Origin of the sequence: Sedimentibacter hydroxybenzoicus DSM 7310 (assembly GCF_013403245.1) — a bacterium.
GTDB lineage: Bacteria > Bacillota > Clostridia > Tissierellales > Sedimentibacteraceae > Sedimentibacter > Sedimentibacter hydroxybenzoicus.
Window position 1 is genome coordinate 112,338 of sequence record NZ_JACBNQ010000005.1, and the last position, 44,481, is coordinate 156,818.

Consider the following 44,481-nt stretch of genomic DNA (forward strand, 5'->3'; position numbering starts at 1 on the left):
AGCTCTTTAACCTTTTCTTGCAAGTCATTTTCTTCTATAAGTATCTCTCTTATATCCTTATCCATTTAGCTGCTCCCTTATTGTAATATTTAATATTTTCCTTGTTGACGAAGTTATTTTAAAGCTGTTGTGAATTCTAAAGTCCTCTAACCACAATATGTTGTTGTCATCGGCTATAATCAGTTTTTTGTCTCTTTCTTCTTTAGGCACTTTCATATCAATGAAAATATCCTTAATTTTCTTGATACCCGTCATTCCGCAAGGAATCATACTGTCTCCCGTCAACCTGTTTCTTACAATCAACCTTCCTTCTATTAAATCATAGTCTATGCTGATTGTGTCCTTGTTCCCCGGATTAAATTCAGAAACGTCCAGCACTTTGCAGTGTATAACTTTACCGACTTCAGAAATTTCCAATGGCTCATGTAATACAATATTATATTTAAATTTTGGAATATTTTCAAGATTTTTATTAAATATTAATTTATCATAGCTTATTTCAATGTTTACAGCTTCTGTTAAGTTTATTTTTTTACCTGTCTTACCGTTGTTAACAAAGTCAATTACATAGTTGATATGCTTCATTTCAATGTTGACAGTATTGCCTTTCAGCACCTCTAATGCATATCTCAAAATCCTTCCCATTTCTTCCGGCTCTGTTTTTTTTAATTTTTCTATGCTTAGTATAACCTTATTATCGCCATTTGAAATAAGTACTTCACAAAAAATTTTTTTTATATATTTTTCTATGATTTTTTTGTCCCTGTCCATTGCTTCAGACATTCTGTACAGCGTATTTTGAATGTTAGGGTTGAAATTATTCTCTAAATAGGGTATCAAGTCCAGACGGATTTTATTCCTGCCGTAGATGCTTTGCGAATTAGTTATATCAACGCAATATTCGTAATTATTACTATGAAGATACTCTAAGATTTCAAATTTTGAAACATTAAGCATAGGTCTGATAATATTATCCCTTTTAACAGACATGGCACTCAGTCCGTCAATGCCTGTTCCTCTTATTATCCTTTGAAGTACGGTTTCTGCCTGATCATTTAAATTATGAGCAACTGCAAGTATTCCGCCACCCACTTCATCCAAATTCTCTTTAAAAAAATTATATCTTAAAATTCTGCCCGCTTCTTCTTCTGTTACCCTGAGCTCCTTAGCATATTCGGCAGCATGTTTTCTCTTGACAAAAAGCTTTATATTGTACTTGCTGCATAGATGTTTTACAAATTTTTCGTCGTTAAAGGCATCATCGCCCCTATACATATGATTTATATGAGAAGCATACAGGTTAAAACTTAAATTTTCCTTTAGTTTTATTAAGTTATAAAACAAAAAAACAGAATCAGGCCCTCCGGACAGTGCTAACAGCACATTATCACCGTGGCTGATTAAGTTTTTATTCAGTATATTACTTTTTACTAAATCGTGCATACTTTTCCTCATGTTCTTAACATATTTAAAATTATACCACGATTTTCTATTATTAAAACTACTTTTTTATTTTTTATTAAAAATAGAAATTCCTGCTGAACGATGGGTGAACGATAGCACAACAATTGTTCTCTTATCGTTTTATCCTACCTTTGTCACTAATACCGTCATATCATCTATAACCGAATCCTGTCCTCTTAACGCATAGCTCAGTATGGAGTTGGCTATAGTCTGAGGATCTTTCTTTACAAGAAGCTCTAAATATTTATCCAGATTTTTCTTTTCATCCATGCCGATGGAATCGGTAATTCCATCTGAAACCATAATTATTATATCTCCGATATGTATATTCTTTTTAAAAGAACTGTATTCAAAATTATCAAGTATACCCAGCGGCAGGCTTTTTCCTGAAATTTTGTCTACGCTTTTATTGCTTATTATGTAAGTTGGAGCCGCACCCGCCTTATAAACCCGCATTTCTTTCGAACCGTAGTCTATTATGTTCAAATCAAATGTTACAAATCTTTCGTCTCCTAATTTAAGCATTAATATTGAATTTAATGTCCTCAATATCTGTTCTTCGGTAAAATCAGTATATAAAAATTTCGACAGCAAATCTACTGCACTGTTGCTTTCACTGCAGGCTTCTTCTCCTGAACCTATGCCGTCACACAATACTGTATAATATTTATCCGCCCGTGCTGCATGTGCGAAGTTATCTCCTGATACAATACTTCCATCCTTAGTTGCTGTCGCACTGTACGTCCTGATTTTAATTCTTTTTATGTTTTTAAATTTAAATACATAATAGTTAGGAGATACAATTACTCTTTCAGTGCATTTAAGCTTTACCCCGCTGACATTTCTTACGATTAGTTCTATGGAACTCTCAACTTCTTCGGGACTCTTTTCTGTCTTAACCGTCAAGCTCAATATAATGGAATTCTTATTGTAGGATACAACCTCAAAAAATTTTATATTTATATTATGCCACAATAGCTGTTCCCTTATTTTTATCTTTGCCTTTTCGGAAAAAATATTTATATATTTGGATTTTTTATATTCATCTATATTTGTAATTGTAGATGCAACTGTTGCAGCAGCTTCATTCCTGATATGTTTATCATTTGTATGATTTAAACTGTCATCATCTTTATTTTTGACTAATTCAGATTTAAGAGGTTTTTTTATATCCCTTTTAAATCTGTGAACATTTATTTTTTTTGTACCGTTTCTTACACCTCTAATAATTTTTATTACTTCGTTGGATAAAATTATTGCGCTGAAAATAAAAAAAGTTTCAAAAATATTTAATATCAATCCATTTTTGCTGAACCCATCCGCTACAAGTATGGTGGTTTTGGAAACCATTAATACCATGGCAGAATATCCTGCCGCTGCCAGAATTGTTTTGTCACCTTTTTTATTAATAAAGTAGGCATATACAGCCAACAGTATTATAATGTATACAAAGTTAAATTTAACTGATAAAACAGCCGAAATTGTAATAATAAGAAGAGATAATGATGCACCCTTGTTAAAGCTGTAAACACTAAACGCAATGATTGCAAAGGGAAATATTTCATGTATTATATTTTGCCTTGCAACCAAAAAACACACCAAAAAAATAATTAAATTTTGCTTGATGTGTTCTAATTCATTTTTAACAATGTTTTCGAAGAAATTTAAACTGAAACTTTTATCATTTGTTTTACCGATCATATACTCCACCCCTCTATGACTATGGTAGCAGAGATATAATGTAAAAGGCTGTCTAAATACGCGATAAAGAATTCTAATTTTCTAAATCCCCTTGAAATCCAATGCCTTGTATGAGCTTATTATCATTTTTGTTTTTATCTATGTAAATAATTTCATTCGGTTTAACCATTTTATATTGATTTCTTGCAATTTTCTCTACAAGCTCTAAAAGTTCTTCTTCGTTGTTCATTTTTTCAACATCACTTTTGAGCTCCTGAACCTTTTTTTCTACTTTTGCTTTTTCAAATAATTTTTCACCAATTTGATTGTCTAAATCATTCAGCATCTGATATTGATTAACAGCGGTATAAGCAAAATATATGACAAAGACGGAAAACAGGAAATTAATTATATTAAATCTCCTTCTCTTCTTAATAGGAGCTTCAAACCTTTTCTGTCTGTTTTGTTCCTTGATTGCCTTTTCCTGCTGTCTGAAGTCTTCATTGTTTATTCTTCTTTTTAATGCTATTATCTTTTGTTCGTCGTGCATTTGACTGCTCCTTTCTTAGTCTTGTGCTTAGTTTAATGGCTTTTTCTTTTATTTATTGATTTTTTCTTTTGCTGTTTTTTTCTTTTGTTTGTTTTTTTTAATTGTTTCTTTTTATTATATAACATTTTTTTGTTTTTTGAAATCTTTTTTAACCTGAATTTATAAAATTTGTATCTTTTTCTTGCATTATTCCTTATTTTTTCATATTTTAATTTAAAAGGATACAAAATAATCTTTAATTTTCTGATAAGGGCTTTAATTGGCTCAATTAACAAACCTATTGTTTTCTTAATAACATTTAACACCTTATCGACAATATAAATTAACAGTTTTAATATGTATCGGCTGATTCCGTAAAAATATAATAGTGCTCCAATCATAAATCCCATAAGAATGAAAAATCTCACATTTCCGTAACTTAAATCGAAAATAAGTGTGATGCCTATGTAAATGCTTGTCAGCCAGTAAATCAAGTCACCGATTGCAGTACCAAAGGGACCCGGTTTTACATAATGTCTCAGCAACCTGTAAATGTCCCACATGCTGCCCAGTAGCATGCCGGCCATTATTGACACTGCGAGCATGTATTCTTGAGAATATGGTAAGTAGTCCATTACAACCTACTTAAACAACTTCTTTATCAAGCTTACTTTTTCTCTTTGACCTTCATATTCAGAGAAAACTAATGAATTAATCTCACCCTTTACTATAAGCTTCCCTTCATCCACGTTTAATTTGCTTATGTTTAACCTTTCACCCTTGATTGTAAGCTTTCCTTTATTAGTTAGTAAAACAACCGCTTCATCATTAAAATTATCTACACCTTCAACACCTGTTACATTTAATATTTCTTTATTCTCAAGCAATAAGCTTTGAACTGCTTTTTCATCCATATATTTGCCCCCCTGATTACCATAATATAAAAATAATTTCATTACTAATTATATGTCCAATTACTCATAATATGACTCAATACAAGGAAGGGGGACACACCCTAATATGAAGGGGGACACACCTTTAGCATAGGGATACTCCTTGAAGTATAAGGAATGTCCCCGTCAAAATGAGATCCTTCGGTCTCAAACCTCAGAATGACGCATGATGTCATCCTGAGCTGCAGCGAAGGATCTCTCTTTTTTAACTTTTCTTATGCTTTTCCTTGTATATATCCCTTGCTAACCTGCCGTTAAGAATACTTCTTTTTAAAGATTTAATACTTTGCCTTGTCTGAATAACATGACCTGAATTCATTAAAATAGCTGCATGCCCATTCTTCAGAAATACTTCTTTGACAGAGTTTATATTTACATACCCGTATGCCGCATCATGCCTGAATATTGGTTCTCTTGCATTAACATAAACATAGACCATGTTCTCATTTATAACGATTGGAACTTTATTTGTAATACCAAGTTCACTGCCATAATTTATTCTGTTGTGATACAAACTTATATTATAATAATCAGCCAGATTCTTTATACATGTTTCTATTGTTGCACTTTTTATAAAAGATTCATCTTTCGTTAAAATTTCCGTGCAGTTTCCGGTATCTTTCACATATATAGGCAACATGGCTTCGATCTCGTTGAATTTTAACATCTTTTTCATTTTACACAAATCCTTTTATTAAAATTTACATTGAAATTTTAATACTATTTTTTTCTCGAAATTTAATCAGTTTCCACTCTGACTTACATGCTATCGCCATTTTTACATTGTCAATTTAATCTGTTATCCTTAAACTGCATCGTACGGGAAAGCAGGTGAAGCATGGTTAATAATTCAGATACTGATATTAATTATATTATTCAGATGTCCCTAAAAGGGGACAAGAAATATCAAGAAATTTTATTAAACGAATTAGAGCCTCTACTGTACAAAAATATTTACAAGTATTGGGGCTTAAGCAACCCCATAATCGAAGATTTGTTACAGGAAGGATACATTGTAGTGCTTCAGGCCTTGAAAGATTTTGATATAAATAAAGAAATTCATTTTCTTGCATTTATTAAAAGCAAGATAAAATATTTCTACCTTAATTGCTACAGAAGAGGCTTGAAGAATACAATCAATTTAACAAATCATCTTAATATCGATGATTTGGAGATAGATGATTCAAAAGAGAACGTAGAGGAAAAAGTTCTTAAAGACGAAGAAACCTCTTTGCTTAGAAGCTGCATTGATATGCTGCCGGAAAAGGAACAGCGATTAATATATTCATTTTATTTCGATGAAATTCCAGTAGGCGAAATTGCTGAAAAATTAAATATTTCCTACGGTGCTGCTTGCTGCAAAAAATCAAGAATTTTAAAAAGATTAAGGAGCTGTATCATCAGGAGGTGACGATATGGACGATATCTTAAATCTGATTGGAAATTTTGGATTCCCGATTGCTGTTGCAGTATATTTACTGGTGAGAATTGAAGCAAAGCTCAATCAATTAACAGAATCAATTTGTGAGCTCACCACTGCCATAAAGAGCATGAGATAAATCTTTTTTCCCTCTTCCCTAAATTAATAAAACATGTTAATATAAAAACATATAATTATTATTTATGCGGCAGAGGGAGAATTTGTATGAAAAATAAAGAAGTGAAATCGGTACTTATATTACTTTTAACTGCAGCCATATGGGGTTTTGCATTCGTAGCACAAAGGGTGGGTATGCAGCACGTGGGCGCATTTACGTTTAACGGTGTAAGATTTGCATTGGGAAGCATGTCATTATTGCCGGTTATTTATTTTTTCGGCAAAAAATCTACGGAAAGCATCGAAAAAATTGAGGAAGCAGACTTTAAAACCACTGTTAAATCCGGCATCATGGCAGGAAGTGTATTGTTTATCGCAGCATCTCTTCAACAGGTAGGTCTGATTTATACTACCGCAGGAAAAGCAGGCTTTATTACCAGCTTATATATTGTATTGGTTCCTATTTTAGGAATATTTTTAAAACAAAAAACCCATATTACCACGTGGCTTGGTGCGCTTACGGCAGTAATAGGTCTTTATTTTTTAAGCATAAACGAAAACTTTACAATTGAATTTGGAGATTTACTTGAGATTATAGGTGCTTTCTTCTGGGCTGTCCACATTCAACTGATTGATAGATTTGTCAGAAATGTGGATGCAATTAAGCTTTCATCTATTCAATTTGCAACCTGTTCGGTATTAAGCTTAATTGTTGCTTTCATATTTGAAGATGTCAACCTAGGTGGTCTGTCAAGCGCTATAGTTCCAATATTGTACGGCGGTATTATGTCGGCAGGTGTTGCATATACACTTCAGGCAGTGGGACAAAAACACGCAAAGCCTTCTCATGCGGCAATTGCCTTAAGTATGGAATCAGTATTCGCAGCTGTCGGCGGCCTGCTTCTGCTTGAAGAAATCTTACCTGCAAGAGGCTATTTAGGTTGTGCATTGATGCTTTTGGGAATGCTGGTAGCTCAATCGGAGAATTTTAAAAAGGATAAATCGTTAGCATAAGAAGATGACCCAATTTTATGATTTGGTGTCAACCGCTTATGATGTGCGTGAAAAATAGGGGAGATTCTAATACGAGGAATCTCCCTGATTATTTGTGTTAATCTATTTTATATTACCATTTCTTTTATCAAGAGCTTCGTCTTTTATTTCTCTTCTCATATTTTTAATTGATTGTTCTCTTCTTTCGTTTTTTTCCTGAAGATCATTTTTTTGCTTATTACTAACGCTGTTTCTTATCATGTCTTCCGTTTCTCTGTAGTTTGCTATAGTATTGTCGATGTTTCTTTGAATTTTATCGACATTATCTCTTCTATCATCCGGTTTTGATTTATTCATTTTGTCACCTCACTGTTTTTTTTATTAAAGATTATATATGATCCATTAATTATTATGTGTAAGTATAAAATTATTATTAATGTAGTTTTTGATTTTTACAGGTCCTGCCAATATATCCCTGCCTATTAATAACTCTCCCGTATCCCTTGCCTTAACGCTCCATTTGACAAGCTGAATATTTCCTTCTGATATTTCCAGCCCTGTTATACATCGTGGATGAACACAGCTCCCGTCGTTAAAATACGGAACCATATTATCTGAATCCAACATAGGTTTGTGATTATGTCCTGCTATTATTATTTTATTTTCTTTTACTGCCCATTCCATTAGCTTCTTTGCCATTTCATTCTTCTTTTCATAATTTTTTGCTGTCCTTGTTACATCATTCACTCCGAAGTTTTCTAACGGCTTCCAAAAGTACCTCACCAAAAATCTTGCAATTTTCCACATATCACTGTTTAAAAAATCCACTTGATGTCCATGCAGAAGCACTATTTCTGTTCCGTCATCTCTGTGCTTTAAAACTATACCTTCATGAACTTTTATATCTTTAAACAAAGCAATAATTTTACCGTCTCTTTGTCTGAAATACTGATATAAATTTTCCTCTGTAAATTTTTCTTTTTTCTTTACCATGTCATGGTTGCCGTAAATCATATAAAAACGGTCTTTATCATAAAATTCTTTCATTATCCAAAATGCATCCCGGTGCTGATCAACTATATTTTGAAAGCTTCTGTTTTCCCACAATTCATCCCCGTCACCTATCTCAATATAAGTATAGCCTTCTTTGTAGTAATGTGACAATGCGGCAAAAAAAATATTACGGTTTCTGGAAAAAGAATCTGACCAGCTTCCGTCTCCCCTATGACAGTCACTCATAAGAATAAATTTGGAGTTGTCATCAAAAAATACTCTTTCTGCAGAATTGTAAACTTTTGATATACGATTTAAATAATTCATAATACACATCCTTTGTCCCGAGTTATTGAAACTAAGAAATCTTATTATTCATAGTATGCTTAATGAGAATTTGCGTACTTAAAAATTCCCGACTTTTTGCAAAGTCCCCGCGTTTGTACAATAACAAGACATGCAGTAACAATCTTTATTGGGTGGAATATGATAATAATGGGCTTGGCTCAAAATCAAAATAGGAAAAGGTGTTATTATGTATTATAATGAAAATAATGTAGCAGGCGCAGGCGGAAGAAAAATAAACTATGCTAACGGAACAGTAGCCGGAGATTTCTGTCGCAGAGGATGCGGAAACGAAGTTGGCGGTACAGGACGCAGAAGATGTGACTGTGAATGCGTTTATGGATGTTTATTAGAATTAATTGAAGATGCTGTTGAAGAAAATAACAATCATCATCATATTTGCTGCGGCAATTGGGTGAATCCGGGTGGCGGAAACAGACGCAGATGTGACTGTGTATATGAATGCTTATTCGAATTATTAGAAGACGCTCTTGAAGAAGACAACAACAACAACAATAATAATTGCTGCTGCAAATGCTGCTGTAGAAGATAGAATGTGTTGACGGCGGAGGATATCCTATAATATCTCCGCCGTTTAATGTTGCCAACAGTTTATTTCATGCTAGTGTGTGGTGTGAACGTCGAACAGTCCGTCTCATGCTTGCTTTTAGCATCACGGCTTACAACTTCAATCTTTTGTGCATTGCAATGATCTCCTTGTTCCCAATAATGACATGAGTTTACAAGACACTTAATACCAGGATTATGTTGATTCATTTTTTGTACTTTGCCTTCCATATTATTTCTCCTTGTTTTGTAATTTAAAAGTTTCGATAATGGCTTTGCCCGTTATAAACTTTCATTTAGTATTATTTCACTTTTAAATCTATATATGAGTAGAAATAATGGATTTTATCCCAATTTTTGTACCATGATTTGTTTTATTTCAATTCCGGAACCACATTGGGAGGAACTTCTCCCTTAAGTGCCGCTACTAAATTTTCAGCAGCCAGACGTGCCATATCATTTCGTGTTTTTATGGTTGCAGAGCCAACATGCGGCAATAATACAACATTTGACATTTTAAGAAGCGGATTGTCCTTTTCAATCGGTTCTTTTTCAAAAACATCAAGTCCCGCTCCTAAAATTTTCTTTTCATTTAACGCTTTTATAAGTGCTTTTTCATTAACTGTAGCACCTCTTGATGCATTTATAAGTATTGCGTCGCTTTTCATCAAGTTGAATTGTTCTTCATCTATCATATGGTAGGTTTCGTCTGTTAATGCAGTCATTATAAGTATAAAATCGCTTTGCTTTAATAGATCGTTTAAATCCGCATATTTTACACCTATATTTTTTTCTGTATCATATTTTCTGTTTCTGTTATAATAAAGCACATTCATATCGAAACCATATTTTGCCCTTTTTGCAACGGTTTCACCTATTCTTCCCATACCGATTATACCTAGTGTAGAATGGTGAACATCCTTAGAAAATATTATGCTTTCATCTTGTTTATTCCACCTGCCATCTTTTACGTATCTATCCATCTCAGGAAGCTTTCTTGCAGTGGAAAGAATCAATCCAAATATCAAATCTGCTACAGTATCATTTAAAACTCCCGGAGTATGAGTTCCAATAATATTTTTCGCCTTCATATCTTCGATATTAAAATTATTATAACCAACAGATATATTACTTACTACTTTTAATTTTGGAGCATGCTCAAGCAAATTTTTATCAATTTTGGTGCCTGCAAGCAGCAATCCATCCTTATCATGAATTTTATTAATTATATCGTTATATCCTGCATCTTCAATGATTTCATAATCACAATAATTTCCTATGTATTCTTCAACATAATCAGGTAACTTTTTAGTTATTAAAATCTTTGGTTTCATAAATCTCCTCTTTTCTTCTTAAATGTTACATTAATTATAACATCTCAACTTCATTAACTCAACATTCAGTAATTTTATACAGGCAAAAATATGCCTTTATTAAACAATTTTTGCATAAAAATAACAGGTTGATTAAAAATATTATTTATAGCTTTGACATTTATTGAAATTCATAATATTATTAATGTATCACTTCTTAACTGGGAGGTTTTGTTATTGAATACAGATAAAAAAGAAATTACAAGCGCATTGACCCATTTAAGCGGCGCAGTATTTGCGGTGGCAGGTATCTTATTTTTCCTGTTCACCAACAAAATATCAAATTTAATTACTGCAGTTGCATTTTTGATTTTTGGAATAAGCATGTTTTTGTTATATTCTACAAGTACTGCTTATCATTTCATTGATAAATCAAAACAGAAAGCAAAGCTCATTATGAGAAAGCTTGACCACATTATGATATTTGTCTTTGTGGCCGGCAGCTATACACCTGTTTGTCTGCTTGTTTTAAACAATTACATAGGATATAGATTACTTGCAGCCGTATGGTCAGTAACAATTATCGGAACGTTTATTAAACTGTTTAAAATTAATACTCCTAACTGGTTCAGCTCCGTACTGTATATCGGAATGGGATGGATGGCAGTAATGGTATTCTCTCCGCTTGTTAAAAGTATGCCTTTAGGAGGCATTGTCTGGCTCATAGCCGGTGGATTGTTTTACACAGTGGGCGGTGTTATCTACGGAATTAAAAAACCAAATATAAGCAAGAAATATTTTGGATTCCACGAACTGTTCCATATATTTGTTCTGGCGGGTTCATTCTGCCACTATATAATGATGTATTTTTACGTAGGTTGACAAGAATATCAAGATGGCAGGCTGTTGAAAATTTATCTTCAACAGCCTGCATTTTAAATTATTCTGATGTATTGACCAAACACATACCCGTTAATATTGTTGTAACTAATTTGATACCAATCTCCTACTCTTCTGATTATTTCTACGTTTGCTCCGTTTGGTGCCATTCCTATAACAGGATTACTAAGAGTCGGGCCATTTCTTATATTCAGGTACCCGCTATTTAATGTTACCCTGCCCATTGTCCGTCCATTTTGTGTGCTGGCATTAGTGACCGGAATACCAAAGTATTGCGCTAATGAATTGGCAAACGCCAAGGCAATTAATTCCTTATTATTTACTATCCAGTTTGCATCCTCCCAATTATCATGAAAAGCAACTTCAACTAATACTGATGGTGCTCTCGTTCTTGAAACTTCACCTAAAGTTGTTGTCGGCATTGTTCTTACAAGATCAGGCGAAGAAGGCTGATTCAGTGCGTATATGCAGAATATAACTAGATTAAAGGTTCTCCTCTTCTCATTTGATTAATCGCCTTTAATCTTTGAATGTCATAGAAAAAATTATTCATTAATCCGGAAGTAGTTTTCTGTGCCATAACTAATGAAATTGATGTAATTTTATAAAATTTCATAGCCTCATTTTTTAAACCGGAATACATTTTGTATGTTTCTATAGCTTTGTGAGTATTTAAATTAATATAATATTCCAACGAATCTAGATAAATACCCCCTCTTTCTACCTTAAATCTGCGATGCTTGTTATACATCTTTATAACCCAGTTCTCATATGCTCTGTGATTATTTAACAGTTCAATATTTGCATGCTGCGGAATGGTTAAATCCTGAATCAAGTGACATGCCGCACCTAAATAAAACATAGCATTCTTAATATCTCCCTTAAAATATTCCTTTATGGCTCTCCTGTAATAAGTAATGCATTCAATTCTGGCATTGCTGCTACCGTACAGACCCCTTTGAATTTTTGGATTATAAAAATGATTACTGCTTTTAAAATCCTGATCGGCCCACACAGCTCCTTCGTTTATATCTTCGATATATTTGGAAACTATGTTATAAACAGCAGTATGACCGTCATTTCTCAGTATTTCAACCGCCTGATCGTTAATAAATTTATGTACTATGCATTCTGTTTTTATCACTTTCTTTTTTAACGGATTTACTGCCTTAACTACCTTTTTATATAAATATGAATAAGATTTTTCAATTGTACTCATAGTATTTATCTCCCTTTGTACCGTTTTAAGCTCACTACGATATATTAGGATTATTTTATTCATGTTTTATACTATTATCCAATATAAAAACAAAAAAGAACCTAAGTGTTATTTTAGGTTCAGATTAAATGATGCAGGCTGTATGCCTTAATAGTTATAATTTTAGAATTATTCCTATTATTCCGGAGATTATAATATAGGTAACAGGATGTTTCTTAAATTTGATTATTGAATAAAATATAGCTAAGAAAATAATTGATTTTAATATGTCTATGCTGCCGAATAAACCAACTGTCGATATCAAGCTTCTGTTTAATATTGCTACGCTTAGCAAGTCCACACCTACGTAAGCAAGCAAGCCTGCAACACATGGTCTTATACCGTAAAATGCATGCTTAAAACCTTGATTGTTTTTAAATTTAAACAAAAACTTAGATACCAATGCCACTATTATTATGGAGGGTAAAATTTCCGAAACAGTTGCGAGGATACCTCCAAAGATTCCCGCAACTTCATTGCCCACATATGTAGCCATATTTATACCTATAGGTCCGGGCGTTGATTCTGATATGGCAATCATATCCGTTATAAATGACACCTCATACCAGCCGGTTCTCTCTGCTAAATCCTTCAAATAAGGTATGGTAGCTAATCCGCCTCCAAATGTAAATAAACCTATAATAAAAAATTCATAAAATAATTTTAAATATATCATGCTCTTAACCCTGATTTCTTAACAAGTATTCCGATAACTCCACTGAGTATAATCAAAATAACCGGCGAAATATCAAACGCAAACATAATTGCAGCGGTTATAACAAAAATTGCTAAGCAGATTTTATCAACAACACTTTTTTTCCAAAGTCCCACTATAGCGCTGAATATTAATGCGGTTGCACCAAGTGTTATGCCGGCAAATGCATGCTGTATAATTTCTATGTCACGGAAATTTGATATAAATGAAGTTAAAATAGTTATTATTAAAATGCATGGCGATACTGTACCTAAACTTGCAGCTATATCACCAACTAACCCCTTTTTGCGATAACCTATCATAGATGCTACATTAATAGCCAATATTCCAGGTAGACCTTGACTGAGTGCATAATAATCAATCACTTCTTCATCGGTTATCCATTGCTTATTTTGTACGATTTCCCTTTGAAGTATCGGCATCATAGCCATTCCTCCACCAAAGGTTACCGAACTTATTTTAAAAAATGTAAAATATATTTCCAATAATCCTTTCATCTGTTTCCATCTGTCTCCTTTTTCGTCATTCTTTTATAAATTAAAGACCCTCAATTCAGTGGGGTCTTTTTCGTCAACCTACGCTTTTTTAAACCAATATTCCTGAAACAAAGCTACCATGACTCCTAGCATACCACCTAATACAGCACCGATTGCAGTGTTTAAGGCATTGCTTGGGCTCGTTTTTTGAGTTGGTGCTACAGGAGGTGAAGGTAAATAAACATTTGTTTCTACAACTCCGATTACACTTGATTCCAAAATTTCAGTTTGACCGGTTCTGTAGTATTTGTATATAGCCTCTCTTTCCCTGTCTAATTCTGCTAAGTATTGATTATTAATTCTGATAGAATTTTCTAAATTGTTAATTGATTGCTTGTTTGCTATAATATCAGTTTCTAATTTAATATAATTTGGATTTATGGTATCAACCGGCAGAATATAATCACTGCTTCCGTTCAAAGGGGATTGTATTTCTATATTTGCATTACCGGAACTTATATTTTTAGGTGTTTTCACTAATAGGTCTTCATTGCTTTTCAGTATTTCTTTTTGGCTGAGTAATGAATTTTCTAAAGCTCTTAATTCTATGGTGAAGTGATTGTAATAATAATTAACTGCTCTTTCCTTTGTCATGGAATCTAAGAAATCCAAGTAATTACTGTATAATATTTGAGCTAATTTCAGAGCTTCTTCAGGGTTATTTGCTGAAACGGTCACCTCAAAGCTGTTTTGAACAGAGCCTGCTTTTGCTTCATTTTTACCGACTGTAATTCTCTTTCTCACTCCATCTATAGTAGTTTCTTTGTCATAACCCATCTCTTCTATCGTATGAAGTAAAACATCATTACTTGTTATTAAATTGATATATTGCTCATTTGTTGTAATCGGCAATACATACTCGCCATATCTTGTAATATATTTTTCAGGCATGCTTATAACTATATTTAATTTCGTATCATAAACAGGTGATAAAACAAACATACTAAACATCCCCGCTAATATTGCTGCTATAAGAGTAAAGCATATTATCATTATTTTTCTTTTCCAAAGAGCCATTATAAGCTCTCTTAAATCAATTTCATCTTCATAATATTGCACATTGTTTTGATTTTCGTTCATTGTTTGCTCCTTTATCAATATAAAAAGTATGACTAACATATTATAACAGCAATTAAAGTGATATTCAATTAATAAATTATATATTAGAACCTTTAGTTTTCTTTGTCATGTCATATCCTAACTCATAGTAATGATTATTATTAAACTCAAAGTTTTTTATCACCTCAAGTCCCAGCTTGCGGGTGTGAGCATCGTAGGATCTATTGTTTATATGATTTATAAATGTAATTAATACAGGGTATCTATCCTTCATCTGTAATCTCGAAAATTCAAATAAATTAGGCAGGACATCAGTTCCTCTGTACTCCATGTCTATGCATATCGGACCGTATTGATAAGAGTTTTCAGCGTTTAATACAGTGTTTAAAAATGTAGTATTAGGTAAATCATTGATCATATGTTGAAATAAAGGCCACACAGACCAATATTGCCATGAAGCGGCCATTGCATATCCGATTACTTTTTCACCGTCACAAGCTATGGCAAGTCCATTTTCTTTTTCTATCAGTTCTTTAAATTGATTTTCCGCAAACAATGTTGTAACAAATCCATGTGGTTTATCTTCATCTCTTATAGTTGATACATGATACTTTTGTTGTAACAACTGTATCTTATTAATATCCTGAATAGCAGCATTTCTATATTCCATCAACTTCCCCGCCTTTCGATTTTTATTGAATCATACTAATATGATAGTATCATTATAGAATTTTATCAAGCATTTTGTCATTATGAGCACATTTACCATATACTCTACGTTACAATTCTCTTCCTGCTCCATCTTCCTGTCAAATAATATGAAAATGAAATAATATAATTTGCTGCCCATCCCATTGGAATAGCATACCAAACTGCCTGAACTCCCCACTTGGGTGAGAAGTAAAATGCTACAAAAACCCTTATGCTTAAATTTACAAGATTAGATATGGTAAACAGCAGCATATCACCCGAACCTCTGAGCACGCCGTCAGTAATTGATTTAAAACCGATAAACGCAAAGAAGTAACCAATAAATTTCAAATATCGGATACCTGTATTAAAAGCCAAGCTTCCATTTTCAACATCCAAAAATATTGAAATAATAGGTCTGTAGAATATTGCTGTAATTACGGCAATAACTGCCGCAAACGAAACAATTATTCTATAGCCTGAATAATATCCCTCACGTACCCTGTCTAATTGTCCTGCACCGAGGTTTTGAGCCGTAAATGTAGAAATAGCATTTCCTGTTGCAATCATGGGAACAATACATATTGATTCTATTCTTGTTCCTGCCGAATATCCCGCTAAAACGGAGGAACCAAAACCATTTACCACTGATTGAACGAGTACCATACCGATTGAAACAATTGACTGCTGCAATATAGACGGTACTGCAACAAAAATCATTTTTTTAAGCATTGATTTATTAAATTTCTCTATATGCTTTGATTCAGTAACATAGTTTTTTAATGTGTTTATTAAAATGATATACGAAATTACCGCAGATATTCCTTGTGCAATAACAGTAGCGATTGCAACACCGGCAACACCCATATGCAATACCAACACCATAAATAAATCAAGAATAACGTTTAATACCGAAGAGAAAAGCAATAGATACAAGGGTATTTTAGATTTGCCTAATGCGTTAAACACCGATGCAAATATATTATACATAAACAAAAATGGCAGACCTATAAAATAAATCGTCAGATACAGCAATGCATCATCAAAAATATTGGCAGGTGTATTTAATAAAAGCAATAACCGTTCCTTAGCAACAGTACCAAAAATCAACATGAATAAACTTAAAATCATAAAACTTATTAAAGCAGTATAAACGGATGTCTTCATCTTTTCATATTCTTTAGCCCCCAAGTATTGGGAAATAATGACTGATGACCCTATTCCTCCGCCTATTGCTATCATTATAAAGACTGTTGTCAAGGAATATGATGCACCTACGGCAGCAAGCGCCTCTTCACTTACAAATTTACCTACTATAATCGAGTCAGCCATATTATAAAACTGTTGAAAAAGATTACCCAAAATCATAGGCAATGCAAAGAATAATAATGATTTTCCTGGATTATCTTTTAACATATCGTATTCTTTCATTATAAACCTCTTCTATATCAAATAAAAACAACACCTTTCGGCGCTATATATCATTGTCTTACATTTATTATGATAAATCAAGAGTAAATTATTATTTAATACTTTTGTGTCATTTTTTATATTAAAACATAAGATAAAGCTAAAGAAGTTAGCTTCGGCTAAATTATTTAGTAAAATATAATATTTTATGACAGGAGAAATGATATGAAAGCATTAACAGATGCCCATGTGGGTGAAGTTGTAAAGGTAAGAAAAAACACCGCACAGGATTCATTAAAAGAAAGATTGCTTGCCTTAGGTCTTACAAACGGAGCTGATATAGAAATATTAAGAAAAGGCCCTAAAAATAATTTGACTGTTTACAATATACGCGGAGCTATGATTGCCCTGAGAGGTGAAGAAGCTCGATTGATTGAAATATATTAGGAAGGGGCGAGTATATGGGTTTAACTGCACAATCTGTCAAAATAGACGCTATGAAGGATGTTTTTGATATAGTAAAAACCGATTCTCAGCATGTAATAGCGTTAGCCGGAAATCCGAACACGGGAAAAAGCACTGTTTTTAATTATTTAACAGGTCTGAAGCAGCATACGGGAAATTGGCCCGGCAAGACAGTCGTTTCGGCAAGAGGAGAATATTCCTACAACGATGAAGAATATATAGTTGTAGACCTTCCCGGATCTTATTCATTGTTTACATCATCAAAAGATGAGGAAGTTTCCAGAGACTTTATCTGCTATGGCGATTATGAAGCAATAGTCGTAGTTGCAGATGCAACATGCCTGGAAAGAAACTTAAATTTAGTTTTTCAAATATCCGAAATAACAAATAAGGTTATTCTCTGCATAAATTTAATAGATGAGGCAAAGAAAAAAAACATAGCAATCGATAAGGAAGGTCTCGAAAGGGAGCTTAATGTCCCGGTAGTTTTAACTGCAGCACGAAGTGGCATCGGAATGGATGAGCTGAAAAATTTAATAGAAAAAATAACATTCAACAGCGAAAAAAGAAAGCCGGCAATAATAACGTACGATGATTATATAAAATCAGAAATCAATGACATTTTACCTCATTTAGAGGATTTAAATATTTCAAACATACGTTGGACCGCCTTGAGATTAATCGACAGCAATACAGATATTTTTTCGATAAACAAAGAAGGGCACTTAACTGTATCTCAGGCAAAAAAAATAAAAGAAGAACTTAATATCAATACAGATACTATAAAGCTGCGTGAAATGATAGCAGAGCATAACTATAATTATGCTAATGAATTAAAGCAAAAATATGTAACAGAAGATACGAAAAAAATAAAAAGAGACAAAAAAATAGACGATATAATTACCTCTAAGGTACTTGGTTTACCGATTATGCTTTTACTTTTGGGATTGGTATTTTGGATAACAATTCAAGGAGCAAACATTCCGTCTCAAATGTTAGCAAGACTGTTGTTTGGAATTCAGGATAAGTTGTCGTCATTGTTTGTTCAATGGGAAGTACCGATGATATTGCACAACATACTTCTTGACGGTATATATCGTACATTAGCATGGGTTGTATCTGTTATGCTCCCACCAATGGCAATATTCTTTCCATTGTTCACATTCTTAGAGGACCTGGGATATCTGCCGAGAATCGCATTTAATTTAGATCATATGTTTAAAAAGGCATGCGCCCATGGAAAACAGTGTCTGACTATGTGCATGGGTTTCGGGTGTAACGCTGCAGGGGTTATCGGATGCAGAATAATTGATTCTCCAAGAGAGAGAGTTATAGCCATTTTAACTAATAATTTTGTGCCCTGCAACGGTAGGTTCCCGACAATAATAGTAATATCATCAGCTTTCTTTGCAGTTTATTCAAATGCATACGTAAACAGCTTAATACCGGCATTGTTCATTACGCTTATGGTTTTGTTCGGAATTATCGTTACATTACTTGTTTCATATATATTATCAAAAACGCTTTTAAAAGGAGTGCCCTCTACCTTCACCCTTGAGCTTCCGCCTTATAGAGTGCCAAAGATAGGTCGTCTTTTATATACCTCAATTATCGACAGAACCATATTTGTATTATCGAGAGCAGTAATTATAGCAGCTCCGGCAGGTGCAATTACATGGATCTTTGCTAACATTTATGTGGGTGACTTAAGTATATTGTCTCATGTGGCAAATTTCCTAGACCCGATTGCTAAAACAATAGGTCTCGACGGTATTATATTAATGGCATTTATAATGGGTATACCTGCAAATGAAATAGTGCTGCCGGTTTTATTAATGGCATACCTTTCAACGGGAACATTGACTGATTTTGAAAGTGTTGACCACCTGAGAACAATTCTTATAAATAACGGGTGGACTCCGTTAACTGCCTTAAACGTGATGCTTTTCAGCTTGCTTCATTGGCCTTGTTCAACAGCCCTATGGACTATTAAGAAAGAAACAGGCAGCATTAAATGGACGCTGCTTTCATTCTTTATCCCAACAGCTATAGCATTTGCTGTTTGCTTTATTACGGCAAGCTTGTATAGGTTGATATTATAACTAATCAGGATATTCTACGCGTATATAGGCGAGGAATATCCTGATTTTTTTAGTGTGCAATTCAATCACCTCTGAAACTATTTAAAGATTATTTTTTTACTTATGTTTAAATCGACAATATATCGGTATATATTACATTGTAATTATTACAACTTAATATTAATAACAATAATTTTTATTGCAACTAACGGAGGAGCGAAATGAAAAAAAACAATTCAAAATTTCAAAGCATAAGTACAGCTATATTAAAAATAAGTATAATCACATTGATTATAACAGTGGTAATAACATCAACAATTTCTCTGTTTTATTTTAACAATATAATAATTGAGATATCAGAGGATAAAGCATTAGCATCAATGGATATTGTAGAAAAGGAAATAGAATCAATTAAAAGTGAACTGATTGAATATGTAAGCGAAGCAGCAAAAGATACAAAATTAATAAGTTATATAAATTCAAATAATACAAGTCTGCTCGAATCATATATAAACAGTTTGAATGAAGCATCAAGTTATAACAATATAACGGTAACAGATTTAAGCGGCACTATAATTTCAAGCACAAATGACGTGTATAAATCAGGAGATAACATTTCCAACAATGCTATTATAAAATCAGCACTTGGCGGAAAAGTACTTTCAGATATAGGAAGGGAACCCTCAGATTTTTATGGTATAAATGTCGGTTCACCTATTTATCAAAACAATAAGTTATTGGGTGTTTTATCAGTAGGATTTAAGCTTGAAGACAACAATTTTGTAGATAATATGAAATCCTTAATAAATAATGAAATATCAATATTTGAGAATGATTTGAGAATAAGCTCTACAGTAATTCAGGACGGAAAACGACTGGTTGGAACAAAGCTTGATCCTAAAATAGCCGATACGGTTATGAACAATAAAATGGACTATGTCGGTAAAGCAGATGTGTTTGGCCTGCCGTATATAACAGTATATAAACCAACCCTTTCCTCGGATGGATCTGTTAAAGGAGTAATAGTTACGGCAAGTGACTATTCTGTTATCGAAAAAAAGATATTAAATGAAGTTATGATAATAAGTATTATTTCAATATTGTCAATTATACTCAGCATATTCGTAATGCAAAGATATTTTAAATTAAAGCTAAAAAATCCGTTAAACATTGTAGTTAACGCGGCAAAAGCTATAGAAATCGGCGATATAAGTGAAGATATAATAAGACAGATTAAAGAAATTGATTCTAATGATGAAATTGGCTCTTTGGCTAAATCTATGGATGGTGCAGTTGTATCAGTTAATATGTTGGCAAACAGCATCGATGGATATAAAACAGCCTTAACAAATAATGATTTAACATATACATCGGATACATCAATACATAAAGGTATATATTTTACAATTATTAAAATTGTAGAAACATTGTTTAATGATCTTAGATCAATTTTAAACGAAATTAATTTGGCAGCAGATGGCATTAATTCGGGAGCAGAGCATGTTTCTGCAGCTGCTCAAATGCTGGCACAAGGCTCTACCGAGCAAGCAAGCTCTATCGAAGAATTAGCTGCTACCATGTCAGAAGTAGCAGTTCAGATTAAAAACGACGCTGAAAGTGCTGTTAATGTCAGCAGATTGTCTGATGAAACAGGATCTGTTGTACTACAAGGCAGTCAATACATGAATGAATTGATGAACGCAATGGAAGAAATCAATCATACATCTGGTGAAATTGAAAAAATAATTAAAACAATAGATGATATAGCATTTCAAACTAATATATTGGCACTTAATGCGGCTGTTGAGGCAGCAAGGGCAGGTGCTGCCGGCAAAGGCTTTTCTGTCGTTGCAGACGAAGTCCGAAATCTTGCATCCAAGAGTGCTGAGGCAGCTAAAAGTACAACCCTTCTGATTGAAAGTTCTGTAAATTCAATTAACAAGGGAACCTTAATTGCAAAGGAAACCGAATCAGCTCTAAAAAATGTTGTGGAAAAAACCCATACGGCCAACTCCTTGATAAATGATATTTCTGAAGCTTCACAAAAACAAAGCGATAATGTTTATCAAGTCAACACAGGTGTTGATCAAATATCAAGTGTTATACAATCTAATTCAGCAACCGCGGAGCAAATAGCCGCATCGAGTGAAGAACTGTCAGGACAGGCCTTTTCATTGAAACAAATGGTAGGAAAATATACATTGTAATAAGCAGATAACCCAAATCTCTGATCAGGTGTCAGTCGCTTATACTCTAAGTGCAAGAACAAAAACCGGAAGGATAGTTATGTCTTCCGGTTTTCCCAATTTCTATTGCTGAATCTTATGATGCTTGCTCAAGCCGAAAAGGATTGTTAATGCACTGATGCTTACACCGATAAATAAAGAATTCATATTCAAATCAAAGAATGTTTCACATACTAAAAATGATAAAAATCCGAACACACTTGATAAAACAGCGAATTTACTACCAATCTTACCTTTGAAAAATAGTGCTCCAATCATCGGAATTATCAACACCGTTGCTCTTAACCCCATAGACATAAATCCCCATGTTAATATGGCCGTTTTTAGATTTCCTAAAGTAAATATTGCAGATACTACCAAGGTCAACAAAATTACAATCCTTGTGATTACTAATTCATTTTTGATATTTTCATTCTTGCTTATATATTTTTTATAAATATCATTTATAATAATTGTGCTGAATCCAAGTGCCATTCCTGAACCGGTTCCCACTAACGCTATCAATAATGTTGCTAATATAAGACCGCTGATAAAAGGCGGAATATTGTTAATAATAAATAAAGGAAATGCCTGACTTGATTCTATGTAAGGATAATTAATTTTCATATACATTCCTATTAAAATACTGCCGATTCCTATAGGTGGTATAATAGCAGCACTTAATAATGCGCCCTTTTTGGCTTCCTTTATATTTTTCCCTGATATAACAGCCTGAATATAAGTCTGAGTAGATAATACTCCCAAAACAACCGAAAACCCATCACCTACATCAATACCAACTCCTCTTGATACAAGATTAAAATATTGTTGGTGATTAAGGTTATTATAAAATCCGGAAAACCCTCCCCCTAACTTAAGAGCTATAGCAGCACCTAAAAAAACAGAAAAATATATTAAAACAAGCTTTATAATACCTAAAATACCTGTACTTAAAACTCCGCCAAAAATAACGTAAACACTCATTAGCAATATACTGACACAAGCACTTTCCACACTGTCCAAACCAAACATTGAAGATAACAATGCATTAGCAGCTAAAATTTGTGCAACTATATTCAATATTATCCCGAATGATGATAAAACTGTAGTAATAATACCGGAGGTTTGTCCATACTCTGAAGATATCATTTCTTGTATTGTATTACAGCAGCTTAATTTAAGCGGCTTAACAAAGCCTGATCCAAGAATTAAACATCCCAGACCGGCACCTAAGGTAAACCACCAGGCAGAAAAACCATAATTATATGCCAGCTGTGCGGTACCTACGGTTGAAGAACCTCCTACCAATGTTCCGATAATTGTTCCGGCAACTAATAAAGAACTCGCTCTGTGACCGCCTGTTGAAAAATCCGATGCATTTTTAACTCTTTTCCCTGAATAAACTCCTATTCCCATTATGATTATCAAAGTAACTAATGCTCCGATAATATGAGATGCTGTAAGGTTTTCCATGAAGTTCTCCTGTAAGCAATTAGGGTTGAACCCTAATTATCATAATATATAAGTCTTTCTTTTAGATTATATTAAATAATTATTAGAATAGCAATAATAAGAATTCATATAAGAACTAAACCGCAGCTTAAAGCTGCGGCGTAATTAATATATAGTATATTATACAGGTATTTCAATATCCAGCAGAGGCGGATACTGCTGACACCCGAACACATCACCTTCACCGGGACTTCCGCTTGGCTGAAGTCTTAGTATGGTAAATTTTATTGCATATGCCGGATCAAATTCAACAAAATCTGAAATTCTGCTTTCACAAATTTGAAATAGATTTGCTATAAATTCTTTTGTAATTATTTTACTTGCCTTAACTAATTCATAATTTTCTTTTTCTCTGAATATTATATCAAATGTAATTCTATCAGTACCGGCATTTTTGCTTCTTATTGTTTTAGCTATATCAACTAACTTTATTGTCTTCATAACTCTTACTCTCCGATCTCTATTAGTTTAACATCAAATAATTCTAAAGGATCATCCACTTCAACAATATGATTTAAAGACCATCGGTAAGCAGAAGTAGCGGGTAAGACTTCATCAACGACAAAAGCAGCTGTCCCGGCAGTACCCTTAACCTCAGGCAATCTTGCATAAAAGATTTGTCTTGTTCCGGTCATAGTAACTTCTTCAGCCATTTCCTTTGTTGGAGCAATGCCTTGAACAATTATACATAATTCATGTGATTTTATTTCTTTAACAGGCTCTAAGTCTCCCATTACACCATTTTTACCATATATCCTGTAATGCAATTCGTACCCGTTATCTCCAAACTTTTGCATTACCTGTTCTCTTGACAATTCTATAACCTTATCAATATTTTTTATTGTATAAGGATCTCTGACACCTGCAATCCCAATATACATTTCTCCAACCTTCGTAGACCCTTCAAGCTTAACTTTTATTTTGCCTTCAATTGGTATATACTTTGGGTTAGTTATTCTTGTAGTTTTTTCATCCCACTGCTCATACAGGCATTCAGACATGTCCAGCATCCCGCCTGCAAAATATTCATAATACGGATTCGACCTTTCATACATAGCATGACCTGCAACAGATGCTACCGTACATCTTTGCCAAGGAGCCATTGCCGTAACTTTAACATCATTATGTGTTATAGTTCCAATTACACTTTCCTTGGCTCCATAAGGTTCAGCACAGAATGAAGCACATTCCAATACCTTTCCGGCATAATAAGCAAGATTTTCCGGGAATCCTTCTTTTATAGCTGGAGCAGCAAAAATTGCAATATCTGATGATCTTCCTCCTATTATAACATCTGCCCCCATCTCTAAAGCTCTAATGTATGGATGTACACCTGCTACAGCAACAATTCTTTCTGTTTTGTCCAATTCTTCAAAAGTAAGAAAAGATCTTGAATCTAATCCTTCGATTACAGCTCCGTTTTCCATCTTATTTCTCAGATATCTTTTATCAACTTCTGAATAAAAATATGCTAATTTAAATTTAGGAATTTTATGTTCTGTTGCTAAATCTTTTATAATTTGCACATACATATCAACTCTGCTGTTTGTTCCCGTATCACCTGCAGAACCTATAATCATAGGAACTCCCTGCTCTCTCGAAGCAAGAAGCATTAATTCCAAATCATGTTTCTGCCAGACATATAGACTTGCACATTTATCAGCACCTAAAGGTCCGGGCCCAATATCATCACTTCCGGAATCACTGCAATAATAATCAGGCTTAGTTTGTGCTCCTAACCAAAAGCTATCTTCTTTTGTAGGAGAAAAACCTAAATGTCCATTAGGACAAATTATCCTAAGCTCTTTTTTTATCATTTTCAATCCTCCACTATTGTAATTAGTTTTCATACAATAATAGTAGCAATATTTGTGCCAATAAAATTACGCAATTATTTAATTGTGATTATAAGCACCGCGGCTTAGTTATAATTTATAATTGCTTTTAATGTGCATAAAATAATGTCTAATAATTGGACATTACTCGAGTTTCCGGTTTTATACAGTTATTAATTTTAACACTCTTCAATATTGTAATATTTTATCTTATTATACAATGTTTGTCTTTTTATCCCCAATACTTTTGCAGCCATTGTTTTATTACCGTTAAATCTGTTTAACGTACTCAAAATTATCATTTTTTCATAGTCTGATAATTTTTTTTCTTTTCTTTCTTCTGACAAGGCATTATATGTAAAACCTGTTATTTCCTTTGGCAGATATTCCGGTAATAAAAATTCCTCTTCTTCGTGAGCAATCAGAACAGAACGTTCTATTACATTACTAAGCTCTCTGACGTTACCCTTCCATTCATATTCTATCAGATACTTTATAGCAACCGGGTCATAATATTTTATTTTTTTATTATATTCATTCGAATATTGTTCCATAAAAAATTCTGCAAGAGAAGAAATATCATCTTTTCTTTCCCTTAACGGCGGAATTTCTATATTAATTACATTCAATCTGTAAAATAAATCTTCTCTGAAGTTTCCATTCTTAACTTCCTCAGGCAGATTTTTATTTGTTGCTGCAATGATTCTGACATCTACATTTATACTTTTTTCTGAACCTATTTTATAAATCTGTTTTTCCTGCAACGCTCTTAAAAACTTGACCTGTGACTGAAAAGGAAGTTCACCTATCTCATCAAGAAACAGGGTACCCCCATTAGCTAATTCAAATTTACCCTTTTGTATGTGATCAGCACCGGTAAAGGAACCTTTCTCAAATCCAAACAGCTCAGACTCAATAAGATTTTCGGGTATTGCTCCGCAGTTAATCACCACAAAACTGTTATTTTTGCGACAGCTCAAATTATGTATAAGTTTAGCTATTACCTCTTTACCTACTCCGCTTTCGCCTGTTAATAATATACTTGCCCTGCTGTTTGCTACTCTGTTTACTATATCAAATACCTTTTGCATAACTTCACTTTTACCAACAACACCCTCGTATTCATATTTGCATTCTACCCTTCTTTTTAAGTTCCTGTTTTCTTCTTTTAGAATTCTATGTTCAATTGCCCGCTCAATCGCAAATATCAGCTCATCGTTTGAAAATGATTTTTCAATATAGTCAACTGCTCCCATTTTAACAGCTTTTACCGCTGATTTTATATCTGCATATGCAGATATAAATATGGTTTCTATGAACGGATCAATTTCTAATGCATTTTTCATCAGTTCAATACCATCCATCCCTGGCATTCGTAAATCGGTAATCAATATGTCAACAATGTTATTATTCAAAATTTCAGTTGCTTCATATCCGTCCTTCGCAGTAAAAACCTTGTAATTTAAGTCACTCAATATTACTTTTAAAGTTTCTCTTATAGATTTTTCATCATCAACTATTAGCAGATTAATCTCCATAATGTTCCTCCCTTTCCTGGATTGTGGGTAACATTAATGAAACAGTAGTTCCTTTGTTTATATTGCTATCTATAAATATATCTCCGCCTGATTTTTTTATTATGTTAAAAACAATAGATAGTCCGATACCCGTTCCACATTCTTTTGTAGTATAGAAGGGATCAAATATTAAATTAATATCCTTTTCAGAAATACCAATTCCATTATCCATGATATCAATTAATACACAATTAGATTTCTTTTGTATACTTATTTCAATAATGCGCTCATCCTTATCATCTTTTAATTTCAAAGCATCAATTGCATTAAGTAATAAATTAATAAACACTTGTTTTAAATTATCTTTGTTGCAAGGCAATTCAATTTTACGGACATTATATTCTAAATTTAATCTTATTTTATTCTTATTAATAGTAAATTTTAATAAGGTTAATACTTCATCAATAATTTCATCTAAACAACAACTTCCGATTGAATAATAACTGTCTTTGCTCATATTCACAAGTTGATCTATAACACGATTTAATCTATTGCTTTCTTCTCTTATAATATTTAAAAGATTGGTCAATTCAATATTGTTTTCTTTGCCTCCATATTTAGACAACAAATATTCACTGGCATTTCTTATAGGCAATAAAGGATTTCTGATTTCATGAACCAAGCCTGCTGTTAATCTTCCTAACGCAGCAAGCTTGTCAGCCATGAATATTTGCTTTTGCAATTTTTCAATTTCAGTATTATCTCTGAATATACATATACAACTTTTAACAGAATTATCATCATTGTACATAAATGAAGTACTGAAACGTATTCTTAATACATTGTCATCTTTTTTAACTAAATACCCCGGTTCTTCAAAAAACGTTTTTTGATTTTTCAAAAACTTCCATGTATTTTCTTCATTTTCTAATTCTAGCTTTAAAACAGAAATATTTTTACCTAATAGTTCATCAGTTCTATAACCTGTAATTATCTCCGCAGATTTGTTAAAAATGGTTATTTTATTTATATCATCAATAACCATAATGCCGCTATTAACATTATCCAATATTTTATTTGAAAACTTTTTCGTTTCAGTAATATTGTTGTTTAACTCCAACAATACAGCTGCTTGGGAAGCAATTATATTAATCACTTGCACCTCATAATCATCATATTGATTAATTTTGGAACTGGACACGCTCAATATACCTATTGTTTTGTCTCCGACTACTAAGGGGACTGCTAAAAATGATCTGATAATAGGATCCTCATTATAATATTGCCTTACTTTTACTTCATTAGATTCAAGGGCATCATTAATAAGTATCGGTTTTTTATTTTTAGCAACTAATCCAACCGCTCCCTCCCCAATCTTAAATGGCATCCTTCTTCTTAACTTTTCTGTGTCTGTTCCGAGACATGAAACTATTTCCAAAGTATGTTCCTTTTCATTAATTTTATATATTACAGCCATATCAAATTTAATAAACTTTTTTATGAAGTTAAAAATTATGTCAGCTGTAACTTGGAAATCCTTTGCCTTTGAAATAAGATTAAATGTATCCGATAATAAGTATAAATCACTTCTATAATTTTCAATCATTAAATCACCCCTAATTAATGTTAGCATAATTATATTTTATTTACAAATAAAATAAACCCTATCACGTTTTAAGTGATAGGGCAGAAATTAATTTAGAAAGGTCCATAACTGATCATTTGTGCAACGGATACTAAAATAATACCTGCAACGGTTAAAATAACGGTTAGCTTTAATATATGTTTAAACCAGGCATTATAAGGTATATCAGCGAATGCCAAATAATATATCATTGCCGGCCAAAGCATATTTGTAATACCATCTCCAAATTGGAATGCTAATACTGCAGTCTGTCTTGTAATGCCGAGAACATCTGACAATGGTATCATAATCGGCATTGTTGCAGCCGCCTGTCCGCTTCCAGACCCGATGAAAAAGTTTATAAATGATTGAATTATGAACATACCTGCAGCCGCAATCGAAGAGCTTAAGCCCATAATAGGCTGAGATAAACCAAATACTATCGTATCTAAAATCATCCCTTCTTCTAATATAATAACAATAGCTCTGGCAAATCCGACTATTAATGCTCCAAATGTAACTCCTGACATACCTTTTGTCAAATACCTGAATATTTCGTTTGGAGAGAAGCCTCCGACGAACCCGGCAACCATTGCAAAACCTAAAAATAAAGCAGATAATTCTGTAGTATACCAACCATACTTAATAACACCGAATATTAAAAATATAATATTTAAAGCAAAAACAACCAGTACCAATTTATGTCTTGCGGTAAACTCACCCACATCTTTTATTTCAAAGTCTCTGGCATCTTTGTCACCTTCATATCCATATATTATACTTTTGGTAGGATCCTTTTTTACTTTTTTAGCATAGCTTAATATAAACCACAATCCTATAACAAGAAATACTACATAACATATTATCCTGAATAATAGTCCGGAAAACATAGGCAATTCCGCAATGCTTTGTGCAACACCTATCGTAAACGGATTTAAAAATGCTCCTGCAAATCCTACCCATGCTGCTGTTCTCACTACATGAAATCCTACAACCCTGTCATACCCAAGGGCTAAGCACATGGATATAACCAATGGTATAAATGGTATCGTTTCCTCCGCAAATCCAAAAACAGCACCCAGTAATGTAAATATTATTGTTACAAGAACTAATAATATTGTATCCTTTCCTTTCATTTTTTCAACTAAGTGTATTATTACCGCATCTAATGCCCCTGTACCACGTATAACTTCAACAGAACCTGAAATTATGAATATAAAAGCGATGATGCCTCCAGAGGCTGAAATACCTTTTGGTATCGCTTTCAACATTCCAAAAATATTTACTGTTTTATCCTCAACTAATTTAAATGATTCTGCATCAACAACAGTCCTGCCCGAAGCTTCATCCACAACTCTTTCATACGACCCTGAAGGTATTAACCAAGTTAATATCATAGCAGTTAGTATTAAAGTAAATATAATTACATATCCGTTAGGTTTCTTTAACCCTTCAAGAAAACTACCCTTTTTGCCTGAACTTGTCATCATTTACCTCCTAATTTTACTTTCTTCTATAAATTTTTTAAATATTATCGCCGTTCTTTCATCGCTCCATATCAGTTCTTCCGGATGAAATTGTGTCCCTAATATAAATGCATCATCCATATATTCAATTGCTTCGATAACTCCGTCATCAGCAACTGCCGCAGTCCTAAATCCTTCCGGCACCTGATTTACCTTTTGCACATGAAAACTATTCACATCCCATTGATTGCTACTTACTACACTATATAGGAAGCTGTCTTCTGCCAAATTAACTTTGTGCCAAGGAACTCCACCATTTGGATCTTTTTGCTTATGCCCTTCAATTAATTCATCTGATAAAGAACCTCCAAAAACCTCTACCAGCATTTGGAATCCTCTGCATATACCCATAATTGGTTTTTTCAGCTCTTTTGCAGCTTTTACTAATTCAGCTTCAAAGTCATACCTTAATGGTTGTTGCTTTCTTAAGTCAGGCATATCTTCCTTTGAAAATTTTTTAGCGTCACCGCCACCCGAAAGTAACAATCCATCAATATCTTCCAAAACACTCTTAATATCAATCTGTTCAAATTGAGGGATCAAGACAGGTATGCCGCCAGCCTTAATAATAGCCTCTATGTATGACCTTCCAACATAATTATAACCTCTGCTTTCAATCGAATCTCCCCATGTCTCTACACTCCAGGCAGTTGTTATTCCGATTTTGGGTTTTTTCAAATCAGCCGTCCTCCCTTTCAAAATATTTTTATTAAATTATTTGCAATAATAATGCCAAAATAATTATTATTGTTATTTTTATAAAAAATGTTTAATTAAAGATAACATTTCTAACTTATTAATTTCAAATATAATTTTGATAATTGTTTTATGTAAATATATTAGACAAACTATAAATATAATAAAAAAATGTGTCAAATAATATGACACATAGTATTCTTGGATGAATTGAATTAGTAAGCAGTCTATAGGTCAACCCTAACAGACTTTAGATTTTTTCAGTATTTCTATCAATTCTGTATTTTCATGTTCTTTGAGTTGGATTAATGGCTTTCTCACGTAACCGCCTTCAAATCCCAACAAATCACAAGCGTACTTTAATCCTGCTATGCCATATGTACCTGTCACCGCACTGTTAACAGGAAATACCCTTTCATAAAGCTCTCTCGCCTTTTCTATATTGCCTCTTTCAAATTCTCTTTGAACATCTATGCATTCGCCGGGGCAACAATTTGCAAGAGCCATAACAGCAGCTTTAATCCCCAGAGTTAAGGCAGGATACCATACAGATGCTGTGCCAACCATTAAATTAAATTCGGCATCACCTACAGCTCTTTTAAAATCTATCAGCTGAGAAACATTACCCGAGCTGTCTTTCATCCCGATTATATTATGATGCTTGCATAATACACCAACAGCATATGGAGAAATATTGACATGCGTAAACTTAGTAACATTGTAAATCATTATTGGTATTTTAACATTGTCAGCAACATCCGTATAAAAATTAATCAGAGCTTCATCATTCATTTTACCGCCATAATAAAATGGAGTAACAATAAGCGCACAGTCAGCACCCATGACAGCTGCCTTGTTTGTTAAATCAACAGTAGCACCCGTTGATTCCATACCGGTTCCGGCAAAAACAATTTGTCCAGGTTTTTTATGTTTAACTGTAAGCTCAATCAATTTTAATTTTTCTTCTTCCGTCAAATATACAGTTTCACTGTTCGAACCGAGTACCAAATATCCTGCTAAATCATATTTATTCCATTTTTCAATATTTCTTCTAAACTTGTCGTAATCCACCTCATCTTTTTCATCAAACGGTGTTATCATCGGCGGTATTACTCCCCTAATATGTATAAATGCCATTTTTACCTCCTTCATAAAATATTAATTTGCCACCGCAGCTTTTATTGCAGTTGAACTAACAACATTAACCGTTCCCATATCACCTAACATCTGAGAAAACACAGGCAATTGCAGCACTGTTGAATAGTTAATTATAAGTATCTCATCAATTTTATTTTCTTCTATCAGATCATAAATATTATAATTGAAGTAACGAGGATCGGCTATGAAAATATCACCATAATGAGGTATAAGAAACGGGATAAAAGCATTACCGTAAGAATCCTTTATCACTAATATTTTTTTCTCTGTCTGAGAATCTACTTCAATATGTGAAAAAGCAGCATCTCCGCCCATGAAAACAGAATATTTTCTGCTGTGCTCGAAATATGACGGAAAAACAATCTGATTTGAACTCCATGATGTTTCATCCCTGTTTATTGCTGAATATTTAATCGGCAACAAAGGATTGTAATACCATATATCATCTAAATTATTTTCCAATCTTTCATTTTGAGTCATATTGTATATGGAGCCGAGATATTTATTTTCCGAATCTATTTTTTCATATTTCTCTAATGGTACGGGTTCCTCTTTTTTAGTCTTAATAAATGATTCATATGCTCTATATGCTCCTAATCCGGTCCAATGATGATCTGTTTTGAAATATAGGTATTCATCCTTATTTGCCTCTATATTTGAATATGCATCCACCGTTATAACCTTATTATTCATATTTGAATAAGCATATTGGATCCCATCTTTTTGCGAATCACTCAAGTCACTGTATTCATCAGGCATATTAAATTCACTGGATGTTGGTGCAATGAGATTATATATTTTTACATCACTGCCTAAGTTTGCAGCATATTTATTAATCGAATCTATGTAAACATTTGCATTATACTTACTAAATTTGAACTTTTCATAGCCTACACTGTTTATTATTACAAAATTACCCACATGTTCAGGTGTATGCTCTATAGGTAAATCATTTCCTATAATGTCATCTTCTGTCTCAGAGACGCTGTCATTTCCGGATTCAGTTGATTCATCTTCTTTCAGCTCATCATCCGACTCTTCTATTTCATCTGTATTAACTATATTTTCATTTGTTTCACTGTTCTTAAAAGCTATTTCATCACTCAAAGTTTCTTTATTTAAATCATTAATAACTGTTTCATTTGCAACATCATTTTCAATTGTAGATACATGCTTAGTACTATAAATGATTAATACTAAAATTAAACTGATTACTATAAATGCACTTATTAACACTATTTTTCTTGAAACGATAATACCTCATCTCCCCATGCTCAGTTTATTTTCTGATATTTCACGCCTAAATTATAGCATAATTATGTAAATTATTCAATTTAATTAGTCATAAACCTGTTAACCATTGTTAAGTCTTCGGAAAGGGTCCTCTTACACTAATATTAATACTCCTTAACTCTTACCTATGTATGTTAGGCTGCTTTACGCTTCAGAAACTTTTCATTCCAATTTACTGACAAGATGATATATAATAATAGATAATTGTATGAATTAATATAATAAGGAGAACGAGTAATGCCACACATTTATTATGCTGCATATAATGAAGATCTTATACCGCTTACAATTCAAATATTTAAGGACTTAGGCAAAGATGTAGGGGCAATGGTATACGACCATCAAAACCCTCAAAAGTTACTTGAAACCGGAGCTAAGGTGTTTTTATCGCGCGGAGATACTGCAAACAGAATAAGAAGCAAATTAGATGTTCCGGTGGTTGAAATACCTATACCGTTTGATGATATGATAAAATGTCTGTTAGAAGCAAGTAAAATGGGTAAAAACATAGGCGTAGTCGGTTATAATAATTTGTTAAGCGGCTTAGAACTGTTAAACCCATTACTTAACATTAATATTAAACAAGTATTTGCAAACAATCCTGAGGAAATGCTGAACAAAATATTGCAGCTTAAAAACGAGGGAATAGATGTAATAGTTGGTGGTATCTATCAAACAAATGTAGCAAAAAAATTAAACATAAAAAATGTCAGAATTGATTTTAGTCATAAGGCATTAGAATACGCTTATAATGAAGCTGAATTTATACTTGAAACCATCCTGTTAAACAACAGAAAAAACGAAGAATTAAAAGCAATATTAGATACAACCAAGGAAGGATATATAGCAATTGACAAAAAAGGTATTATCACTTTAATTAACCAAACTTCATTAAAACTAATTTCAAATGATGTATCACCTCTTATAGGTACTCCCTTAATCGATGTTTTTCCCGAGTTAAAACATCTTATGGACATTGTGAATACAGGCGAAGAATCTTTGCAAGACATTGTCCGTATAAACGAAACCGACGTGTTATGTAATATGATTCCGCTAAAACATAATAAAAATGAAGTTATTGGTGCAATTGCTACATTTAATGACATATATACCATAACCAAGGGCGAAAGAAAAATAAGAAATAAAATTTTAAACAAAGGATTTTATGCAACTTATAAATTTACAGATATAAAATACACAAGCAGATCAATAAAAGAATGCATTTCTAATGCTAAAAAATTTGCTGTAAGTGATTCTACCGTATTAATACTTGGAGAAACAGGTGTCGGAAAAGAGTTGTTTGCACAAAGTATTCATAATGAAAGCTATAGAAAACATGGACCTTTCGTAGCAATTAACTGCGCCTCACTTCCTGAAAATATATTAGAAAGCGAATTGTTTGGTTATGAAGAAGGTGCTTTTACCGGTGCTAAGAAAAATGGCAAGGAGGGCTTATTCGAATTAGCTCATAACGGCACTATTTTTTTAGATGAAATTAGTGAAATGCCATTGAGCTTACAAGCGAGGTTTTTGAGAGTTTTACAAGAAAGAAAAGTTATGAGATTAGGCAGTGATCAGATTATTCCAATTAATGTCAGAGTTATCTCAGCAACAAATAAAGATATTAAGAACCTTGTTTATAGCAAAAAGTTTAGAGATGACTTGTTTTATAGATTAAATGTTCTAACCTTAAATATTCCACCTTTAAGAGATAGAAAAGATGACATAAATGTACTCATTAATAATTTTTGCAAAACATATATAAAAAATAGAAATATTAGCATTCAAAATGATGCAATTGATATATTAAAGGATTACAAATGGCCCGGAAATATAAGACAACTAAAAAATTTCATTGAAAAATTAAGCATTATAAGTAATTCCAATATAATAAACGCTCAAATCGTAAAAAATATGATAAGCAGCGAACCAGAGTTCGAGACAACTGATTATACTAATAAAATTATTAAAATACCAATAACGAAAGAGGAAGTTTATGAAGCATTAAGTATATCCAACGGAAATAAAATGGAAGCTGCTAATATGCTTGGAGTTCATAGAAGTACACTTTGGCGGCTAATGAAAAAATATGATTTATGTTAAATATGTCGCATCGACGTCGTATATGTTTCGAACGAAACATATGCGACGTCGATTTTTAACAAACAATACTATATTTTCATTTATAGAAATACGTTTTTGTGGGTTAATACTAATATATACTTAAGACGTTATGTTTTATGGCATCATTATTGCATTGTTATACATTACAAGAAAGGAGAAAATGATATGATTGACTTAAGAAGCGATACTCTAACTATACCAGATGATGAAATGTTAAAAACTATTTTATCTGCTAAGCTTGGTGACGACGGAAGAGTTGACGAAAATGGAAGAGGCGAGGATTTATCTGTTAATGAATTAGAAGATATTGCCGCAAGATTAACAGGAAAAGATGAAGGAGTACTTTTTTCTTCGGGGACTTTAGCGAACACTGCAGCTATATTAACTTATTGCAGCCCGGGAGATAAAGTACTGGTTGATGAAATTTTGCACATTTATAAAAGCGAAAAGGTTGTTTTCGAAAAAAGTGTCGGTCAACTGATACCGGTTCTTTATAAGCTAAACGAAAAAAGCAAACCGGATACACAACATTTAAGACAACTGATGGAAGAAAATGATATTAAATTATTATGTATTGAAAATACTCATAATTTTTCCGGTGGTGTATGCTTAGATGCAAATGATTTAAAAGAAATATATGACTTAGCTAAAGAATTTAATATTCATGTTCATATGGACGGAGCCAGGTTATTTAATGCAACAGCCAGCCTAAACGTTGATCCGAAGGATTTATGCAAATATGTTGACTCATTAATGTTTTGCATATCAAAAGGCTTGGGTGCTCCAATTGGGTCTCTTTTATGCGGAAACAACAATTTTATAAAAAAACTTAGGCAGAAGAGGAAGCTACTGGGCGGAAACATGAGGCAGGCAGGTGTGATTGCTGCTCCAGGTATTCATGCCTTAAAACACAATATCGAAAAATTAAAAGAAGACAATGAAAATGCAAAATACGTCAGCGAAGGAATTAAAGATTTGAAGAAAATAAAGGTCCAAGATAAAGTACAAAGCAATATCGTTATGTTGGATGTAAGCAACACAGGAATGTCTCCTGAAGAATATTGCGAAGCAGCTAGAAAAAAAGGGTTGAAGATAAGACCTGTATTGGAAAATAAAGTCCGTTTAGTATTTTATAACGGAATTAATCGCAAGGATGCGGATGAGGTTATTAAAATTATCAGAGATATAGATAAGTCTATGTAATTCATAAAAAATATCGTCTCTGCGCTAATTACGGATATCTTTAATAGTTACTCATGATGTAAATTTAAAATTATAAAAATTATATGGAAAGGTAGTGATTTTATGAAGATTTTCGGCAAAAAGATAGGCCTAACTACTCAAGTTTTTTTAGCAATGATATTAGGAGCAATATTTGGACTAGTCATAGGTGAACCAATGACTAAGGTTGGATTCATAGGTGACATATGGTTAAATATGATTAAAATGATAGTAGTTCCTATGGTTATTGTAACTATTGTTACAGGTATCGTATCACAAAAAGACATTAAATCCTTAGGACGAATCAGTTTCAGAATAATGGCTTATTATGTTGTAACTACATTGATTGCAGCTGCTATAGGTATAATTGTTGCATCAATAATCAAGCCCGGCAATATTGCCAACTTTACAGGCTTAGCTTCAAAGGAGGTTGTAGCTGGCAGCGACATAACCATGGAGGATTTCTTCTTAAGCATGTTTTCATCTAATATGTTTAAGTCATTCTCAGACGGTAACATATTACAAACACTTATAATTTCTGTATTGATAGGTATAGCTATATTAAGAATGAAAACAGAAAATATGAAGACCACGATAGTAAATGGATTTAATTCATTGAGTGAAATGGTGTTTTCTCTGATAGGCATGATAATGATAGCATCTCCTATAGGGGTATTTTTCCTTATGGCCGATTCCTTTGCTACATATGGAGCCGGTATTTTTACAAGTATGGCAACACTGGCAGGAACATATTACTTTGCTTGTATAGTACACATCGTATTTATTTACGGTGGGTTTTTATGGATTAAAGCAGGCGTAAACCCAATCCGATTTATTAAAGACAGTGCTGAATTATGGATTTATACTATATCTACTTGTAGCAGTGTTGCCTCTATTCCTGTAAATATAAAGGTTGCAAAAGAAAAGTTTGGTGTTTCCGAAAGCATTTCAGGATTTACAGTTCCTTTAGGTTCTCAGATGAACTACGACGGAAGTGTATTGCTTTACGGAGTCGTAATAGTATTCATAAGTCAAGTAGTTGGTGTTCCTTTAAGCATAGGTACAATGCTTAAAGTTATTTTACTATCTGCTATCTTTTCAACCGGCGGAGGAGGAATACCCGGAAGCGGCATTGTCAAACTGTTAGTTATGGTTGAAGCCTTTGGTCTGCCAACAGAGATAGTAGGAATCATCGCAGCTTTCTATAGATTGTTTGATATGGGTACTACAACAAATAACTGTTTAGGAGACTTGGCAGGCACGATCTTTGTTTCAAAGCTAGAAGAAAAATCAGCTGCCAAAGCTGCAAACTAATAAGTTTTAGCATTTATATAATAATTACACCACCATAATTATCTTTAAAACAGCTGATAAGAACAACTCTTATCAGCTGTTTTTGCATTAAGAAGTCAAATAATTGAATTTCTACAACAGCTATAAACATTGATAGGTAGCAGTAATAATATTATATTTTAGATAAAGTCCAGAATTATAGTGTTCATTTTTCTCTAATATGCTGTATAATGCTGTTAAGAGTATTCTTACAATGGCGATGATTGCTTTATTGAAGAAGGTAAGGACTATTTGCAACGGTAACACATGAAGGACACAAGATTGTCATATCCGCAGAAATTATAAAACTACCGGCAATAAAATCATGTTCGAATAAAATTATATAGCAGGAGAAAAGCAGTATGGAGCTTATGAAAAATTTATTTAACAATAAAGGTTATATTGATGGAATTACTATTATAGACTTGGAGGGTGAAATTTTATTTACTGCAAAGTTTAACAACAAGCTGAATTCTAAGGCTGACGAAAATTACGAAGTCGTTGGCAAAAATTTCCTTGAAGTCTATGAAAATCTGGATGAAAATACAAGCAGTACATATCAGTCAATGATTCACGGAGTACCTTTTTATGTTGAAAATCAAACTCTCAAATCAACCGACAGAGTTCCTATAAAAATTACATCTCTATCTATACCTATCAAATCAAGCAGCAAAATTGTAGGTGCTATTGATTTATCTGTGAGTGAGTATGAAAAAGATGTTAAGGATGAAATTGAAATAGATACCGATTTATACGAAAGAAATTTCAGATCAAAAATAGCAGAAGCGTCGTCCGGGGGCAAAACTGTAAACAAATTGGATTTAAGAGAAAGTCGTGCAAGCTTTGTTACTGAGAATATAATTACTGATGACACACGTATGAAGGAATTGAAAAAGTATATTAAGGTTGCGGCTAACTGCAATCTACCAACCTTAATAAGCGGAGAAACGGGTACCGGCAAAGAAATGTTTGCTCATGCTATACATAACGAGAGCCTGCGCAGAGACAAGCCGTTTATAGCTCAAAACTGCGCAGCTATACCTGAAAACCTATTGGAGAGCATATTGTTCGGAACATCAAAGGGTGCATTTACCGGAGCGGTGGATAACATAGGATTATTAGAGCTGGCCGAGGGCGGAACTATATTTTTAGACGAAGTCAATTCAATGCCTTCACACTTGCAGTCAAAGCTATTAAGAGTTTTGCAGGACGGCACCTTCAGGAGTATTGGCTCAAAAGAAGAAAAAGTAGTTGATGTCAAGGTGATTGCAGCCATTAACGAGGATCCGGTGATGGCGATAGAAAAAGGCACTATGCGCAAGGATATTTATTACAGACTGAGCGCAATAAGCTTCAATATTCCTCCCTTGAGGGAGCGTAAGGATGACATCCCCCTATTGACCAGCTATATTGTATCTAAATATAATAAGACATTTAACAAGAATATAAAGTATGTTTCCACCAATCTTTATAAAAAGCTATATGAATATGACTGGCCGGGTAATGTCAGAGAATTGGAGAATGTGCTGATTTATGGTCTCAGCATGGTAAATAGCACAAGTGAGAGTTTGGATTTTTCAGATATTGAAGGAAAATTCAACTATATGCTGAACATAAACAATGAATCAAATATTAAATTAGAGCCTCTTGTAACAATGGTTGATAAGTATGAAAGCGCAATAATAGAAAAGGTATTAATAAATACAGGCTACAATGTGACAAAGGCTGCTAATATATTGAAAATACCAAGACAAACATTACAGAGAAAATCAAAAAAATTTAATCTTATTTAATAAATTGCCCGTAAACGAGCAGACCGTTGCTCATTTACGGGCAATATTAATGTTTTACAAGTGCATTTTTGTTTTAATTCTACCATAACTAATGAAATTTCAACCTTTTTACAAATATCCTTCTTGGCATGAATAATGCATGTGCTAAATCAAGACAAAATAATTAAGGAGGCAGTAATTTGATTTTTGGTGTATTGAAAGATATTAAGAATGGTGAGTTCAGGGTTATAGCTACACCATCTGAGGTTGCAAGCATATGTGGTGACGGTCATAAGGTATTAGTGCAAAAGAATGCCGGCGCAAAAGCCGGATTTTCAGATGAAGAATACGTGAGTGTTGGTGCTGAAATGGTTGAAACAATGAAAGAAATGTATGATAGGTGTGATTTCGTTGCTAAAGTAAAAGAAATAGAGCATTCTGAGTACAATTTACTCAGAGAAAACCAAATTATATTTACCTGCATCCATCCTGCTGCTCACAGTGAAGAAGTTCAAGCGCTATTGGATAAAAAGGTAATTGCATTTACAGCAGAAGATTCGCATCGATACGGTTCGCCTAACTGCGAAGCAGCAGGAAAACAGGGTGCCTTAATGGGTCTTGAATCTCTTTTATCCATAAATGGCGGAAACGGGAAGTTTGTAAGCGGACTTGCAGGCGCTCCGGGCATAAAGGCTCTTGTACTTGGTGGCGGAATAGTCGGCAGAAATGCTCTTCAGGTTCTTCAATCTTTAGGAGCATGGGTTACTGTAATGGATATTAATATTGCAACTTTAAGAGATATAGGAAAAATGTATGATGAAAAGGTAAATACAGTCATATCAACAAAATACAATCTCAAGAAACTTCTTCCTGAGATGGATTTAGTAATCAACTGTGTAAAGTGGCCAAAGGGAAGCAATGAGTTTCTGATTGACAGGGAAATGGTAAAGTCAATGCAAAGAGGTTCTGTAATTGTAGATATCAGCAACGATTACGGTGTAATAGAAACATTCCGTGAAACAACACATGAAAAGCCAAGATATACAGAGGAAGGAGTTGTTCATTACTGTGTTGGAAATATTCCCGGAGCAATTGCAAATTCAACATCTGTAGCTTACGCAGCATCCGTCTTGCCTCACCTTAGAAATATTATGAATTTGGGAGTCGAAGAAGCATGTATCAGAGATGGATACTTAAGAAGGAGCCTGACTACATACAAGGGATATTTGACACACGAAGAAACAAGTGCTCTTCAGAACAGACCATGGATAAGACCGGAGGACATACTTAATATAGCGGATAAAGATTTGAATCCGGCACCGTCGGCAACCGTAACGAAATCTAATAATATAATTACAATCTAGGAGGAAGAAATGGAAGAAGTAGTAAACATGGGATTTATATCAATTATACCGTCACTTTTGGCAATTGCGCTTGCTTTTACTACCAGAAATACTGTTGTATCACTTGCTTTTGCTTGTTTAGTTGGTACACTTATCGCAGGACAAGGCTTATTGGGATTTCCAACATTATTAAAAACAAGCTTGGGAACAACAAGCTTTTCATGGGTAATGCTTTTAAATACGTTTATTGCAATATTAGTTGCCTTTTTCCAAAAAACGGGGGCAATACAAGGTTTTTCTCAATATATCCAAAGTAAAAATTTAAGCAGGAAAGCTGTACAGCTTGTTGCTTGGTTGTTAGGCGGCTTTGTATATTTCTCTGACTCCTTCAGCCCATTATTTGTCGGAACAACAATGAGAAGTATATCTGACAAGGCAAAGATTTCAAGGGAAAAATTATCGTATATAGCGGATTCAGGTGCTGCACCGGTTAGCGTCATGGTTCCTATAACAGGGTGGGCAGCATATCTTAGCGGGCTTGCTATAGGTGTAGGTGCTATAGCAACTCAGGAAGATGCAATGAGATTATTTATCAAAGCAATACCATTTAACTTTTACGCACTGATTACAGTTGTTTTTGTCGGCTTGATAGCCGCAGGTATAATAAAGGATTTCGGGCCTATGAAAAAGGCTGAAGAAAGAGCTATGAACGAAGGAAAGGTACTTCGGGACGGAGCCGAGCCATTGATCGGTAAAGAACTAACTGAAATGGAAGCTTATCAGGGTATACAGCAAAGAGTATTTTTAAACTTTGTTCTTCCGGTTATAATGATTATGTCCATAGCAATTGGAACGTATATTCATTTAAAATCTGCAAAAACAATGGAAGCATTTTTATTTGTAGTAATATTTATGAGTGTAAGCATGTTCATTCAGGGTATACCATTTAAGGAAATTATGAATGCCATAACAGATGGAGTCAAGGGCGCAGTTCCAGCTATAATGATATTAGCTCTTGCATATTCAATCAATTCACTAAGCAAGACTATGGGAACCGCAAATTACATTATTTCTGTTACTGAAGGATTTTTAAGTCCTCAGCTATTACCGGCAATAATATTTTTAATTGCGGCAGTAACGGCATTCGCTACCGGAACATCATGGGGTACTTTTGCTATATGCATGCCTATAGCACTTCCGCTGGCATTTAATTTTTCAGGAGGCGAGGTTACGCCATTGGTAGTTGCTTGTTTTGCTGCAGTAGCAGGTGGAGGGGTTTTCGGAGACCATTGTTCGCCTCTGTCAGATACAACTATACTTGCATCAACCGGCGCCGCAGCCGACCATATAGATCATGTTAATACGCAATTACCTTACGCATTGATCTGTGGATTATTGTCCATTATAGCATATCTGACAATAGGGTTTATGAGTGTTTAGTTTTATCAGTCTTTTTTATAATCAAAACATAAAAATATTTTTAAATCCCACAGCAAGATGAGCTGTGGGATTTTTAAGGAAAGCACTTCTTCCGCTTCTTTTCTTGTTATTAGTCCGGTTAATTTAATGAATTTCATTATCTTTTATATTTAACACGTGACTTGAATCAAACCTAACACATTATACTAATTTATTCAATAATTTTATTTTCATTAGCGTTTATTATTTTATTATTACCGGCTCATTGACGCTGATTTCCCATTTATGACTATTATATCGAAACATAAAGAAAATTGTTCTGACAAACCAGTCTATAACCATTGCTACCCATACTCCGAACACTCCCATGCCAACGTATTTAGCCAATATAAGACCGAAGCCTATCCTGAAAATCCACATGGAACCTACTCCCACGAGCATGGTGTAACGCACATCATTAGATGCCCTTAACGTGTTGGGGAGGGTAAATGACAATGGCCATATAAAGCATGCGCTAATGTTATGAAATATTATAATCTGGCTTGTTATAGCAGTCGTTTCCTTTGACAAGTGAAATATATCCAATATATATGGACATGCAAATATTATTGTCACATTCAAAACAATCATTGAAATGTATGCATACATCAACAATTTTTTTGTATAATACCTTACTTGTCCATAATCACCGGCACCTACACATTGGCTTACTACGGTTACCAATCCTAATCCCACTGCCATGCCCGGGATTATACCAAATGATATAACTGTATTTCCTATCGCATTTGCTGTTATGGATGATGTTCCGAATCCGGCAACAACACTGAGCAGCAATATCTTTCCAAGCTGGAACATGCTGTTTTCAATACCGTTCGGTATGCCTATGTGTAATATATTTTTAACCATTTCTTTATTGTACTTGTATCTGAATTTCTTGCTTATGTGTACAACAAGACTTTGATTCCTGAGCAAAGCAACTATTATAATTGCAGCAACCGCCCTTGAAACAAGTGTCGGAATGGCAACACCTTCAACTCCTCTGTGAAATCCATATATCAACAAAGCGTTTCCACCCACATTTATAATGTTCATTATGAGCGAAGTAATCATTGTTATCCTTGAATTACCCATAGACCTGAAGAGTGCCGCCCCGCTGCTGTAAATAGCAATAAAAGGAATGCTTGCAAATACTATGAGCATGTATGTGTTTGAATGAGCGGCAACATCCGGCTCAATAGCGCCAAAAACTACACTTAATATAAGGCCTCTACTTAAATACATGATTATCATTACAACCAATGAAATCAATGTTACAAATACCAAAAGCTGCTCTCCGGCTTCTGATGCTTTTTCACTGTTACCTCTTCCTATATGTTGACCTGCCACAACTGCTCCACCGGTTGCCAGTGCCGCAAAAATATTTATCAATAAAATATTTATTGAATCTACGAGAGACACCGCAGAAACCGCACTTTCACCTACGCTTGCAACCATCAGAGAGTCTGCCATACCTACTGCCACAGCAAGAAGCTGCTCAATCATGAGGGGAAATACCAGCCTCAACAAATCTTTATTTGTAAATAAATAATTCTCATTTGATACTTTTTCCATATCTATACCTATCCTTCAATCATTCATTATAGCTTACTTGTAAAAGCTGCAAATCAAAAGCATAAAAAAATCCCTCCAAATAAACATTCAGAATGGATACCATTTCTTAATACTTTCAAAATCAATCAGCCCATCTTATTCAAACCATTATAATCCCTATTAAATTTATAAGTCAATTGCATTTTTGAATGATAACGTATCGAATTTCAATATGAAATATTTTAAACACACAATATCATTAATTTTAAATATATTTGTACCATTTCTTTATTTTAGAATCATGAAAATTCCAGACGATTTAACTATTCAAAAAGAATCCCACAAGATAAATTGGCTTTTCTAAGCCTGTAATCCTGTGGGTTTTGCTTGCTTTTTGTTCATGGGGCTAATATTAGCTATTTCCCGATTGACTCTTTGATATTACCACAAAATCATAATTTGCGGCCAGAGTCTTAGATATTTTGAAATGCAATAAGGATTATTTTATTTATTATTTATTCAGTTATCTTCCAATATCCAGCTGTATCCGAACCAACTCGGGCAATAAGATTTTCGTCTTGAAGCATTTTCATATTTCTTCTTATTGTCCTAGTAGTTTTGTTCATTTTTTCACTTATCTCTGCCTGAGTAATATATTTATCTTGCTTAATAAGGTTAATGATTTTCTTTTGAGTGTTATTGAGCTTAATAGTTTCTTCACGGACATTCTCACGGACATTCTCACGGACATTCTCACGGACATTCTCACGGACATTCTCACGGACATTCTCACGGACATTCTCACG

The 44,481-nt window shown here is 33.5% G+C and carries 43 protein-coding genes (1 of these 43 cut by a window edge); 14 read left to right on the top strand and 29 right to left on the bottom strand.

Annotation, left to right across the window (positions count from 1 at the left end; all coding sequences use genetic code 11):
- The 7 genes from hpt to HZF24_RS07400 all read right to left on the bottom strand — a co-directional run.
- Nucleotides 1-65, bottom strand: the 5' end (the start) of a protein-coding gene (gene hpt / locus HZF24_RS07370) for a hypoxanthine phosphoribosyltransferase (protein ID WP_179237650.1). It extends 475 nt beyond the left edge of the window; only the first 65 of its 540 coding nucleotides appear in the window; its start codon is at nt 63-65; the stop codon falls past the left edge of the window.
- Entirely contained in the window at nt 58-1,443 is a 1,386-nt protein-coding gene (gene tilS / locus HZF24_RS07375) for a tRNA lysidine(34) synthetase TilS (protein ID WP_179237651.1), read from the bottom strand. Before tilS ends, hpt begins: the two co-directional genes overlap by 8 nt.
- Before the next feature lie 141 nt (nt 1,444-1,584).
- Entirely contained in the window at nt 1,585-3,165 is a 1,581-nt protein-coding gene (locus tag HZF24_RS07380) for a PP2C family protein-serine/threonine phosphatase (RefSeq protein WP_179237652.1), read from the bottom strand.
- Between the two features lie 73 nt (nt 3,166-3,238).
- On the bottom strand, nt 3,239-3,694 hold the full coding sequence (locus HZF24_RS07385; RefSeq protein WP_179237653.1) for an FtsB family cell division protein: 456 nt from the start codon (nt 3,692-3,694) through the stop codon (nt 3,239-3,241).
- A 32-nt stretch (nt 3,695-3,726) separates the two neighbouring features.
- The gene (gene yabQ / locus HZF24_RS07390; RefSeq protein ID WP_179237654.1) at nt 3,727-4,308 is read right to left on the bottom strand and encodes a spore cortex biosynthesis protein YabQ; all 582 of its coding nucleotides are present in this window, start codon (nt 4,306-4,308) and stop codon (nt 3,727-3,729) included.
- Nucleotides 4,309-4,314: 6 nt separating this feature from the next.
- Entirely contained in the window at nt 4,315-4,587 is a 273-nt protein-coding gene (yabP, locus tag HZF24_RS07395; RefSeq protein ID WP_179237655.1) for a sporulation protein YabP, read from the bottom strand.
- A 244-nt stretch (nt 4,588-4,831) separates the two neighbouring features.
- Nucleotides 4,832-5,302, bottom strand: a complete 471-nt coding sequence (locus HZF24_RS07400) for a competence protein ComK (protein ID WP_179237656.1) — start codon at nt 5,300-5,302, stop codon at nt 4,832-4,834.
- Between the two features lie 162 nt (nt 5,303-5,464).
- On the opposite strand from HZF24_RS07400, the gene HZF24_RS07405 reads away from it, so the two are divergent.
- From HZF24_RS07405 to HZF24_RS07415, 3 genes are all read left to right on the top strand, one after another.
- Nucleotides 5,465-6,037, top strand: coding sequence for an RNA polymerase sigma factor (locus HZF24_RS07405; protein WP_179237657.1), 573 nt, complete (start codon nt 5,465-5,467; stop codon nt 6,035-6,037).
- Nucleotides 6,038-6,041: 4 nt separating this feature from the next.
- Complete coding sequence (locus HZF24_RS07410) at nt 6,042-6,185, top strand: YvrJ family protein (protein ID WP_179237658.1); 144 nt, start codon at nt 6,042-6,044, stop codon at nt 6,183-6,185.
- A gap of 86 nt (nt 6,186-6,271) precedes the next feature.
- Complete coding sequence (locus HZF24_RS07415; RefSeq protein WP_179237659.1) at nt 6,272-7,177, top strand: DMT family transporter; 906 nt, start codon at nt 6,272-6,274, stop codon at nt 7,175-7,177.
- Nucleotides 7,178-7,279: 102 nt separating this feature from the next.
- On the opposite strand, the gene tlp is transcribed toward HZF24_RS07415, so the two are convergent.
- Nucleotides 7,280-7,513 (bottom strand): small acid-soluble spore protein Tlp, encoded by a 234-nt coding sequence (gene tlp, locus HZF24_RS07420; RefSeq protein WP_179237660.1) that lies wholly within the window; start codon nt 7,511-7,513, stop codon nt 7,280-7,282.
- A gap of 45 nt (nt 7,514-7,558) precedes the next feature.
- Nucleotides 7,559-8,476: a metallophosphoesterase gene (locus tag HZF24_RS07425; protein WP_179237661.1), complete on the bottom strand. Its 918-nt coding sequence runs from the start codon at nt 8,474-8,476 to the stop codon at nt 7,559-7,561.
- A 208-nt stretch (nt 8,477-8,684) separates the two neighbouring features.
- Here HZF24_RS07425 and HZF24_RS07430 point away from each other — a divergent pair, with 208 nt between their 5' ends.
- Nucleotides 8,685-9,047, top strand: coding sequence for a hypothetical protein (locus HZF24_RS07430; protein ID WP_179237662.1), 363 nt, complete (start codon nt 8,685-8,687; stop codon nt 9,045-9,047).
- 59 nt (nt 9,048-9,106) lie between these two features.
- On the opposite strand, the gene HZF24_RS07435 is transcribed toward HZF24_RS07430, so the two are convergent.
- Both HZF24_RS07435 and HZF24_RS07440 read right to left on the bottom strand, forming a co-directional pair.
- Nucleotides 9,107-9,292: a DUF1540 domain-containing protein gene (locus tag HZF24_RS07435; protein WP_179237663.1), complete on the bottom strand. Its 186-nt coding sequence runs from the start codon at nt 9,290-9,292 to the stop codon at nt 9,107-9,109.
- Between the two features lie 143 nt (nt 9,293-9,435).
- The gene (locus tag HZF24_RS07440) at nt 9,436-10,395 is read right to left on the bottom strand and encodes a 2-hydroxyacid dehydrogenase (protein WP_179237664.1); all 960 of its coding nucleotides are present in this window, start codon (nt 10,393-10,395) and stop codon (nt 9,436-9,438) included.
- Between the two features lie 216 nt (nt 10,396-10,611).
- Between HZF24_RS07440 and trhA the strand changes: the two genes are divergently transcribed.
- Nucleotides 10,612-11,256, top strand: coding sequence for a PAQR family membrane homeostasis protein TrhA (gene trhA, locus HZF24_RS07445; protein ID WP_179237665.1), 645 nt, complete (start codon nt 10,612-10,614; stop codon nt 11,254-11,256).
- A gap of 53 nt (nt 11,257-11,309) precedes the next feature.
- Here trhA and HZF24_RS07450 read toward each other — a convergent pair whose 3' ends face one another.
- The 7 genes from HZF24_RS07450 to HZF24_RS07480 all read right to left on the bottom strand — a co-directional run bounded on the left by HZF24_RS07450 (nt 11,310) and on the right by HZF24_RS07480 (nt 16,963).
- Entirely contained in the window at nt 11,310-11,696 is a 387-nt protein-coding gene (locus tag HZF24_RS07450) for an SH3 domain-containing protein (protein ID WP_179237666.1), read from the bottom strand.
- 56 nt (nt 11,697-11,752) lie between these two features.
- Nucleotides 11,753-12,493 (bottom strand): zinc dependent phospholipase C family protein, encoded by a 741-nt coding sequence (locus tag HZF24_RS07455; RefSeq protein WP_179237667.1) that lies wholly within the window; start codon nt 12,491-12,493, stop codon nt 11,753-11,755.
- Between the two features lie 154 nt (nt 12,494-12,647).
- A complete protein-coding gene (locus HZF24_RS07460; protein ID WP_179237668.1) occupies nt 12,648-13,208 on the bottom strand; it encodes a chromate transporter in 561 nt (186 codons plus the stop codon).
- A complete protein-coding gene (locus tag HZF24_RS07465) occupies nt 13,205-13,744 on the bottom strand; it encodes a chromate transporter (protein WP_179237669.1) in 540 nt (179 codons plus the stop codon). The genes HZF24_RS07460 and HZF24_RS07465 overlap by 4 nt, the downstream gene beginning before the upstream one ends.
- Nucleotides 13,745-13,822: 78 nt before the next feature.
- Nucleotides 13,823-14,863, bottom strand: a complete 1,041-nt coding sequence (locus HZF24_RS07470) for a Wzz/FepE/Etk N-terminal domain-containing protein (protein ID WP_179237670.1) — start codon at nt 14,861-14,863, stop codon at nt 13,823-13,825.
- A 76-nt stretch (nt 14,864-14,939) separates the two neighbouring features.
- Complete coding sequence (locus HZF24_RS07475; RefSeq protein ID WP_179237671.1) at nt 14,940-15,512, bottom strand: GNAT family acetyltransferase; 573 nt, start codon at nt 15,510-15,512, stop codon at nt 14,940-14,942.
- Between the two features lie 104 nt (nt 15,513-15,616).
- Entirely contained in the window at nt 15,617-16,963 is a 1,347-nt protein-coding gene (locus tag HZF24_RS07480) for an MATE family efflux transporter (protein WP_179237672.1), read from the bottom strand.
- Between the two features lie 204 nt (nt 16,964-17,167).
- Between HZF24_RS07480 and HZF24_RS07485 the strand changes: the two genes are divergently transcribed.
- The 3 genes from HZF24_RS07485 to HZF24_RS07495 all read left to right on the top strand — a co-directional run bounded on the left by HZF24_RS07485 (nt 17,168) and on the right by HZF24_RS07495 (nt 21,695).
- Nucleotides 17,168-17,389 (top strand): FeoA family protein, encoded by a 222-nt coding sequence (locus tag HZF24_RS07485; protein ID WP_179237673.1) that lies wholly within the window; start codon nt 17,168-17,170, stop codon nt 17,387-17,389.
- Between the two features lie 14 nt (nt 17,390-17,403).
- Nucleotides 17,404-19,509 (top strand): ferrous iron transport protein B, encoded by a 2,106-nt coding sequence (feoB, locus tag HZF24_RS07490; RefSeq protein ID WP_179237674.1) that lies wholly within the window; start codon nt 17,404-17,406, stop codon nt 19,507-19,509.
- A 200-nt stretch (nt 19,510-19,709) separates the two neighbouring features.
- The gene (locus HZF24_RS07495; protein ID WP_179237675.1) at nt 19,710-21,695 is read left to right on the top strand and encodes a methyl-accepting chemotaxis protein; all 1,986 of its coding nucleotides are present in this window, start codon (nt 19,710-19,712) and stop codon (nt 21,693-21,695) included.
- A 102-nt stretch (nt 21,696-21,797) separates the two neighbouring features.
- Here the strand turns inward: HZF24_RS07495 and HZF24_RS07500 are convergent, their stop codons facing one another.
- The 9 genes from HZF24_RS07500 to HZF24_RS07540 all read right to left on the bottom strand — a co-directional run bounded on the left by HZF24_RS07500 (nt 21,798) and on the right by HZF24_RS07540 (nt 32,817).
- On the bottom strand, nt 21,798-23,186 hold the full coding sequence (locus HZF24_RS07500; RefSeq protein WP_179237676.1) for a sodium:solute symporter family protein: 1,389 nt from the start codon (nt 23,184-23,186) through the stop codon (nt 21,798-21,800).
- A gap of 159 nt (nt 23,187-23,345) precedes the next feature.
- A complete protein-coding gene (locus tag HZF24_RS07505; protein WP_179237677.1) occupies nt 23,346-23,666 on the bottom strand; it encodes a DUF4387 domain-containing protein in 321 nt (106 codons plus the stop codon).
- A gap of 5 nt (nt 23,667-23,671) precedes the next feature.
- Complete coding sequence (locus HZF24_RS07510; RefSeq protein ID WP_179237678.1) at nt 23,672-25,042, bottom strand: acyclic terpene utilization AtuA family protein; 1,371 nt, start codon at nt 25,040-25,042, stop codon at nt 23,672-23,674.
- Nucleotides 25,043-25,239: 197 nt separating this feature from the next.
- Entirely contained in the window at nt 25,240-26,598 is a 1,359-nt protein-coding gene (locus HZF24_RS07515; protein ID WP_179237679.1) for a sigma-54-dependent transcriptional regulator, read from the bottom strand.
- Entirely contained in the window at nt 26,588-28,183 is a 1,596-nt protein-coding gene (locus HZF24_RS07520; RefSeq protein WP_179237680.1) for a GAF domain-containing sensor histidine kinase, read from the bottom strand. The genes HZF24_RS07515 and HZF24_RS07520 overlap by 11 nt, the downstream gene beginning before the upstream one ends.
- A 92-nt stretch (nt 28,184-28,275) precedes the next feature.
- Nucleotides 28,276-29,688, bottom strand: a complete 1,413-nt coding sequence (locus HZF24_RS07525; RefSeq protein ID WP_179237681.1) for a YfcC family protein — start codon at nt 29,686-29,688, stop codon at nt 28,276-28,278.
- Between the two features lie 3 nt (nt 29,689-29,691).
- Nucleotides 29,692-30,405 (bottom strand): gamma-glutamyl-gamma-aminobutyrate hydrolase family protein, encoded by a 714-nt coding sequence (locus tag HZF24_RS07530; protein WP_179237682.1) that lies wholly within the window; start codon nt 30,403-30,405, stop codon nt 29,692-29,694.
- Nucleotides 30,406-30,663: 258 nt separating this feature from the next.
- A complete protein-coding gene (locus HZF24_RS07535; protein WP_179237683.1) occupies nt 30,664-31,560 on the bottom strand; it encodes a dihydrodipicolinate synthase family protein in 897 nt (298 codons plus the stop codon).
- A 21-nt stretch (nt 31,561-31,581) separates the two neighbouring features.
- Complete coding sequence (locus tag HZF24_RS07540) at nt 31,582-32,817, bottom strand: DHHW family protein (RefSeq protein ID WP_179237684.1); 1,236 nt, start codon at nt 32,815-32,817, stop codon at nt 31,582-31,584.
- Nucleotides 32,818-33,111: 294 nt separating this feature from the next.
- Here HZF24_RS07540 and HZF24_RS07545 point away from each other — a divergent pair, with 294 nt between their 5' ends.
- The 6 genes from HZF24_RS07545 (at nt 33,112) to HZF24_RS07570 (ending at nt 42,106) form a co-directional block, all read left to right on the top strand.
- Complete coding sequence (locus HZF24_RS07545) at nt 33,112-34,977, top strand: sigma 54-interacting transcriptional regulator (RefSeq protein WP_179237685.1); 1,866 nt, start codon at nt 33,112-33,114, stop codon at nt 34,975-34,977.
- Between the two features lie 186 nt (nt 34,978-35,163).
- Nucleotides 35,164-36,201, top strand: a complete 1,038-nt coding sequence (locus tag HZF24_RS07550; protein WP_179237686.1) for a threonine aldolase family protein — start codon at nt 35,164-35,166, stop codon at nt 36,199-36,201.
- Between the two features lie 102 nt (nt 36,202-36,303).
- Nucleotides 36,304-37,533 (top strand): dicarboxylate/amino acid:cation symporter, encoded by a 1,230-nt coding sequence (locus HZF24_RS07555; protein ID WP_179237687.1) that lies wholly within the window; start codon nt 36,304-36,306, stop codon nt 37,531-37,533.
- Between the two features lie 389 nt (nt 37,534-37,922).
- The gene (locus HZF24_RS07560; protein WP_246345990.1) at nt 37,923-39,344 is read left to right on the top strand and encodes a sigma-54 interaction domain-containing protein; all 1,422 of its coding nucleotides are present in this window, start codon (nt 37,923-37,925) and stop codon (nt 39,342-39,344) included.
- A 179-nt stretch (nt 39,345-39,523) separates the two neighbouring features.
- A complete protein-coding gene (locus HZF24_RS07565; protein WP_179237689.1) occupies nt 39,524-40,687 on the top strand; it encodes an alanine dehydrogenase in 1,164 nt (387 codons plus the stop codon).
- 9 nt (nt 40,688-40,696) lie between these two features.
- Nucleotides 40,697-42,106: a Na+/H+ antiporter NhaC family protein gene (locus HZF24_RS07570; protein ID WP_179237690.1), complete on the top strand. Its 1,410-nt coding sequence runs from the start codon at nt 40,697-40,699 to the stop codon at nt 42,104-42,106.
- 222 nt (nt 42,107-42,328) lie between these two features.
- On the opposite strand, the gene HZF24_RS07575 is transcribed toward HZF24_RS07570, so the two are convergent.
- Both HZF24_RS07575 and HZF24_RS07580 read right to left on the bottom strand, forming a co-directional pair.
- A complete protein-coding gene (locus tag HZF24_RS07575) occupies nt 42,329-43,696 on the bottom strand; it encodes an MATE family efflux transporter (RefSeq protein WP_179237691.1) in 1,368 nt (455 codons plus the stop codon).
- Nucleotides 43,697-44,190: 494 nt separating this feature from the next.
- A partial coding sequence (locus tag HZF24_RS07580) for a winged helix-turn-helix domain-containing protein (RefSeq protein ID WP_179237692.1) occupies nt 44,191-44,481 on the bottom strand: 291 nt, incomplete at its 5' end.

What these genes read in the sequence shown, in the direction of transcription:
- tilS (WP_179237651.1), bottom strand. Translation starts at nt 1,443, where the DNA reads ATGCACGATTTAGTAAAAAGTAATATACTGAATAAAAACTTAATCAGC.
- HZF24_RS07380 (WP_179237652.1), bottom strand. Translation starts at nt 3,165, where the DNA reads ATGATCGGTAAAACAAATGATAAAAGTTTCAGTTTAAATTTCTTCGAA.
- HZF24_RS07385 (WP_179237653.1), bottom strand. Translation starts at nt 3,694, where the DNA reads ATGCACGACGAACAAAAGATAATAGCATTAAAAAGAAGAATAAACAAT.
- yabQ (WP_179237654.1), bottom strand. Translation starts at nt 4,308, where the DNA reads ATGGACTACTTACCATATTCTCAAGAATACATGCTCGCAGTGTCAATA.
- yabP (WP_179237655.1), bottom strand. Translation starts at nt 4,587, where the DNA reads ATGGATGAAAAAGCAGTTCAAAGCTTATTGCTTGAGAATAAAGAAATA.
- HZF24_RS07400 (WP_179237656.1), bottom strand. Translation starts at nt 5,302, where the DNA reads ATGAAAAAGATGTTAAAATTCAACGAGATCGAAGCCATGTTGCCTATA.
- HZF24_RS07405 (WP_179237657.1), top strand. Translation starts at nt 5,465, where the DNA reads ATGGTTAATAATTCAGATACTGATATTAATTATATTATTCAGATGTCC.
- HZF24_RS07410 (WP_179237658.1), top strand. Translation starts at nt 6,042, where the DNA reads ATGGACGATATCTTAAATCTGATTGGAAATTTTGGATTCCCGATTGCT.
- HZF24_RS07415 (WP_179237659.1), top strand. Translation starts at nt 6,272, where the DNA reads ATGAAAAATAAAGAAGTGAAATCGGTACTTATATTACTTTTAACTGCA.
- tlp (WP_179237660.1), bottom strand. Translation starts at nt 7,513, where the DNA reads ATGAATAAATCAAAACCGGATGATAGAAGAGATAATGTCGATAAAATT.
- HZF24_RS07425 (WP_179237661.1), bottom strand. Translation starts at nt 8,476, where the DNA reads ATGAATTATTTAAATCGTATATCAAAAGTTTACAATTCTGCAGAAAGA.
- HZF24_RS07430 (WP_179237662.1), top strand. Translation starts at nt 8,685, where the DNA reads ATGTATTATAATGAAAATAATGTAGCAGGCGCAGGCGGAAGAAAAATA.
- HZF24_RS07435 (WP_179237663.1), bottom strand. Translation starts at nt 9,292, where the DNA reads ATGGAAGGCAAAGTACAAAAAATGAATCAACATAATCCTGGTATTAAG.
- HZF24_RS07440 (WP_179237664.1), bottom strand. Translation starts at nt 10,395, where the DNA reads ATGAAACCAAAGATTTTAATAACTAAAAAGTTACCTGATTATGTTGAA.
- HZF24_RS07450 (WP_179237666.1), bottom strand. Translation starts at nt 11,696, where the DNA reads ATGCCGACAACAACTTTAGGTGAAGTTTCAAGAACGAGAGCACCATCA.
- HZF24_RS07455 (WP_179237667.1), bottom strand. Translation starts at nt 12,493, where the DNA reads ATGAGTACAATTGAAAAATCTTATTCATATTTATATAAAAAGGTAGTT.
- HZF24_RS07460 (WP_179237668.1), bottom strand. Translation starts at nt 13,208, where the DNA reads ATGATATATTTAAAATTATTTTATGAATTTTTTATTATAGGTTTATTT.
- HZF24_RS07465 (WP_179237669.1), bottom strand. Translation starts at nt 13,744, where the DNA reads ATGAAAGGATTATTGGAAATATATTTTACATTTTTTAAAATAAGTTCG.
- HZF24_RS07470 (WP_179237670.1), bottom strand. Translation starts at nt 14,863, where the DNA reads ATGAACGAAAATCAAAACAATGTGCAATATTATGAAGATGAAATTGAT.
- HZF24_RS07475 (WP_179237671.1), bottom strand. Translation starts at nt 15,512, where the DNA reads ATGGAATATAGAAATGCTGCTATTCAGGATATTAATAAGATACAGTTG.
- HZF24_RS07480 (WP_179237672.1), bottom strand. Translation starts at nt 16,963, where the DNA reads ATGAAAGAATACGATATGTTAAAAGATAATCCAGGAAAATCATTATTA.
- HZF24_RS07485 (WP_179237673.1), top strand. Translation starts at nt 17,168, where the DNA reads ATGAAAGCATTAACAGATGCCCATGTGGGTGAAGTTGTAAAGGTAAGA.
- feoB (WP_179237674.1), top strand. Translation starts at nt 17,404, where the DNA reads ATGGGTTTAACTGCACAATCTGTCAAAATAGACGCTATGAAGGATGTT.
- HZF24_RS07495 (WP_179237675.1), top strand. Translation starts at nt 19,710, where the DNA reads ATGAAAAAAAACAATTCAAAATTTCAAAGCATAAGTACAGCTATATTA.
- HZF24_RS07500 (WP_179237676.1), bottom strand. Translation starts at nt 23,186, where the DNA reads ATGGAAAACCTTACAGCATCTCATATTATCGGAGCATTAGTTACTTTG.
- HZF24_RS07505 (WP_179237677.1), bottom strand. Translation starts at nt 23,666, where the DNA reads ATGAAGACAATAAAGTTAGTTGATATAGCTAAAACAATAAGAAGCAAA.
- HZF24_RS07510 (WP_179237678.1), bottom strand. Translation starts at nt 25,042, where the DNA reads ATGATAAAAAAAGAGCTTAGGATAATTTGTCCTAATGGACATTTAGGT.
- HZF24_RS07515 (WP_179237679.1), bottom strand. Translation starts at nt 26,598, where the DNA reads ATGGAGATTAATCTGCTAATAGTTGATGATGAAAAATCTATAAGAGAA.
- HZF24_RS07520 (WP_179237680.1), bottom strand. Translation starts at nt 28,183, where the DNA reads ATGATTGAAAATTATAGAAGTGATTTATACTTATTATCGGATACATTT.
- HZF24_RS07525 (WP_179237681.1), bottom strand. Translation starts at nt 29,688, where the DNA reads ATGACAAGTTCAGGCAAAAAGGGTAGTTTTCTTGAAGGGTTAAAGAAA.
- HZF24_RS07535 (WP_179237683.1), bottom strand. Translation starts at nt 31,560, where the DNA reads ATGGCATTTATACATATTAGGGGAGTAATACCGCCGATGATAACACCG.
- HZF24_RS07545 (WP_179237685.1), top strand. Translation starts at nt 33,112, where the DNA reads ATGCCACACATTTATTATGCTGCATATAATGAAGATCTTATACCGCTT.
- HZF24_RS07550 (WP_179237686.1), top strand. Translation starts at nt 35,164, where the DNA reads ATGATTGACTTAAGAAGCGATACTCTAACTATACCAGATGATGAAATG.
- HZF24_RS07555 (WP_179237687.1), top strand. Translation starts at nt 36,304, where the DNA reads ATGAAGATTTTCGGCAAAAAGATAGGCCTAACTACTCAAGTTTTTTTA.
- HZF24_RS07560 (WP_246345990.1), top strand. Translation starts at nt 37,923, where the DNA reads ATGAAAAATTTATTTAACAATAAAGGTTATATTGATGGAATTACTATT.
- HZF24_RS07570 (WP_179237690.1), top strand. Translation starts at nt 40,697, where the DNA reads ATGGAAGAAGTAGTAAACATGGGATTTATATCAATTATACCGTCACTT.
- HZF24_RS07575 (WP_179237691.1), bottom strand. Translation starts at nt 43,696, where the DNA reads ATGGAAAAAGTATCAAATGAGAATTATTTATTTACAAATAAAGATTTG.